The organism is Novosphingobium sp. (assembly GCF_024642085.1).
Classification (GTDB): Bacteria; Pseudomonadota; Alphaproteobacteria; order Sphingomonadales; family Sphingomonadaceae; genus Novosphingobium.
On record NZ_JAHEBV010000005.1, the window covers coordinates 1 to 56,289 of the forward strand.

General features: G+C 61.7%; 54 protein-coding genes, 1 other RNA gene and 1 riboswitch (1 of these 56 only partly in view). Of the genes, 28 read left to right on the top strand and 27 right to left on the bottom strand.

The genetic code is table 11. The features are described 5' to 3' along the window. The 5 genes from sucD to Q0L62_RS03255 form a co-directional block, all read right to left on the bottom strand. The coding region (gene sucD / locus Q0L62_RS03235; protein WP_296676343.1) for a succinate--CoA ligase subunit alpha at positions 1-744 on the bottom strand (744 nt) is incomplete at its 3' end. A 100-nt stretch (positions 745-844) separates the two neighbouring features. Beyond that, on the bottom strand, positions 845-1,819 hold the full coding sequence (mdh, locus tag Q0L62_RS03240) for a malate dehydrogenase (RefSeq protein ID WP_296676348.1): 975 nt from the start codon (positions 1,817-1,819) through the stop codon (positions 845-847). Positions 1,820-2,038: 219 nt separating this feature from the next. Continuing rightward, on the bottom strand, positions 2,039-3,952 hold the full coding sequence (locus tag Q0L62_RS03245) for an EAL domain-containing protein (protein ID WP_296676350.1): 1,914 nt from the start codon (positions 3,950-3,952) through the stop codon (positions 2,039-2,041). A 141-nt stretch (positions 3,953-4,093) separates the two neighbouring features. Next, positions 4,094-4,405, bottom strand: coding sequence for a hypothetical protein (locus Q0L62_RS03250; RefSeq protein ID WP_296676353.1), 312 nt, complete (start codon positions 4,403-4,405; stop codon positions 4,094-4,096). A gap of 118 nt (positions 4,406-4,523) precedes the next feature. After that, positions 4,524-5,675: a cell wall hydrolase gene (locus Q0L62_RS03255; protein ID WP_296676356.1), complete on the bottom strand. Its 1,152-nt coding sequence runs from the start codon at positions 5,673-5,675 to the stop codon at positions 4,524-4,526. A 169-nt stretch (positions 5,676-5,844) separates the two neighbouring features. Next, positions 5,845-6,025, top strand: a riboswitch (cobalamin riboswitch). A gap of 95 nt (positions 6,026-6,120) precedes the next feature. Between Q0L62_RS03255 and Q0L62_RS03260 the strand changes: the two genes are divergently transcribed. The 4 genes from Q0L62_RS03260 to Q0L62_RS03275 are packed head-to-tail and all read left to right on the top strand — an operon-like array spanning position 6,121 to position 10,527. Beyond that, positions 6,121-7,998, top strand: coding sequence for a TonB-dependent siderophore receptor (locus Q0L62_RS03260; protein WP_296676359.1), 1,878 nt, complete (start codon positions 6,121-6,123; stop codon positions 7,996-7,998). Further along, on the top strand, positions 7,995-8,819 hold the full coding sequence (locus tag Q0L62_RS03265) for an ABC transporter substrate-binding protein (RefSeq protein WP_296676360.1): 825 nt from the start codon (positions 7,995-7,997) through the stop codon (positions 8,817-8,819). The genes Q0L62_RS03260 and Q0L62_RS03265 overlap by 4 nt, the downstream gene beginning before the upstream one ends. Next, positions 8,816-9,778: an iron ABC transporter permease gene (locus tag Q0L62_RS03270; protein ID WP_296676363.1), complete on the top strand. Its 963-nt coding sequence runs from the start codon at positions 8,816-8,818 to the stop codon at positions 9,776-9,778. Before Q0L62_RS03265 ends, Q0L62_RS03270 begins: the two co-directional genes overlap by 4 nt. Beyond that, positions 9,775-10,527, top strand: coding sequence for an ABC transporter ATP-binding protein (locus tag Q0L62_RS03275; RefSeq protein WP_296676366.1), 753 nt, complete (start codon positions 9,775-9,777; stop codon positions 10,525-10,527). Before Q0L62_RS03270 ends, Q0L62_RS03275 begins: the two co-directional genes overlap by 4 nt. A 95-nt stretch (positions 10,528-10,622) precedes the next feature. Here Q0L62_RS03275 and Q0L62_RS03280 read toward each other — a convergent pair whose 3' ends face one another. Next, complete coding sequence (locus Q0L62_RS03280; protein ID WP_296676368.1) at positions 10,623-10,976, bottom strand: hypothetical protein; 354 nt, start codon at positions 10,974-10,976, stop codon at positions 10,623-10,625. 248 nt (positions 10,977-11,224) lie between these two features. Here Q0L62_RS03280 and uvrA point away from each other — a divergent pair, with 248 nt between their 5' ends. Both uvrA and Q0L62_RS03290 read left to right on the top strand, forming a co-directional pair. Next, positions 11,225-14,119 (top strand): excinuclease ABC subunit UvrA, encoded by a 2,895-nt coding sequence (gene uvrA, locus Q0L62_RS03285; protein WP_296676670.1) that lies wholly within the window; start codon positions 11,225-11,227, stop codon positions 14,117-14,119. A gap of 98 nt (positions 14,120-14,217) precedes the next feature. After that, entirely contained in the window at positions 14,218-14,655 is a 438-nt protein-coding gene (locus Q0L62_RS03290) for a CHRD domain-containing protein (protein WP_296676370.1), read from the top strand. 197 nt (positions 14,656-14,852) lie between these two features. Here Q0L62_RS03290 and Q0L62_RS03295 read toward each other — a convergent pair whose 3' ends face one another. Next, a complete protein-coding gene (locus Q0L62_RS03295; RefSeq protein WP_296676374.1) occupies positions 14,853-16,217 on the bottom strand; it encodes a hypothetical protein in 1,365 nt (454 codons plus the stop codon). Here Q0L62_RS03295 and Q0L62_RS03300 point away from each other — a divergent pair. Both Q0L62_RS03300 and Q0L62_RS03305 read left to right on the top strand, forming a co-directional pair. Next, positions 16,173-17,219, top strand: coding sequence for a hypothetical protein (locus tag Q0L62_RS03300; RefSeq protein ID WP_296676376.1), 1,047 nt, complete (start codon positions 16,173-16,175; stop codon positions 17,217-17,219). The genes Q0L62_RS03295 and Q0L62_RS03300 overlap by 45 nt on opposite strands. A gap of 101 nt (positions 17,220-17,320) precedes the next feature. Then, positions 17,321-18,424, top strand: coding sequence for a DNA adenine methylase (locus Q0L62_RS03305; protein WP_296676379.1), 1,104 nt, complete (start codon positions 17,321-17,323; stop codon positions 18,422-18,424). Between the two features lie 4 nt (positions 18,425-18,428). On the opposite strand, the gene Q0L62_RS03310 is transcribed toward Q0L62_RS03305, so the two are convergent. From Q0L62_RS03310 to Q0L62_RS03330, 5 genes are read right to left on the bottom strand one after another with little or no spacing between them, the layout of a single operon-like run. Then, positions 18,429-19,211, bottom strand: coding sequence for an SDR family oxidoreductase (locus Q0L62_RS03310; protein ID WP_296676381.1), 783 nt, complete (start codon positions 19,209-19,211; stop codon positions 18,429-18,431). A gap of 6 nt (positions 19,212-19,217) precedes the next feature. Next, positions 19,218-19,742, bottom strand: a complete 525-nt coding sequence (locus tag Q0L62_RS03315) for an NUDIX hydrolase (protein ID WP_296676383.1) — start codon at positions 19,740-19,742, stop codon at positions 19,218-19,220. Positions 19,743-19,751: 9 nt separating this feature from the next. Beyond that, entirely contained in the window at positions 19,752-20,438 is a 687-nt protein-coding gene (locus Q0L62_RS03320; RefSeq protein ID WP_296676385.1) for a hypothetical protein, read from the bottom strand. Then, a complete protein-coding gene (locus tag Q0L62_RS03325; protein WP_296676388.1) occupies positions 20,438-21,289 on the bottom strand; it encodes a YgcG family protein in 852 nt (283 codons plus the stop codon). Before Q0L62_RS03325 ends, Q0L62_RS03320 begins: the two co-directional genes overlap by 1 nt. Before the next feature lie 26 nt (positions 21,290-21,315). Next, complete coding sequence (locus Q0L62_RS03330) at positions 21,316-21,993, bottom strand: LemA family protein (RefSeq protein ID WP_296676391.1); 678 nt, start codon at positions 21,991-21,993, stop codon at positions 21,316-21,318. Between the two features lie 177 nt (positions 21,994-22,170). Between Q0L62_RS03330 and mscL the strand changes: the two genes are divergently transcribed. Further along, positions 22,171-22,578 carry a large conductance mechanosensitive channel protein MscL gene (gene mscL, locus Q0L62_RS03335; RefSeq protein ID WP_296676673.1) on the top strand — a complete coding sequence of 136 codons (408 nt, stop codon included), beginning with the start codon at positions 22,171-22,173 and terminating at the stop codon, positions 22,576-22,578. A 49-nt stretch (positions 22,579-22,627) separates the two neighbouring features. Beyond that, positions 22,628-22,973: a transfer-messenger RNA gene (ssrA, locus tag Q0L62_RS03340) on the top strand. Between the two features lie 57 nt (positions 22,974-23,030). Here the strand turns inward: ssrA and Q0L62_RS03345 are convergent. From Q0L62_RS03345 to Q0L62_RS03360, 4 genes are all read right to left on the bottom strand, one after another. Then, entirely contained in the window at positions 23,031-23,273 is a 243-nt protein-coding gene (locus Q0L62_RS03345) for a hypothetical protein (RefSeq protein ID WP_296676675.1), read from the bottom strand. Between the two features lie 110 nt (positions 23,274-23,383). Further along, on the bottom strand, positions 23,384-24,634 hold the full coding sequence (locus Q0L62_RS03350) for an N-succinylarginine dihydrolase (RefSeq protein ID WP_296676394.1): 1,251 nt from the start codon (positions 24,632-24,634) through the stop codon (positions 23,384-23,386). 2 nt (positions 24,635-24,636) lie between these two features. Beyond that, positions 24,637-25,668, bottom strand: a complete 1,032-nt coding sequence (locus tag Q0L62_RS03355; protein WP_296676397.1) for an arginine N-succinyltransferase — start codon at positions 25,666-25,668, stop codon at positions 24,637-24,639. After that, a complete protein-coding gene (locus Q0L62_RS03360; RefSeq protein ID WP_296676399.1) occupies positions 25,665-26,876 on the bottom strand; it encodes a hydrolase in 1,212 nt (403 codons plus the stop codon). The genes Q0L62_RS03355 and Q0L62_RS03360 overlap by 4 nt, the downstream gene beginning before the upstream one ends. 156 nt (positions 26,877-27,032) lie before the next feature. Here Q0L62_RS03360 and Q0L62_RS03365 point away from each other — a divergent pair, with 156 nt between their 5' ends. After that, positions 27,033-29,150: a malate synthase G gene (locus Q0L62_RS03365; protein ID WP_296676403.1), complete on the top strand. Its 2,118-nt coding sequence runs from the start codon at positions 27,033-27,035 to the stop codon at positions 29,148-29,150. Positions 29,151-29,222: 72 nt separating this feature from the next. After that, entirely contained in the window at positions 29,223-29,627 is a 405-nt protein-coding gene (locus tag Q0L62_RS03370) for a PilZ domain-containing protein (protein WP_296676406.1), read from the top strand. Between the two features lie 31 nt (positions 29,628-29,658). On the opposite strand, the gene rsmA is transcribed toward Q0L62_RS03370, so the two are convergent. The 4 genes from rsmA to Q0L62_RS03390 form a co-directional block, all read right to left on the bottom strand. After that, positions 29,659-30,480, bottom strand: a complete 822-nt coding sequence (rsmA, locus tag Q0L62_RS03375; protein ID WP_296676408.1) for a 16S rRNA (adenine(1518)-N(6)/adenine(1519)-N(6))-dimethyltransferase RsmA — start codon at positions 30,478-30,480, stop codon at positions 29,659-29,661. A gap of 25 nt (positions 30,481-30,505) precedes the next feature. Then, complete coding sequence (pdxA, locus tag Q0L62_RS03380) at positions 30,506-31,510, bottom strand: 4-hydroxythreonine-4-phosphate dehydrogenase PdxA (RefSeq protein ID WP_296676411.1); 1,005 nt, start codon at positions 31,508-31,510, stop codon at positions 30,506-30,508. Next, positions 31,510-32,784 carry a peptidylprolyl isomerase gene (locus Q0L62_RS03385; protein WP_296676678.1) on the bottom strand — a complete coding sequence of 425 codons (1,275 nt, stop codon included), beginning with the start codon at positions 32,782-32,784 and terminating at the stop codon, positions 31,510-31,512. Before Q0L62_RS03385 ends, pdxA begins: the two co-directional genes overlap by 1 nt. Positions 32,785-33,018: 234 nt before the next feature. Continuing rightward, positions 33,019-35,298, bottom strand: coding sequence for an LPS assembly protein LptD (locus Q0L62_RS03390; protein WP_296676414.1), 2,280 nt, complete (start codon positions 35,296-35,298; stop codon positions 33,019-33,021). Positions 35,299-35,395: 97 nt separating this feature from the next. Between Q0L62_RS03390 and Q0L62_RS03395 the strand changes: the two genes are divergently transcribed. From Q0L62_RS03395 to Q0L62_RS03405, 3 genes are read left to right on the top strand one after another with little or no spacing between them, the layout of a single operon-like run. Further along, positions 35,396-36,859, top strand: a complete 1,464-nt coding sequence (locus Q0L62_RS03395; RefSeq protein WP_296676417.1) for a leucyl aminopeptidase — start codon at positions 35,396-35,398, stop codon at positions 36,857-36,859. Between the two features lie 2 nt (positions 36,860-36,861). After that, positions 36,862-37,011 carry a DUF2256 domain-containing protein gene (locus tag Q0L62_RS03400; protein WP_367183248.1) on the top strand — a complete coding sequence of 50 codons (150 nt, stop codon included), beginning with the start codon at positions 36,862-36,864 and terminating at the stop codon, positions 37,009-37,011. Beyond that, complete coding sequence (locus Q0L62_RS03405; RefSeq protein WP_296676683.1) at positions 37,011-37,445, top strand: DNA polymerase III subunit chi; 435 nt, start codon at positions 37,011-37,013, stop codon at positions 37,443-37,445. Before Q0L62_RS03400 ends, Q0L62_RS03405 begins: the two co-directional genes overlap by 1 nt. Before the next feature lie 4 nt (positions 37,446-37,449). On the opposite strand, the gene Q0L62_RS03410 is transcribed toward Q0L62_RS03405, so the two are convergent. Further along, entirely contained in the window at positions 37,450-38,091 is a 642-nt protein-coding gene (locus Q0L62_RS03410) for a protocatechuate 3,4-dioxygenase (RefSeq protein ID WP_296676420.1), read from the bottom strand. A 160-nt stretch (positions 38,092-38,251) separates the two neighbouring features. On the opposite strand from Q0L62_RS03410, the gene ndk reads away from it, so the two are divergent. Beyond that, positions 38,252-38,674 (top strand): nucleoside-diphosphate kinase, encoded by a 423-nt coding sequence (gene ndk, locus Q0L62_RS03415; RefSeq protein ID WP_296676423.1) that lies wholly within the window; start codon positions 38,252-38,254, stop codon positions 38,672-38,674. A 63-nt stretch (positions 38,675-38,737) separates the two neighbouring features. Here ndk and cls read toward each other — a convergent pair whose 3' ends face one another. Further along, the gene (gene cls / locus Q0L62_RS03420; protein ID WP_296676426.1) at positions 38,738-40,183 is read right to left on the bottom strand and encodes a cardiolipin synthase; all 1,446 of its coding nucleotides are present in this window, start codon (positions 40,181-40,183) and stop codon (positions 38,738-38,740) included. A gap of 68 nt (positions 40,184-40,251) precedes the next feature. On the opposite strand from cls, the gene Q0L62_RS03425 reads away from it, so the two are divergent. Further along, positions 40,252-40,503: a hypothetical protein gene (locus tag Q0L62_RS03425; protein ID WP_296676429.1), complete on the top strand. Its 252-nt coding sequence runs from the start codon at positions 40,252-40,254 to the stop codon at positions 40,501-40,503. On the opposite strand, the gene purN is transcribed toward Q0L62_RS03425, so the two are convergent. Both purN and purM read right to left on the bottom strand, forming a co-directional pair. Beyond that, positions 40,500-41,453 (bottom strand): phosphoribosylglycinamide formyltransferase, encoded by a 954-nt coding sequence (purN, locus tag Q0L62_RS03430; protein ID WP_296676432.1) that lies wholly within the window; start codon positions 41,451-41,453, stop codon positions 40,500-40,502. The two genes, Q0L62_RS03425 and purN, sit on opposite strands and share 4 nt — an antisense overlap. Further along, positions 41,446-42,537 (bottom strand): phosphoribosylformylglycinamidine cyclo-ligase, encoded by a 1,092-nt coding sequence (gene purM, locus Q0L62_RS03435; RefSeq protein WP_296676435.1) that lies wholly within the window; start codon positions 42,535-42,537, stop codon positions 41,446-41,448. Before purM ends, purN begins: the two co-directional genes overlap by 8 nt. Positions 42,538-42,609: 72 nt before the next feature. On the opposite strand from purM, the gene Q0L62_RS03440 reads away from it, so the two are divergent. The 6 genes from Q0L62_RS03440 (at position 42,610) to Q0L62_RS03465 (ending at position 47,959) form a co-directional block, all read left to right on the top strand. After that, positions 42,610-43,890, top strand: coding sequence for a heavy-metal-associated domain-containing protein (locus Q0L62_RS03440; RefSeq protein WP_296676437.1), 1,281 nt, complete (start codon positions 42,610-42,612; stop codon positions 43,888-43,890). Then, positions 43,890-44,504 (top strand): DnaA/Hda family protein, encoded by a 615-nt coding sequence (locus tag Q0L62_RS03445; RefSeq protein ID WP_296676440.1) that lies wholly within the window; start codon positions 43,890-43,892, stop codon positions 44,502-44,504. Before Q0L62_RS03440 ends, Q0L62_RS03445 begins: the two co-directional genes overlap by 1 nt. A 29-nt stretch (positions 44,505-44,533) precedes the next feature. Then, positions 44,534-45,250: a serine O-acetyltransferase EpsC gene (gene epsC, locus Q0L62_RS03450; RefSeq protein WP_296676442.1), complete on the top strand. Its 717-nt coding sequence runs from the start codon at positions 44,534-44,536 to the stop codon at positions 45,248-45,250. After that, positions 45,247-45,594, top strand: coding sequence for a DUF2794 domain-containing protein (locus Q0L62_RS03455; RefSeq protein ID WP_296676445.1), 348 nt, complete (start codon positions 45,247-45,249; stop codon positions 45,592-45,594). The genes epsC and Q0L62_RS03455 overlap by 4 nt, the downstream gene beginning before the upstream one ends. Before the next feature lie 188 nt (positions 45,595-45,782). Further along, the gene (locus Q0L62_RS03460; protein WP_296676446.1) at positions 45,783-47,408 is read left to right on the top strand and encodes an FAD-dependent oxidoreductase; all 1,626 of its coding nucleotides are present in this window, start codon (positions 45,783-45,785) and stop codon (positions 47,406-47,408) included. Between the two features lie 20 nt (positions 47,409-47,428). Then, positions 47,429-47,959 carry a RidA family protein gene (locus Q0L62_RS03465; RefSeq protein ID WP_296676449.1) on the top strand — a complete coding sequence of 177 codons (531 nt, stop codon included), beginning with the start codon at positions 47,429-47,431 and terminating at the stop codon, positions 47,957-47,959. A gap of 64 nt (positions 47,960-48,023) precedes the next feature. Here the strand turns inward: Q0L62_RS03465 and Q0L62_RS03470 are convergent, their stop codons facing one another. Both Q0L62_RS03470 and Q0L62_RS03475 read right to left on the bottom strand, forming a co-directional pair. Next, positions 48,024-48,941, bottom strand: coding sequence for an SDR family oxidoreductase (locus tag Q0L62_RS03470; protein ID WP_296676451.1), 918 nt, complete (start codon positions 48,939-48,941; stop codon positions 48,024-48,026). Positions 48,942-49,083: 142 nt separating this feature from the next. Next, complete coding sequence (locus Q0L62_RS03475) at positions 49,084-49,743, bottom strand: HAD-IA family hydrolase (protein WP_296676686.1); 660 nt, start codon at positions 49,741-49,743, stop codon at positions 49,084-49,086. A 60-nt stretch (positions 49,744-49,803) separates the two neighbouring features. On the opposite strand from Q0L62_RS03475, the gene glmU reads away from it, so the two are divergent. The 5 genes from glmU (at position 49,804) to Q0L62_RS03500 (ending at position 56,130) form a co-directional block, all read left to right on the top strand. After that, the gene (gene glmU, locus Q0L62_RS03480; protein ID WP_296676454.1) at positions 49,804-51,165 is read left to right on the top strand and encodes a bifunctional UDP-N-acetylglucosamine diphosphorylase/glucosamine-1-phosphate N-acetyltransferase GlmU; all 1,362 of its coding nucleotides are present in this window, start codon (positions 49,804-49,806) and stop codon (positions 51,163-51,165) included. A gap of 33 nt (positions 51,166-51,198) precedes the next feature. Then, positions 51,199-51,471 carry a ribbon-helix-helix protein, CopG family gene (locus Q0L62_RS03485; RefSeq protein ID WP_296676457.1) on the top strand — a complete coding sequence of 91 codons (273 nt, stop codon included), beginning with the start codon at positions 51,199-51,201 and terminating at the stop codon, positions 51,469-51,471. Beyond that, entirely contained in the window at positions 51,417-51,848 is a 432-nt protein-coding gene (locus tag Q0L62_RS03490; protein WP_367183249.1) for a type II toxin-antitoxin system VapC family toxin, read from the top strand. Before Q0L62_RS03485 ends, Q0L62_RS03490 begins: the two co-directional genes overlap by 55 nt. A 3-nt stretch (positions 51,849-51,851) precedes the next feature. Beyond that, positions 51,852-53,675 (top strand): glutamine--fructose-6-phosphate transaminase (isomerizing), encoded by a 1,824-nt coding sequence (gene glmS / locus Q0L62_RS03495; protein WP_296676460.1) that lies wholly within the window; start codon positions 51,852-51,854, stop codon positions 53,673-53,675. A gap of 196 nt (positions 53,676-53,871) precedes the next feature. Beyond that, positions 53,872-56,130 (top strand): EAL domain-containing protein, encoded by a 2,259-nt coding sequence (locus tag Q0L62_RS03500; protein WP_296676691.1) that lies wholly within the window; start codon positions 53,872-53,874, stop codon positions 56,128-56,130. Positions 56,131-56,133: 3 nt separating this feature from the next. On the opposite strand, the gene purQ is transcribed toward Q0L62_RS03500, so the two are convergent. Further along, a protein-coding gene (purQ, locus tag Q0L62_RS03505) for a phosphoribosylformylglycinamidine synthase subunit PurQ (RefSeq protein ID WP_296676463.1) crosses the window boundary here: on the bottom strand, positions 56,134-56,289 show its 3' end. 522 nt of this gene lie beyond the right edge of the window; only the last 156 of its 678 coding nucleotides appear in the window; its start codon lies beyond the right edge, outside the window; it ends in the stop codon at positions 56,134-56,136.

Genomic DNA, 56,289 nt, shown 5'->3' on the forward strand with positions numbered 1-56,289 from the left:
GCGGCGGCCCGGCGGGGCGGTGCGCCCGGCGATGAAACCAGCCATCGGCTTCTTGCGGCCCTTCTTTGCCTCATCGATCAGGAACTGCGCGGCCTGTTCTTCGGCATCGCCGCCGATCTCGCCGATCATGATGATCGACTTGGTCGCGTCATCGGCCAGGAACAGTTCCAGCACGTCGATGAAATTGGTGCCGTTGACCGGATCGCCGCCGATGCCGACCGCAGTGGTCTGGCCCAGGCCAATGTTTGTGGTCTGGAACACCGCTTCATAAGTCAGCGTGCCTGAGCGGCTGACCACGCCGACGCTGCCCGCCTTGAAGATCGAACCCGGCATGATCCCGATCTTGCATTCGTTCGGGGTCAGCACGCCGGGGCAGTTGGGGCCGATCAGGCGGCTCTTGCTGCCCGACAGCGCGCGCTTCACGCGCACCATGTCGAGCACCGGGATGCCCTCGGTGATGCAGACGATCAGCTCGATCCCGGCGTCGATCGCCTCAAGGATGGCGTCAGCCGCGCCCGGAGGGGGAACGTAGATGCACGAAGCGGTGGCGCCGGTTGCGGCCTTGGCCTCGGCCACGCTGTCGAACTGCGGCAGCCCGATGTGGACCTGCCCGCCTTTGCCCGGCGTAACGCCTGCAACCATCTGGGTGCCGTAATCCAGCGCCGCCTGGGTGTGGAATGACCCGGTCGCGCCGGTCATCCCCTGGGTAATGACCTTGGTGTTCTTGTTTACGAGGATGCTCATTCGGTCTGTCCTTGCTGGCGGGCGCGTACTTGCTGGTTTTGGCCTGCTGGTTCTGGCCCGCTAATTTTGGTCCGCTGATGTTCGGCTGTGTCGCGGCAGATCAGGCCAGGCCTGGCTCGATTGCCCGGCACGCCGCCAAAAGTTCCTTCACCGCGTCGACGCTGACCTGCAAGCCGGCTTTGTCCTCGGCATCGAGTTCGATCTCGATCACCTTTTCGACCCCGCCCGCACCGATCATCACCGGCACGCCGACGTAGAGGCCGTTCTGGCCGTACTGGCCATCGACATAGGCGGCGCAGGGGAGGATGCGCTTCTGGTCGTTCAAGAACGCCTCGGCCATCGCGATGCCGCTCGCCGCCGGGGCGTAGAACGCCGAGCCGGTGCCGAGCAGCGCGACAATCTCGCCGCCGCCGCCGCGGGTGCGCTTGACGATTGCGTCGATCTTGTCCTGCGAGGAGAGGCCCATCTTGACCAGGTCCGGCACCGGGATGCCGTTGACGGTCGAATAGCGCACCACCGGGACCATCGTATCGCCGTGGCCGCCAAGCACGAAGGTGTTCACATCGCGCACCGAGACTGCAAACTCATCGGCGATAAAGTGGCTGAACCGCGCAGAGTCGAGCACGCCCGCCATGCCGACCACCATGTGGTGCGGCAGGCCGGAAAACTCGCGCAAGGCCCAGACCATCGCGTCCAATGGGTTGGTGATGCAGATCACGAAAGCGCCCGGCGCATTGGCCTTGATCCCTTCGCCGACGGCCTTCATCACCTTGAGGTTGATGCCCAGCAGATCGTCGCGGCTCATCCCCGGCTTGCGGGCGACCCCGGCGGTAACGATGATCACGTCGGCCCCGGCGATGTCCTTGTAATCGTTGGAACCGGTGATCTTCGCATCGAAGCCTTCAACCGGGCCGCACTGCGACAGATCGAGCGCCTTGCCCTGGGGCACGCCTTCAACCACGTCGAACAGGACGATATCGCCCAGTTCCTTCTGCGCGGCGAGATGCGCCAGGGTGCCGCCGATATTGCCGGCGCCGATTAGGGCGATCTTCTTGCGTCCAACGTTACTGGCCATAATCCGACGATGTCCTTCCCAGAAAAGCGCGGGATTCAGCATCAGGCCACGAGGACATCCTTCCATCCCGCTGGAAAAGCGGATGACCCGGCGATGTCAGGTGCCCTAAGCTGCGCTGCTGTTCATTGCAAGGCACTAAAAGCGCAGGCATTCAGTTATTTCGTGATAATAGTTCGCAATAGCAAAGGGCAAAAGTCGGATCGCGGATTTCGGCCTTGGTCAACCGATCGCGCGCTGCGGATTAAGCTTTTCGCGTTCCTGCGCCAGCAGCATCGCGGCCAGATAATCGGGCACGGCGCGGCTGAAATAGTAGCCCTGGCCCAGCGTGCAGCCAGCGGCACGCACGGCTTCGACCTGCTCGATCGTCTCCAGCCCTTCGGCGACGATCTGCATGTCGAGAGTTAAGGCCATTTCCGAAACAGCGCGGATGATCGCTTCGCTTTTCTTGCCCGCGTTGACGCCGGATACGAAACTGCGATCGACCTTGATCTTCCCGAACGGATACTTGTTGATGTACCCCAGCGAGGAATAGCCGGTGCCGAAATCATCGAGGGCAAAGCGTACGCCCGCGGCGGACAGCTCGGCCATGAAATCGTCGGTCTGCTTGGAATGATCGAGCAGCACGGTCTCGGTGATTTCCAGTTCCAGACGGTGGGCCGGCAGCCGTGCTTCGCGCAGCGCGTTGAGAATGCCCAGCGCCGCACCGGGAGCCTTGATCTGCAGCGGCGAAAGGTTGACCGCGACGGTTACGTCTTCGGGCCACTGCGCCGCGGCGCGGGCAGCCTGGGCGGTTATCCAGTTGCCCAGCGTGATGATCGCGCCGGTTTCCTCGGCCACGGGGATGAACTCGTCAGGGCGCAATTCGCCCTTTTCGGGATGGAACCAGCGAACCAGCGCTTCAAACGCGCGGATCTTGCCGGTTTTCAGGTCGATGATCGGCTGGAAGAAAATCGACAGCTCGTCGCGCTCCATGGCGAGGCGCAGTTCGGCCTCGATCTCGCGGCGGCGGACCAGCTCGCGGGTCATTTCAGGGTCAAAGAAGCTGGCCTGGTTCCGGCCGTTTACCTTCGCGTGATACAGCGCAAGGTCGGCGCCCTGCATCAGCGTTTCGATGTCTTCGCCGTCGTGCGGATAAAGGGCGATGCCCATTGAGCAGGCGATTTCCAGGCGGCTTTCGTCGATCCGCAGCGGGCGGCTGACTTCGCCCAACAGGGTAAGGGCGATTGTTTCCGCCTCGCGCCGGTCACGCACTTCGCAGGCCAGGATATATTCGTCACCGCCAAAGCGGCCGATAACGCTGTCTGGCTTTCCCTGGCTGCGCAGGCGATGCGCGACTTCGACCAGCACGCGGTCTCCGGTCTGATGGCCCAGCGCATCGTTCACTTCCTTGAACTTGTCGAGATCAAACCAGAACAGCGCGATGTTCGATGTCTTGCGCCAGCGTGCCAGATGTTCGATCAGATGGTGGTTGAGGCCAGCGCGGTTCAGCAGACCGGTGACCACGTCGGTCCGGGCCAGAACCTGCATCTTTTCAGCCAGCCGCGCGCTGGTTTCAGCGGCGGAAACCGAATCGCGAAGCGTCCGGAAAATCTGGAAGGCGATCGACATCATGCCCATGAAGGCGATGACGATGGCTACCGCCAGCGCCTTGGTTGCCAGATCATCCTGCCGCCACAAGGCAATACAGATCGGCGCAAAGGTCAGCACCATGCCCCAAACCGCAATCGCCGGCCGGCCGGCATTGCGCGATGACATGCCGCTGCCATAACCGATCGCGTAACAGATGATCAGCATCTGGGCCGGGCCGGGCAGATCGTATTCGACCGTCATGCCGCCAAGAACGCCGACCACCAGGCAGTATGAAAATGCGCCCAGCTGGTAAATCCGTTCCAGCCATGCGGTGTCCCGGCCAACCAGCCACGGCAGAGCCAGAGCCATGGTGACGCGCAAAGCGCCGATGGCGGAAAGGGCGACAGCGGTATCGAAAATTACATTTACGTTGGAATAGGACGCGGCAATCAGCGCGGCAATTATACCGTTGGCAGCCCCCGTAAACAGGGTGCCGGGATGGGTGTACAGGTTGGCGACGAGGGTCCGGCGAACCCTGTCGTCAATCGCGTTGGTACGAAACAATACCCGCAAAAGGGTGCGCCAGCGCTTGATGACTGTACTCCAAACCGGTCCGATTTCGGCAGTAGCGCGGACACGTCACTGTTTGGTTAACGCCGTCTTACGGTATCGTCGAACCGGCGCGGTCAAGCCGCGCAGATCAGGCTAACCCGCGTGTTTGCCCGATCGCGCAGCCAGCGCATCGGCCATCCGGCCATCCAGCGTTCGGCAGATCGCCAGCCAGTGGAGATAGGCACCGCGATCATTGGCAAAAAACGCCTTCTGCGCTTCATCGCGGGCGATGCTGGCCGCGGCCAGGCCGTGACGGGCAAAATGCTTCAGCGCATCGCCCAGAACCGGATCGCGACCGCCCGGCGCCGCATTGTCATTCGCGGCCCGCTGCACCACCCGCCGCTGCTGGACAGGGCTGAAAAACAACGGGGCGGCAGGGCAGACGGCGGCAAGGCGAATGGTCATGGTAGGCTGCGACTCCGGATTTTTTATCGTTGCGGAGAAGCCGCTTACGGCAAGGTCCGCTAAGCCTTTGTAAGAGGCTATGGTTTCTGCCCGTTTACCATTCCGGCGCGGGCCGGTGTCACGTGCCTGGCTGGGCGATCCAGCGTCCCGAGTTTTCGTATTCGGGGCGCACTTGCTGGGTCTGGGGCAGCTTGTCGCCGCGGTACTGGGTATCGCCGCCGCGCCGCACAATCTCGGCCGAATAGGCGGGGGGCGGAGCCGCACGAACCGGCGCGCCAGACGCATCGACGGGTGCCGCCCCCGGGCTGCCTTGCGCTGTCTTGAGCCCGGCTTCGAAGGCGCGGGCAAGGGCCAGCGGATCAAGGCTGGGGTCGGGCAACTTGTCTGCCGCCGCGTTGCGCGGGTGCGGCGCGGCCAGCGGCTCTCCTCCGGCATAGGCGAAGCGGAAATTGGATGCATCGCCTGCGCGGCTGCGCCAGCGGAAAAAGATGTGCGCGCCAATCGTGCGGATCTGGTTCATGTCAGCGTCCCACGCGGGATGAACGGCGATGGTGTGGTAATGGGTGGCAAGGCCCACGCTGGGTTCGACCTGGCCCGACAGGGCGGCCAAGGCCACGCCCAACGCCCGCTGCCAGAAAAAGCGGCTGGGCACGCGGGCCAGCGATCCATCGCAGGTAAAACTGAACTGGCAGCCGGTCCGCCGTTCCGAACCCTGGTAGACCACGCCGCACACAGTGCCGGGGAAGGACGGGTGGGCAACCCGGTTGAGGATGACCTGCGCCACGGCGCGCTGGCCTTGGTCGGGTTCGCTCGCCGCCTCGTAATACACAGCGGCGGTCAGGCATTCGAGCGCGCGACTGCGGTCGACGCCGCTGTTGTCGACGCGCAGCGCGCGGGCCACGGGGCCGATTACGGGATCGAAAATGGTCGGGGCGTCTTCAGCGTCGGAATGGATTCCTTCCCCGATCTGCGGCAGCGGATCCTGGGTCAGGTAATAGAACGCCGATCCGGGAAAACTATCGCCGGTCTTTTCGAACGGCATTGGTTCAACCGCGGTTTCGGTATGTGCCGCATTGCCGATGTCGAAGGCGCGCCAATCGTCCGGGGCGGCCAGGGCCGGGACGGCTATCGCCGCCAGCAGCACGGCCAGCCGCCGCCCAAAGTGCCGCCGCCGCTGGCGCTGGCCAACCGTGCGCACGCCCCGGCGCGGCAGCTTCGCGGAAAAATCCCGCGGCCGCGTTTCCAGGGCAAAGGCGTGGCTCAGATCCATCGGTCCTCAATTGCTAGCAAGGCGCGCCATGGCGCGTAGTCCAGACGGTTCCCCGCTGCCACCGCGCTGATCGGCGCGTGCCAAAGGGGGACGTCCCGGCGCGATAACGTGAAGCGGTTAAGAATTGCGCCAAGGCTTGCCTGCGCCGGTTGCGGGGACTAGGGACCAGCCCACGTCATGGGTTGCCGGTTTGCCCCGGCCTAAGAGGGAAGCAGGGGACAAACCTGCGCTGCCCCCGCAACTGTGACCGGGGAGCCTGCTTCCATCATGCCACTGGTCTGCGGACCGGGAAGGCGGGAGCAAGCCTTGATCCGGGAGCCAGGAGACCTGCCGGTGACGGTCGTTCCGCAGCCGGGCGGGGTGTACCGGATTGCAGCGTGGAACCGCGACTTCGTGCGGGGCCGCTAGCCATGAACGGCATTCGTTCATTGCTGGAGGTTTGCCTGTGAAGTATCTGTTTTATCCGTTATTACTGTCTACCGCTGCCTCTGCCGCGCAGGCGCAGGATTTGCCCGGTCCATGCAAGGCCGCAGAGTGCGTTCCGGACGGGATCATCCTGCCGGTGCGGCGCGTGAGCGAGGGCGAAATCATCGTCGTGGCCACTGGCAACCGCGAAACGATCGAGCAAACCGGGCAAGCGGTAGGGGTGATTGTCGCCGATGAAATCGCAAGGGTGCAAGGCGCGGATCTGACCAGAGTGCTTGAACGGCTGCCGGGGGTGACTTTCACGCGCAACGGCGGTTTGGGCAGCACCACCGGATTGTTCGTGCGCGGTGCCAATTCCGAACAGTTGCTGGTGCTGGTTGACGGGGTTCGGATGGAAGACACGGCCGCGCCTTCCGGCGGATTTGACCTTGGCACCTTGACCACCGCCGGGATCGGCAAGATCGAGCTGCTGCGCGGATCAAACTCGGTCGCCTGGGGTTCGGCGGCGATCGGCGGCGTGCTGGCGGTAAGCAGCGATGTCCGCCCCGGCCTGCGCGCTGCCGTTGAATATGGCAGCAACGCCAGCCGTGCGGCCACTGCCAGTGGCACCTTGACGCGGGACGACAGTTATCTGTCGCTAAGCACAGGCTACACCCAAAGTGACGGGATTTCCGCGCTTGCCGGGGGCGCCGAACCCGATGGATTTCGCCAGTGGACAGCAAGCGCCAAAGGCAAGCTGGCCATTGGCGGCGATCTGGCGCTGGTCGGTGCCGGGCGCTATGCCGACAGCCGCATCGATTTTGACGGGTTTCCGCCGCCCGACTATCTGTTTGCCGATACACCGGAATACCAGACAACGCGGCAGGCTTCGGGCCGCACCGGGCTGGAATACCGGGGCCAGCACATGTCGCTTGATGCCGGTGTTGCCCTGTCGGACACGCGGCGATCTTATTTCGACCCGACCTATCAAGCCGCATCAAACTTTGACACGGCCGGCCGCAGCCTGCGCGCCGATGTCAGTAGCCGGATCGAACTGGCCGATGCTGTGGCGCTCAGCGTGGGGGCGGACAGCGAATGGACGCGCTTCGATACCACGTTCGATCCGCGCCGCACCGCACGGCTGGCCAGCGGGCATGCGCTGATCGCTTATCGCGGCGGCCGGCACCTCAATTTGACCGCTGGACTGCGATACGACGATCATGACCGGTTCGGCGGGCGGTGGAGCTTTGGCGCCGACGGCGCACTGTACCTGGGCGCGGGCTGGCGGGTGCGCGGATCGTTTGGGCAGGGGTTCAAGGCGCCGACACTGTACCAGCTCTACGGCTATGGCGGGAACAACCGCCTGAGGCCGGAAACCAGCGAAAGTTTCGACATCGGGCTGGAACAGGGCGACCGCAACGGGCCGTTGCACCTGGCAGTGACCCTGTTCCGCCGCGACAGCCGCGATCTTATTTCGTACCTTTTCCCAAGCGGCTATTTCAACACGGCAAAAGCCCGCGCCCAGGGCGTGGAAGTGGAGGCCGCGGCACGGGTCAGCGCCCGCGTTACGGCCAGCGCTGCGTACACTTATGTCGAGGCGACGGACCGGGACACTGGCGGCGACCTGGCCCGCCGCCCGCGCCATGCGCTGACGGCATCGCTTGACTGGAACACGCCGCTGGCCGGACTGGTGCTGGGCGCGGATATGCGGCTGGTTGGTGACAGCTTTGACGATGCCGCCAACGCCGTGCCGCTGGATGGTTATGCGCTGGCCACTGTGCGTGCGTCACTTCCGGTCGGTCAGCATATCGAACTGTTCGGGCGAATCGAAAATGTGACCGACGCGCGCTATCAGGTCGCGGCGGGCTATGGCACTTATGGCCGCTCGGCCTATGCCGGGGCGCGTCTGCGGTGGTGATCCGGGCTGCGGCCCTGATCGCCTTGACGCTGGGCGGCTGCACCGCCGCTGCGGCGCCGCAGGCGGCGGGTCCGCGCCCCACCTTTGTCAGCCTTAACCCCTGTACCGACGCAATCCTGGCAGAGGTTGCCGATCCCGCACAGATCCTGGCGATTTCACACTACAGCCACAACCCTGCCGCCAGTTCGATGGACAGCGCCACCGCGCGCCAATTCCGCAGCGTAGGCGACGGGGTAGAGGAAGTGATCGCGCTGCATCCCGATGTGGTGGTGGCCAGCACTTACCTGCCGCCCGCCGCCCGCGCGGCGCTGGCGCGGCTGGGCATGCGGACCAAGCTGGTGGGGATTGCCGCCACCGTAGAAGATAGCAAGGCCCAGGTCCGCATGCTGGCCGCGCTGGCCGGGCATCCCGCGCGGGGTGCGGCGCTGAACGCGCGGATCGACGCCGCGATTGCTGCATCCGCTGCTCCGCCGGGGCCAAGACTGCCCGCCGTGGTATGGCAATCGGGCGGGATCGTGGCCGGCGAAGACACGCTGGTTTCGGCCATGATGGCCCATGCCGGATTTGCCAACCTGGCCGCGCGGCGCGGGATGCGGCAGGCCGATGCCATGCCGCTGGAAGCGATGCTGGCCGATCCGCCGCGCGTGATCTTCACCGCTGGCAGTCCGGCGGCGCAGGAAGACCGGATGCTGCGCCACCCGGCGCTGGACACACTGGCCGGCGTCACCCGCGCGCCGCTGGGCAGCGCGCTGCTTTATTGCGGCGGGCCCACCATCATTCGCGCGGCTGAGCGGCTGGCATACGTCAGGCGCAGCCTGTGACCCGGCTTAACCGGATCTTGCTGGCGCTGCTGGCCCTGGCGGTGCCGCTGTCGCTGCTGGCGGGCCGGGTGTGGCTTGATCCGTTGGCCGATTTGCCAGCCAACGCGCTTATAATCATAACTGAACTGCGTTTGCCGCGGGCTGTGCTGGCGCTGCTGGTGGGCGGCGGGCTGGGTGCAGCCGGGGCGGCGATGCAGGGCTATCTGCGCAACCCGCTGGCCGATCCGGGGCTGTTCGGAATTGCGCCCGGCGCGGCGCTGGGCGCGGTGCTGAGCCTGTGGACCGGGCTGGCGGCGCAGCCGTGGACGCTGCCCGGTTTTGCCCTGATTGGCGCCGGTGCCGCGATGGCGCTGCTGGCGCTGATTGCCGGGCGCAGCGGATCGGTAATCCTGTTTACCCTGGCCGGCATGATGATCGCCAGTCTGGCCGGCGCCTTGATGAGCCTGGCGATCAGCCTGGCTCCGACGCCTTTTGCGTTGAGTGAAATCGTCACCTGGCTGATGGGCGCGCTGTCTGATCGCAGCTGGAACGATGTGGCCATAGCCGCGCCGTTGTGCCTGGCCGGGATCGTGACGCTGCTGGCGGCGGGCCGCGCGCTTGATGCGCTGACCCTGGGCGATGAGGTGGCACGATCGCTCGGCATTAATCCGGCGCGGCTGCGGCTGCTGATGATCGCCGGCGTGGGACTGACCGTGGGCGGCAGCGTGGCGGTGGCGGGGATCATTGGCTTTGTCGGGCTGATCGTGCCGCATCTGGTCCGTCCGTTGACCGACGGGCGCCCGTCGCAATTGCTGGTCCCCAGCGTACTGGCCGGGGCGCTGTTGCTGCTGATCGCCGATTGCCTGTGCCGGGTATTGCCGCTGGCGGGCGGAGAACTGCGGCTGGGCATCGCGCTTTCGCTGCTGGGTGCGCCGTTCTTTCTGCGCCTGTTGCTGCGGATGCGGAACGGTCTGGCATGACCCTGCGCGCGCACGATCTGACATTGGCCGGGCGGCTGGCCGGAGTTTCGCTGACGCTGGCGCCTGGTCAGGTGACCGCGATCTGCGGGCCCAACGGTGCTGGAAAATCCAGCCTGCTGACCTGTCTGGCCGGATTGGTCCCACCCACCGGCGGCGACGTATCACTGGATGATGGGGCGCTGGCCGCCATTCCTGCAAGCGACCGGGCACGGGCGATCGGCTATCTGCCCCAGCAGGCGCACGTGGCGTGGGACCTTTCGGTCGAAACGCTGGTGGCGCTGGGGCGCTTGCCGTGGAACCGCGACCGGAGCGAGGATGCCTCAGCCATCACCGCGGCCATTGCTGCGCTGGATCTGGCGGACCTGCGCCGCCGCCCGGTGGGCCAGCTTTCCGGCGGTGAACGCGCCCGCGCCTTGCTGGCCCGGGTGCTGGCCGGACAGCCGCGCTGGCTGTTGGCGGACGAGCCGCTGGCAAACTTTGACCTGATGCATCAGCAAGCCTTGCTGGCGCAGTTCCGCAACCTTGCGGGGCAGGGCATGGGCGTGGTGCTGGTGCTCCACGATCTGGCCCAGGCGATGAACCATGCGGACCGGGTGGTCGTGATGCACGGCGGCAAAATCGCCGCCGATGGCCATCCCGAAACTGTGCTCGACACTGCGATCATCGCCCGCGTCTGGCAAACCGGCGCGCGCTGGCTGGGCGATCCGGGACAGCGCGCGCTGGCCCTCGGGCCGGTCCGCGCGCGCTAGGCCTGGCGTTTATTTGGCGGCGGCCGTTCCGTCCGGCACCGCAATCGCGGCCGCCGGCGCCATGGGCCCAGGTCGGATAAGCCGGGCGTCAGGACCTAGCCGTCACAATATTCGTAATGGCCCGACTGGCACATTGCCACGGCACGGCGCCAGGCGGCGCGTTTGCGTTCGTACGCGGCGCGCTGCTGTTCGTAGTCTGCGCGGTCGTTCGCATAGGCTTCGCTACGCCCGCCTTGCTGGCGGTAGGCCTTCCAGCCTTCGGCGTAGCGCGCATCACGTTCGCGCACATGGGCCAGCTGATCGACATTAAGCTGGCGGATAATCGCCTTGTCGCGCGCGCGGTTGCGCGGATCGCGCATGTCCCTGTCGTTCGGATCATCGGCCGAGGCGATGGCAGGAATAATTGCGGCGCCCAGCGCCAGCATGCCGAAAAGACGTGCAAATTTCATGGAATGCGACCCTCCTTGAACCCGCACGCTGGATGGAAAACCTTACCAAATGGTGCAACGCCAAAGCGATGAGCTGCGCGCGTCTCGTCGCGTTTATCGAATGGTCTGCCGAGGAAGCGTGCGGAAGGTGGCATTGGGGTGCCTTTCAGGCCACCTTGCGCAGCGCCGTGCGACATCCCATTTCGGCCCATGCGGCACTCGCCGCTCTGCTTGCTTCTCCCGAACAAATATGGAACAGACTGCGCGCCATGTCGCTTACCAAGATCGTCGTCCGGGGCGCCCGGGAACACAACCTCAAAGGCTTTGATGTCGAGCTGCCGCGTGACAGCCTGATTGTCATCACCGGGCTGTCAGGATCGGGCAAAAGCAGCCTTGCCTTTGACACGATCTATGCCGAAGGGCAGCGGCGCTATGTCGAAAGCCTGAGCGCATATGCCCGGCAGTTTCTGGAAATGATGCAGAAGCCCGATGTCGAACATATCGACGGGTTAAGCCCCGCGATCAGCATCGAGCAGAAGACCACCAGCCGCAATCCGCGCTCGACCGTGGCGACGGTGACCGAAATCTATGACTACATGCGCCTGCTGTGGGCCCGCGTCGGGGTGCCTTACAGCCCCGCAACCGGCCTGCCGATCGAGGCGCAGACCGTGTCCAACATGGTCGACCGGGTGATGGCTCTGCCCGAAGGGACGCGGGCCTACCTGCTTGCCCCGGTGGTGCGCGGGCGCAAGGGCGAATACCGCAAGGAACTGGCCGAGTGGCAGAAGGCCGGCTACACCCGGGTGCGGATCGACGGCGACTTTTACGAGATCCAGGACGCCCCCGCGCTCGACAAGAAATACAAGCATGACCTGGAAGTCGTGGTGGACCGGATTGCCGTGCGCGAAGGCATGGAAACGCGCCTTGCCGACAGTTTTGAGCAAGCGCTGAAACTGGCCGATGGCCTGGCCTATGTCGATCTGGCCGATGGCGTGGTGCCGGGGCGCGAGGACGAGGCAACCGGAGGCGCGATGAAAGGCGCGGGCCTGCCGTCCAACCGTATCGTGTTTTCGGAAAAGTTCGCCTGCCCGGTGTCCGGCTTTACGCTGGAAAGCCTTGAGCCGCGGCTGTTCTCGTTCAACGCGCCGCTGGGGGCCTGCCCGGCCTGCGATGGCCTGGGCGAAAAGCTGCTGTTCGATCCGCAGCTGGTCGTCCCGAACGAGGCACTGACCCTGAAACAGGGCGCGATTGTGCCCTGGGCAAAAAGCAACCCGCCGTCGCCCTATTACATGCAGGTGCTGGCCAGCCTGGCCGCCGAATACGGCTTCCGTCTCGACACACCGTGGGATGCGCTGCCAGGCGAAGTGCGGCTGATCATCCTTCACGGCACGGGCGGCAAGGCGGTGCCGCTGACCTTCATCGACGGCAAGAAAAGCTACACGGTCAAGAAGGCTTTCGAAGGGGTGATCGGCAACCTCAACCGCCGCCTGCTGCAAACCGAAAGCGCCTGGATGCGCGAAGAGCTGGGCAAGTTCCAGACCGCCCAGCCGTGCGAGGTGTGCGAGGGCAAGCGCCTCAAGCCCGAGGCGCTCAGCGTCAAGGTCGCTGGCGCGGATATTTCCAGCATCACCCGCCTGTCCGTGGCCGCCGCGGTCGACTGGTACGGCAAGCTTGATGCCCAGCTGACCAGCCAGCAAAGCCAGATTGCCCGCGCCATCCTCAAGGAAATCAACGAGCGGCTGGGCTTCCTCAACAACGTCGGGCTCGATTACCTCAACCTCGATCGGACCAGCGGCACGCTCAGCGGCGGGGAAAGCCAGCGCATCCGCCTTGCCAGCCAGATCGGCTCGGGCCTGTCAGGCGTGCTCTACGTGCTCGATGAACCCAGCATCGGCCTGCACCAGCGCGACAACGACATGCTGCTGGCCACGCTGCGCCGGCTGCGCGATCTGGGCAACACGGTGATCGTGGTCGAACACGACGAGGACGCGATCCGCACCGCCGATCACATCGTCGATCTGGGCCCCGGCGCAGGCGTCCACGGGGGCGAGATCGTGGCCCAGGGCGTGCTTGCCGATATCCTCGGCGCCGAACACAGCCTGACCGGGCAGTACCTGTCGGGCCGCCGCCGCATCGAAGTGCCGGCCAAACGCCGCAAGGGCAACGGCCACAAGATCACCGTCCACGGCGCGCGGGCCAACAACCTCAAGAACGTCACCGTCGCGATCCCGCTGGGCACGTTCACCTGCATCACCGGGGTGTCGGGCAGCGGCAAAAGCAGCCTGACGCTCGATACGCTTCACGCCGGGGCGGCGCGCGTGCTCAATGGCGCGCGGGTCGTCTCCGGGGCGCATGACAAGATCACCGGCCTTGAATACTGCGACAAAGTGATCGAGATCGACCAGTCACCGATCGGCCGCACCCCGCGCTCCAACCCCGCCACTTACACCGGCGCCTTCACCCAGATCCGGGACTGGTTCGCCGGCCTGCCCGAAGCCCAGGCCCGCGGCTACAAACCGGGGCGGTTTTCGTTCAACGTCAAAGGCGGGCGGTGCGAGGTGTGCCAGGGCGACGGCCTGATCAAGATCGAGATGCACTTCCTTCCCGATGTCTACGTGACGTGCGAGGAATGCCACGGCAAACGCTACAACCGCGAAACGCTGGAGGTGAAGTTCAAGGGCCACTCCATCGCCGACGTGCTCGACATGACGATCGAGGACGCGGAAGAGTTCTTCAAGGCCGTCCCCCCGATCCGCGACAAGATGCACATGCTGAACGAGGTTGGACTTGGCTATGTCAAGGTCGGCCAGCAGGCGACCACGCTGTCGGGGGGTGAGGCGCAGCGCGTGAAACTTGCCAAGGAGCTCAGCCGGCGCTCCACCGGCCAGACCCTGTATATCCTTGATGAACCGACCACTGGCCTGCACTTTGAAGATGTCCGCAAACTTCTGGAAGTGCTGCAGCGGCTGGTCGATGGCGGCAATTCGGTGGTGGTGATCGAACACAACCTGGACGTGATCAAGGTGGCCGACTGGATCGTCGATCTTGGCCCCGAAGGCGGGGTGCGCGGGGGCGAGGTGATTGCCGAGGGGACGCCCGAGCAGGTGGTCAAGGTCAAACAGTCGTTTACCGGCGGGTATCTGGCCCCGTTGCTGGCGCGATAAGGGCGGGAACTGCGGCTGCTCCGGCGTGTTAACATTTAATGCAGCCGCATGATTGCCTGCCCATCCCGGCCGGCCTGGCGCTGCGCAGGAGAGACGCCATGAACGCTTTTGCCCGAACCGCGCTTTTCGCCGCCGCCGCCGCCGCGTTGGCCGCGCCGCTTGCCGCCGAAACCATGGGCGGGCGCAAGCTCAGCGCCACGCTCAGCGGCACTGCCGAAGTGCCCGGGCCCGGCGATCCAAACGGCACCGGCTCGATCATGGCGCGGGTCAACCCGGGAACCGGGCAGTTCTGCTATACCCTTACCGTGACCAATATCGATCCCGCGACCATGGCCCATATCCACAAGGGCCCGGCGGGCGCGGCCGGCCCGGTGGTGATCGCGCTGACCGCGCCGGCCAGCGGTTCCAGCGAAGCCTGCGTCACGATCACCCGCGAACTGGCGATGGACCTGATCATGATGCCGGGTGACTACTATGCCAACGTCCACAACGCCGCGTACCCCGGCGGCGCGGTGCGCGGCCAGCTTGGCAAATAAGCCCAGCGCGTCTGGCGTACGGACCGGTTGACGCGGGGGCCCGATGCGGGCCCCCGCCCGTTTGCGTGGGCGGCGAAAAAATACGCAAGCTGCTCAAAGTCAGTTAGCGCGGTTGGGCGGTCGACCGGCGGTTCGGCTAAGGCGACCTTAAAGTTACGTAAAGCGCGATCAGGACTCTTGGGCACCAAGCGTACATGCTATTCAAACCGGAGCTGATCTTTAAACCTTCGCAGGGATTGTTCGGCGTCGATTTGCTGCCCGTACGCCTCGGCGATCTGTCTGATGCGCCATTCAGCTTCGTCGGGGGTTTCGAACAGCCTATCGATGTTTACGAGGAAATTTCCTGTTCTGCCAAAATCGTGGCCGACCGAGATCGGACAGCAGTCGATCGTCCGGATACGCTCGCCAACTTTACAGGTTTGGCTCATATCGCGTGAGCACATCGCGGGTAAGTTATCCTTCTTCAGCCGGCCGGATTCAAGCGTCGCTTCGATAGTGGCGAAGAAAGCCTCTTCCCTCAACAGCGGGTGCAACCACGTACGTCCGGAGCCGACAGCCGAGGAATTGCCATCGATTTCGGTCGCTTTGATTGTGGGTTCGAAGGTCTGGCTTTCGCGGCGTGGAATGACGGGGCTTGTCGGGCAACCATCGCTTCCGTCGAGGTAATAGACATGCGTTGCGCCTAGCAATCCGTATATAGGCTCGCTCCAGGCGGCATATTCCGGTCCGCTTACGGCATCGATGCGGTTGAAAAACAAAATCGTGCCAGCGTCGCTGACAAAGCGCGGTACGTTGCCGATCTGATCGGCCAGCGGTGTCGTTTCGTCCAACACCGGCCACCCATTTGCGCCCAGCCGGGCTTCCAGCCAGACTTCGCACGCCAGCGGCCTACCCACCTCATACAGAAAGCGCCACTGCGGCGCTGCAATGTCCAGCGCTGTCGGAGCATAAGGCTTGAGCGGCCAATCGAAATAGCGGGCAGAACCCTCTGGCGGAGCAGAAAACGAGCTACTGAAATAGGCCGCGCCGTCCCACTCGGCATCTAGCCACCCCCCTAAGATACCGACTTCGTGCTGTGGTAATCGATCGCGCGCGGCCCAAACCAGAACCGCATCAAGCAGAAACCAGCTGAGCCGGCGCCACCGTCCATACTGTACTTGCAGCGTGGCAAAATCATCGCTGCGAAAATCAATCAGGATACGCGGACGCATATTTTGGTTTGGGTCCGGGCTGAATGGCGCGAAAATTGCGTCAAACTCCATCCAGAGGTCCGCATCTTCATAGCGCAAGCGAGCCACATCGTCAGCGCAGTTCAGAATCGTCAGCGATTGGCTCGTGGCGGGGAACAGGAACTGGTTGTCCCCGATTTCCTGATAAACGCCGTATAGCAGGCCGTCGGTTGAGTTTGTTTGCAAAGGATTATTGATGGGCATCTTCGCAGGCTTAACCGCGAAGAGCATTTTCCTACACCCCCAAAATCTGCAAAATGAGCGGTTTGCCTTAGCAGGAGACCGATCATGGGTGACGCAGCGGATGGCCGTTTGGGGCTGACCTTTTCCCACAGCGAAAGCACTGGCGCGGCAGTGGAGGCCGATCTTATCCTCCCCCCGCTGGTCCCCACGCGCCCTCGCGCCGATGGGTGGACGCCGCAGCGGCAGCGGGATTTTCTGGAAGCGCTGGCGGGCAGCGGCTCGGTTTCTGGCGCCGCGCGGTCGGTGGGGATGAGCCGGGAAAGCGCCTATGTTCTGCGCCGCCGGGCCGATGCGCGGGGCTTTGCCCAGGCGTGGGATGCGGCGCGGCTGCTGGCGGCCGAGCATCTGGTCGATCTGGCCTGGGACCGCGCGGTGCAGGGCGAGCTGCGGCCGCTGGTCTGGCACGGCGAGGTGGTGGGCGAGGTGCGCCATTATGACAACCGGCTGCTGCTGGGGCTGATCGCGCAGAACCGGAAAGTTCTGGCCGAACAGGGGCTGATCGCGCCGTCCGAAGTGACCGCGGCGGTGGCGGCGGACTGGCCGGCGGCGCTGGACCGGGCCGCGCGGGGCGAGGCGCTGGACGAAGCGGCGGCGCGCGGCCGTGCGCAGGATCAGGCTGAGCGGGTGACAGAATGCGGGGCAGTGGAGGATGGACCGCTATCCGGTCCCGGCATTCCCGCGCCGCTGGCGCCGATCACCGATGGTTACGGGCATGAACTGGCCGAGCCGCAGCAGCTGTGCATCGGCCTTTACACCATCACCTGGGACACGCAGCGGGCGCAGTGGCTGACCAACTGGCCCGCGCCCGCGCACTGGGCGGGGGACGAGTACCGGCGGCTTGACGGGGACCGGCTGGCGCCGATCGCGCGCTGTGCCGATGATCCGGGCAGCACGGCCCAAGGCGAGCCGTGGCCCGAGGCAGAGCACTATGCCCGCACGCTGAGCGCCGAGGAGGAGGCCGGGCTGGAGCGGCTGGACGCGGATGAGGAGCGCGCGCGGGCCGGACGGCTGGCGCTGTACCGCCGCGCCGCCTTTGGCCTTGCCACTCCGGCAGAACGGGCATCGCTGGCGGCGGCCGGGTGGCCGGGGTGAGGGGATGGTTTTTCCCCGCATGGACCCTGTGATCTTGGTGTGAACTTCCGCGCCGGCGGCCCCGGCTTGGCAAGCGCGGGGGGGCGACCTATCACCGTGCGATGCACGCCCCGGGCGAGAGTGCCGCCTATCGCACCACCCAGCTGATCACCTGCATCGGCAACAAGCGCCGCTTGCTGCCGCTGATCGAGGCGGGGCTGGTAGAGGCGCGGGCGCGGCTGGGGGGCGGGCCGATCAGCGTGCTCGACCTGTTCAGCGGATCGGGCGTGGTGGCACGGATGGCGCGGGGGCACGCCAGCCGTCTGGTCTGCAACGATCTGGAGCCCTACAGCGAGGCGGCGAACCGCTGCTATCAGGCCGATCCGCGCGACGTGGACCAGGCCGCGCTGGCGGCAGAGGTAGCGCGGGTGCGCGGCGCGGTGGCCGCGGGGCTGGCGCCCGGCTTTCTGGCCGAGCTGTATGCGCCGCGCGATGACAGCGCGATCCAGCCGGGCGAGCGGGCGTTCTATACCCGCGCCAATGCGGTGTTCCTCGACACCTTTTGCCAGGTGCTGGACAGTGTGGACGCGGCGCTGCGCCCGTTCCTCCTCGCCCCGGTGCTGGCCCAGGCATCGGTCCATGCCAACACTGCGGGCGTGTTCAAGGGGTTTTACAAGAACGCCGCCGGGGTGGGGCAGTTCGGCGGCAGCGGCGCCCATGCGCTGGGGCGGATATTGAAGCCGATCGCGGTGCAGGCCCCGGTGCTCAGCCGCCTGTCCTGCCCGGCCGAGGTTTACCGCCGCGATGCCAATGCGCTGGTCGGGGAGATCGATCCGGTCGACCTTGCCTACCTTGATCCGCCGTACAACCAGCATCCCTACGGTTCGAACTATTTCATGCTGAACCTGCTGTGCGATTACCGCCGCCCCGCCGAAATCAGCCGCATTTCCGGTATCCCCAGGGGCTGGAACCGCTCTGCCTACAACCGCCCGGCCGCCGCCGAAGCCGCGCTGTTCGACCTGGTGCGGCGAGTGCCGGCGCGGCTGGTGCTGCTGTCGTACAATGCCGAGGGGTTCGTGCCGCACGAACGGCTGCTGGCGGCGCTGCTCGGCATGGGCGAGGTCAGCGTGATGGATGCCCGCTACACGACGTTCCGCGGCTGCCGCAACCTGGCCGCGCGCGACCGGCACGTAACCGAATACCTGTACCTCATCGACAAGCGGTGAGGATCTACATTGCCGAGATGCCGCCATCGATCTTGAGCTCGGCCCCGGTGACGAAGCGGCTTTCGTCGCTGGCGAGGTAGAGCACACCGTAGGCGATATCGTCGACATGGCCGACGCGTTTGAGCGGGATCTGCCGGGCCAGCTTGTCCATGATCACATCCTTGGGCTTGCCCGTGGAGGTGACCATGCCGTCAAGGATCGGGGTATCGATGAAAGTCGGGTGGACCGAATTGCTGCGGATGTCCCAGCCCATCTTGGCGCAGTACAGCGCGACCGACTTGGACAGCATCCACACCGCTGCCTTGCTGGCATTGTAACCCGGCATAGTGTCGCTGGCGATGAGGCCGGCGATCGACGAAATGTTGACGATCGATCCCGGCTGGTGGTCCTTCATCAGGCCCAGCGCTTTCTGACAGCCGAGGAAGACCGAATCGACGTTGACCGCAAAGCCGCGATGCCAATCATCAAGGCTTGCCGTTTCAATATTACCGCGCACCCCGATCCCGGCGTTATTGACCAGGATCGACAAACCGCCCAACGCGTCGCGCGCCAGATCGACGGCGGCCTCCCACTGATCCGGCTGGGTAACATCGAGATGGCAGGCCAGCGCATGGCCAGCGCCAAACTCGTCGTTAAGCCTGCTGGCGACGGCGCTGGCAAGTTCGTCGTTGATGTCGGCCAGCAACACCTGCGCACCCTCACGGCACAACATCCGCGCCTGCGCCGCGCCCAGGCCCTGCGCTGCGCCGGTGACCAGCGCCTTTTTGCCCGCAACCCGTCCTGTCATAATTCGCTATCCTTCCAAGATCCGGTTGCCCAGCAGCATCAGCAAGCGCACATCGATCGCTACACCCCGTGCACGCGAAGCGGAGATGAACCGTTCAATCCCGGCCAGCGGGACACGATGGACGGTGATGTCCTCGCCGTCTACCCCGCCGCCCGGTCCGACCTGGGTAAGCTCTCGGGCGCGCAGCAGGGTAAAGCTTTCGGTGACCATGCCGGGGGAGGAATAAAACTCGCCGATCACCTCCATCCGCGCGGCGCGATAGCCGGTTTCTTCCTCTAGCTCGCGGTTGGCGGCAACAGCCGCATCCTCGTCCTCGCCGTGATCACCGATCAGGCCGGCCGGAAGCTCGATACAAGAACGGCCTAGCGGCACGCGAAACTGCTCGACCAGAACAACGTGTTTCTCCGCGTCGATCGCCAGAATGACGGCTGCCTTTATGCCGCGCGCACGGCTGACGTATTCCCATTTTCCGCGGGTCTTGGCTGCGATGAAGTTACCCGACCAGACGGTCGTTTCGGTTTCGGCGTCCATGCGCGCTGCTTAGACTTCGATCACGCGGTCTGGCAATTCGTTCGTGTCTTGGGCTGAACGGGGCAGATGCTGGGCGAGTACTTCGCCGACCTTGCCGACAGCGGCGGCCATACCTGCTGCGATCTGTCCGGCGCGCAGCTCAGTCAGCATCGCGGCCATAGCCTCGCCCCATACTTCAGGCGCGACCTTGCTGGCTATCGCTTCATCAGCAACGATTTCAGCGCGATGCTCGGCCAGGCTGAGGTAGATGAGGATGCCGGTGCGACCGGTGGTGCGGCGCTCGGCACCAACGCGGAACAGCGTCACAGCGCGGGCGCGAACCCGCGGGTTTGAAACAAAGCGCGGTATGAGGAACAGCCGCAATGGTCGCCAGAGCTGTACCAGCAGCACGCCGACAAACTTGCTCATACCCAGACATGCGGCCATGACCAGCACTTGCTGCGGCGTCCAATCGTGCGACCATCGGCCCAGGATACGATCGATCAAGCCAAGCGAAAATGTGGGGAACGCCGAGACGGCCATCAGGGCCGTCATTGCCGCCAGCGTAGCCCAGGCCAGCGCGACATCGAAGTAGCGGTCCGACTGATCGGACACGATCGTGACTATTTCCCCCGCGCTCGTGAGCTCCGCCGTTTCGACTGCGGCCGAAATAATCGCGTGATCCGCATCGGACAGTTTCTGCACCGGTTCAGCCATTACCAGTCCCCCGATGCCCCACCGCCGTCGAACCCGCCGCCGCCTCCGCCAAAGCCACCAAAGCCGCCATCGCCTGACCCGAAACTTCCTCCTCCGCTACTCCATCCACCCGAGTTGCTGCCATGACGCATGGCCTCGGAAATGCCCCACAGAACGATACCCGGATCAATTCCGCTACGCCGGTAACCGCCGCGACGTCCACCGCGGCCAAAGAAGCTGATGAACACGATCAGCACGATCAGCCAAATGAATACACTGGGCATTCCGCCTGCGGAGGACCCTTTACCGGATCGCTGCGCCGATGCCGCATCGGCTGCCTCAGCGACTGCCTTGGCATCAACCGGATCGCGTTCGAGTTGCGCGATCAAGGCGTCAACACCATCGGTAATGCCGCCCGCGTAGTCATCTTGTTTAAACCTGGGTGTGACCACAGTGCGAATAGTTTGTCCGACAAACCCGTCGGTCAATCGTCCCTGTGTGCCTACGGATGTCTGAATTCGCACCTTGCGTTCGTAAGGCGCGATCAGAAAAAGGACGCCTTCCTGGCTTTCCGCTCCACCAATCCCCCACGCCCGGGCAAGATCTTGTGCGTAGCGTTCGGGAACCTGACCATCCAGCGAGGTCACGGTGACAATAATAATCGCACGCCCGGTCTCCCGATTGTAGCTGCGCAGTTTCCTATCGAGCGCAGCCTCTTGCTGATCGGGGATGATTGCGGCTTGATCCAGGATGGGGCCGTCAGGACGAGCCGGAAGCTTGGCCATAACCGCTGTCCCGGCCAAGGCAAGAAACAAGGCCGCCAAAGCAAGCAAAAGCCGCGACAGTATTACAGGCACGGGAACGGACCGCATGGCCGCTCCTTTCAGGTCAGGCCGTTTCAGTTCGCGGCAGCAGATGATGCTGCTGCAGCGGCATTGTCGTTTGCACCTCGCTTTGTACCGGGCGCTGGGGCCATATCGAAGTTGACCTTGGGTGCACTGGCAGCCCCTGGGTCTGCTTTGAACGGGATAAGCGGCTTTGCGCCATAAAACACCTTTGCACCGATGGCGTCAGGGAACGTGCGGATTGTGGTGTTGTACGACTGGACAGCAACGTTGTAGTCGCGGCGCGCCTCGTTAATGCGGTTTTCCGTCCCGGCCAGTTCGTCCATCAGTTGGCCAAAGCGGGCCTGACTTTGCAGCTGCGGATAGTTTTCAACTACGGTGCGCAGTTGCCCCAGTGCCTGGGTGAGCTGGTTCTGGGCATTCTGAAACTTTTCGAACGTGGCAGGGTCCGAAAGATCCTCGGTCCGGATATTAATGGACGTCGCCGCTGCTCGGGCGTTGGTAACGTTTGTCAGGATCGTCGTTTCCGATGCTGCCGCTGCCTTGGCGGTTTCGACCAGGTTCGGGACCAAGTCGGCGCGGCGCTGGTATTGGCTTTCCACATCACCCCATTTGGCCTTGGCATTTTCCTCTGCCGTGGGCACAGAATTGATGCCGCAACCTGCAAGAGTGATCGAGGCAGCCGCAACGATCGCCACCCGGGGCAGATTACGCGAAAAACGGTCAACCATCAGTACGTTCCTTCTCTCAACCGGCGGCGATCGCCTGTAGCCAAGAATGTAGCGACGCCCGATGCGCACGCAAGGACTTCGCATCAACATATCGCGCCACAATCGGTTGTTGTGCAGAAGTGCACTTTCTGGCAGCAATTGTGCGGGGCACAGCAAGGAAGGGGACCAGAAATGTCCATGGTATCGGAATTCAAGGAATTTATCGCTAAGGGCAACGTGCTGGATCTTGCCGTTGGCGTCATCATCGGTGCCGCATTTGGCAAGATTGTCACATCGCTTACCGAGGATCTGATCATGCCGGTCGTCGGCAAGATATTCGGCGGTCTCGATTTTACCAGCAAGTACGTGGTACTAAGCGGCGATGTAGCACCGGGCACTTCGCTGGAAGCTGCTCGCACAGCGGGGGCTAACGTGCTTGCCTATGGTAGCTTCGTGACGGCGCTGATCAATTTCCTGATCCTGGCGTGGATCATCTTCATGATCGTCAAAGCCGCCAACCGGGCCATGCCGCCTGCTCCGGCGGCGCCCGCTGGCCCGAGCGAGGTCGACTTGCTGACGGAAATACGGGATTCGCTCAGGAAGTAGGCGTTTTCCTGAACTTTGAATTTGGGGCGGGGCCGGCAAGCGGTTCCCGCCCCTTTCCTTTTGGACGTCTATGACCTATATCAGCGATGCCGGTTTCGGCCGGCTATGGTGATAAATTGCGGCGTGCAATAGGCACAGCGGACCCGGGGGCAGTACCCGGCGGCTCCACCACCTTTCCCGTTGTCGCGGGGGAAATGACGGGGCCGAACCAGGATCGACGTGTGTTGAAAAGCGCAGTTTTCACCCGGGCTGAGTAACCCGTTCAAGGCTCAAAACTCATAAGTGCCAACGACAACGAAGCACTTGCTCTCGCCGCGTAACCTGACGGCCTAACGGCCTGATCTTACAAAGCGAAAGCACGGTTCGGACCGAACCGGGTAACAGAATCGGAAACCGGGGGCCCGGAGGGAGCCTAGCAACAGAATCCCTCCACCTGCTTCCCAGCGCTGGCGTCAGAAAACAGTTTCAGGCTTTTCCCTCATCCGCTTTTCATGAGCGATGCAGTCAAAAATCTTGGCCCCGGCCAGAAATACCGAACCAGTGCACGCAGCCATCAACAGCCAGCCACCCGCCCCCGGAAACGTGTCGAGATAGACCTTGCCGCGTTCTATCGCGCCCAAGCCCAACGCATAAATTATCAGGCACGCTTCAAAGCGGGTTTTGATAACGAAGAGACGACCGATTTTGCTCAACATGCTGCGCTGTTCCTCAAGCACGTTTCTTAGCAACGATCATGCCATGAACGCGATGCCGCGCAAGTCATTGGTTAACATCCCAGCAACTGTAAATGTTAGCGACAAAAAGGCTAGCAAAGCTCGGAAAGATCAAGGGAATCGAGCAGCTCATCGCGCGCGGTCTTAACCTTCTCGGCAAGATCATCGCTGCCCACGTCGTTCGATGAAATGCTTTCCGGCCAGAAGGCGGCGATGATCGTTTCGATCCGTTCAGCCTTCGCGGAGTCCAGCAGGAAGCGGGTATCAACGCTCTTCGGTTCCGCCACGACGCGCAGGCGCAGGCAAGCGGGACCGCCGCCATTGGCCATCGATTGCCGCACATCGACTGGGAGGACCCGGCGGATCGGCCCGTTGGTAGCGCGCATTTCATCCAGCCAAGCGCGCACCCGAGGATGCTCCCACGCTTCGAGCGGGATCACCAAGGCCATTTCGCCCGTCGGCAATGTCAACAACTGTGCGTTGAAAAGGTAGGAAGAAATGGCATCACCGAGGCTGACTGCGCTGGCCGGCACCACAACGATTTCCGCCTCTGGCAATGCAGCACGAATTGCACTGTACGTCCCTTCCGGATCGGCGAAGGCCTGTTCGTGGGTAAACAGCACCCGCTCGTTGGCAACCGCTACAACATCATTGTGAAACGCTCCGGCGGCGATCGCTGCGGGGTTCTGTTCAACGAACAAAGTGCGGCCTGCTTCAAGCCCATGCCGGCGGGCGACTGCCCGACTGGCTTGTTCGTGCTGCCGGGCGGGAAAGGCACCGCCGCTGGTCCCATAGACGAAGATTTCTATACCCGACTGGTCGTGGCGGGACGCCATGCGCATATGATTGGCCGCGCCCTCATCGCCGAAGCATGGCGGGACCGGATCATGCACTGTAAAGTGATCGGCACTCCCAAAGGCCACTCTCAACTGCTTAAGCGTGTCGGGCCATTCCTGCGAGCGGTGGGGCATAGTGACAAGATTGGCCACAGTCAGGTGGCAGCGGCCGTCGGTGGTATCCGCGGCGGGTGAAACGGTTGCTGCGTTGGCAGTCCACATTGAACTGGCAGACCAGGCCGCGGCAAGCAAACGCGCATCCTCCGTCCCGTCAGCGCCGATTGCGGAGAGGAAAGCGGCGTTGGGTCGTGGCAAAGGAAGCAGGATGCCCTGAGCCAAGCCCAAGTCCATGTTGTGCCGCATTTTGGCTAGGCCCTGCAGCGCAGCAGCCCGGGGAAAAGATGTATCACCGCCATGGCTGGCAGAGGCAAGGTTGCCCAGGCTCAGCCCTGCGTAGTTGTGGCTGGGTCCGATAATCCCGTCAAAATTGATTTCGACTGCGCTCATAATTACCACCGTGCCACGTGGCTTACGATCATCCCAGGCTCAACCCGCAGCGTAGCGGCGCAGACCGGGTCGATCGAGATCCCGTCACCGTGATCGCTTACCCAGCCATAGGCAACGCGGAAATCAGCCATCTTCCCCACTGCTACAAGGCGGCGTGCTCCGCCCGTATGCTCGCCCAGTGAGCGGTCGATAGTCTTGATTTCTCCATCGACAGTTTCACGCACCGATCGGATCTGATCGGTCCGGGCCGACAGCGTTGGTCCACCATCAAAGATGTCGACATACTTTTCCCAGACGAACCCTTCATTCTCCAACATCCGCATCGCCGCACGGCCAGTGGGGTGGGGGACGCCAATCACCGCCCGGGCCTGTTCGGTGAGCATGGCGATATAGACCGGATGCTTTGGCATCAGGTCGGCAATGAACTGATTGCCGTGCTTGGCATTGAACTCGTCAGCGTCCTGGAAATTCATACCGAAAAAACGACCGGCAACCCCGTCCCAGAAGGGCGATCCGCCGGCCTCATCGATAACCCCGCGCAATTCGGCGAAGGTCTTGTCGGCAAACCGGCTGCGATGATTGCGGATGAAGAGGTACCGGCTTCGGGCCAGCAGCATTCCTAACCCGCCGGATCGTTCGCCTGGATGGAGGAACAGTCCGCCCACTTCTGACGATCCTTCCATGTCCGTCGACAGGTTGAGAATATCGGCACGAAACGTGCGGCCCAACTCTTCGCTGTGCTGGGTCAACGCGCCGATACGGTAGGAATAAAACGGAAACTTAAGGCCAACCGCCGAAAAAACCTGGCAGGTGCCGCGCACCTCTCCGGTTGCCGTGTCTTCCAGCATAAACACAAACATGTCGTCGCTGACATCGTCACCCTGGCGCGCAAATGCGGCGGCGGCGCGTTCCAGCTTGGCGGTCAGTGCCTTGCGGTCGGGCGGCAGGTTGGTGAAGCCTCCGCCAGTGCTTTTGGCCATTTCGTACAGATGTTGCAGGTCCGCTTCAGTGGCGGCGCGGATCACATGGGTCAAAGGATGGCTCCGGAGGCAAGGCGATGCAGCACCAGCGCCGATAGCTGCGCACGGTGTTCAAGGCTGGATACAATCAGAAACTCGTCAGGAGAATGTATCGCGCCGCCCAGCACGCCCATTGTGTCTACCACCGGCACGCCGCAAGCGGCGATATTGTTGCCGTCGCAAACTCCGCCAGAAGCAATACGCCCGATCGGCTGGCCCAGCAGGGCGCTGCATTCCTCGACCATCCCGAACAGCTTTTCGGCTGCGGCGTCAACCGGTTTGGGCGGACGCGAAATACCGCCATGGACGTGGCAGGCTACTTCGTGCGCAGCGGTGATCTCGGCGATCAGGGCAGTGAAGTGCTGCTGGAATGCTGCGGTGTCATCGCTGCTGCGCGGGCGGATGTTGAATCGCAGAACGGCATGATCAGGAACAACATTGTTGGCGCTGCCGCCCTCGATACGGGCCGGATTTACCGCCAGGCCGTCCCGGGCAATCGCCTTGAGCCGGACGGCCAATGCAGCAGCGGCGACGATAGCGTTGCGGCCTTCGTCGGGATTGCGCCCGGCGTGGGCGGATCGGCCAGTGATGACGACGCTGTAATTGCCGCTGCCAGACCGTTCGCCAGCCAGCGTGCCATCTGGCAGAGCGGACGGCTCATAGGTCAATGCCGCGACCTTGCCGCGTGCCAGATCAGCAATAAGCGGCGCGGAAGAAAGGCTGCCGGTTTCCTCATCCGAATTGATCAGGATATCGTAACCCACGCCTTTCGCAGACTTGCTGCTTTCAAAAACTTTGAGTGCTGCGAGGATCACTGCAATTCCGCCCTTCATGTCGGCAGTACCAGGGCCGTTGAGTGTCTGAGGGTCCCGCCACACTGTCTGCTGAAACGGGTGGTTGGCAGGAAAGACAGTGTCCATGTGCCCGGTCAGAAGGAAGCGCCGCTTCGCCTCGGGCCGGACGCGCAGCACGAAGTGCGAACCGTTGGCAATTTCGCATCGGCTACCGTCAGCAGCCACAGATTGGACTGGTTCAGGGCTTAAGTCAGTGATCGCACCCGGAAGCGCACAAAAAGCGTCCGCCAGGGCTTTCCATTGCCGCGACAGGCCGGAAAGGTTGCCGGTCCCGGTGTTAATGGCGCTCCATGCCAGCACCTGATGGAGCATCGGCGCGGCATCGACGCGCGCGATCAGATCGCGCTCCAAGGACGAAAGCTGTTGCATGTGAAACCGTCTCTAGCCGAGGCGCGCAAGCTGTCCAAGCCCCGTTGCCAACCGTTTGCCACTGCGGCATAGGGCCTCGCGTTCCTCCCCGGAATTGTCGATACGGACGGCCATGCCAGCAGGCGGGGTTCGGACATACGTGGACGCGAGGATGGAATGAACGAGCGAATTGAAAAAAGCGGATTGAAGGTCGATGGGGCGCTGGCCGCTTTTATAGATACCAAGGTCCTGGCTCCGCTGGGCAAGGATCCGGCGGCATTTTGGCAGGGTTTTGCCAACTTACTTGACGCTTTCGCCCCGCAGAACGCTGCGCTGCTGGCCAAGCGGGATGCGTTGCAGGCTGAAATCGACGCATGGCATGAGGCGCGCGCCGGCAAGCCGATAGCTATGGGCGAATACAAGGCGTTCCTGACCCAGATCGGCTATCTGGTGGCGGAGCCTGCTCCCTTTGAAATCGGAACCCAAAACGTCGACCGTGAAATTGCCGGCATGGCAGGCCCTCAACTGGTCGTTCCGGTGCTAAATGCCCGCTTCCTGCTGAACGCCGCTAATGCGCGTTGGGGCAGTCTGTACGATGCCTATTATGGCACAGATGCGCTCGATGCCGCGCCAGCCAGACCGGGCAGCTATGATCCGGTGCGCGGTGCCGCGGTTATTGCGGCAGCGCGCGCCTTTCTAGACCTGTCGGTTCCGCTTGACGGATTAAGCTGGACCGATTGGGACGGCGAAGGTGTGCCGCCGCTGCGCGATCCCGGACATTTTTGCGGACACCGTCCGGGCGGGCTGCTGCTGGCTCACCATGGGTTGCACATCGAACTTGTGATGGATCGCAATCATCCGATCGGCAAGACCGACCGCGCCGGGATCGCAGATGTCGTGCTGGAATCGGCGCTGACGACCATTTGCGATCTGGAGGATTCGGTCGCTGCCGTCGATGCGGCGGACAAACTGGCCGCCTATCGCAACTGGCTAGGCGTGATCCGGGGCGATCTCACCGATACATTTACCAAGGACGGGCGGACCCTGACCCGTACCCTGGCGGATGATCGCCGCTGGACCGGGCGTGACGGTGACGATTTGACCTTGCCGGGTCGCAGCCTGCTGTTTGTGCGCAACGTGGGTCACTTGATGACCAATCCGGCGATTCTGCTCACGGACGGCAGCGAAGTGCCCGAAGGGATAATGGACGCGGTAATCACCAGCGCAATCGGCGCGCACGACGTAAAGGGCCTGGGCAAGCACCGTAACAGCCGCGAAGGCAGTATCTATATCGTAAAGCCCAAGATGCACGGGCCCGAGGAAGCCGCCTTCACCAACGCGCTGTTCGATGCTGTCGAAGATTTGATCGGCTTGCCACGCCACGCCGTAAAGGTTGGGGTGATGGACGAAGAACGCCGCACCAGTACGAATCTGGCCGCGTGCATCCACGCAGTGAAAGACCGGATTGTTTTCATCAACACCGGCTTCCTCGATCGTACAGGGGACGAAATCCACACCTCGATGCGGGCCGGACCGATGATTCGCAAGGGCGAGATGAAGCAGAGCGTCTGGATTGCCGCCTATGAAGCGCGCAACGTACAGATCGGGCTAGCGTGCGGACTATCAGGCAAGGCGCAGATCGGCAAAGGCATGTGGGCAGCGCCGGACATGATGCACGACATGATGATCCAGAAGATAGGCCATCCGCGTGCGGGTGCAAACACGGCCTGGGTGCCATCGCCAACGGCTGCGACCCTGCATGCAATGCATTATCATCAGGTGGGCGTATTTGACGTCCAGCGCGATCTCGCGGCGAAGCCTGTTCCGGCGCTCGAAGCATTGCTGGAGGTGCCTCTCGCTATCGGCCGTAACTTTTCGCAGGACGAGGTGCGTGAGGAACTGGACAACAATGCCCAGGGGCTGCTGGGCTATGTCGTGCGCTGGGTAAATCAGGGCGTTGGCTGCTCTAAGGTTCCCGACATCAACGACGTGGGCCTGATGGAAGACCGTGCAACCTTGCGCATTTCATCCCAACACATCGCCAATTGGCTGCTTCATGGGGTGTGCACCGAAGCGCAAGTCATGGATTCGCTGCGCCGCATGGCTGCCAAGGTAGATGCCCAAAACGCGAACGATCCGGCCTACGTTTCGCTCATTGGCAATGAGGACGGCCCGGCTTTCCGTGCCGCGTGTGATCTGGTGTTCAAGGGTGTCAGTCAGCCCAGCGGCTATACCGAGCCATTGCTGCATCAATGGCGGACGGTCTGGAAAAGCAGCTCGGGTTTGCAAAGCTAGAGGGTTAACCTTGCGATAATCGGTGCTTGCTAGGTTCGCCCCGAAAATCACGATTTTACCGGATCACCCAGCTTGTCCAGCAACCGCGAAAGCAGAAAAAGACTGATGCTGCGTGCCAGACTGCGCAATCAGGATGGGACGTGCGATGCGCAGATTGTCGATGCATCATCGCGCGGGCTGTCGATGACGTCACAGCAGGTGCCCGCTCGCGGCGAAATCGTGGAAGTTGTACTTGATCGAACCGTACTGATTGGTCAGGTTCGGTGGTGCCGTGGGAACCGGTTTGGCGTGGTACTGCAGCAGCGAATTGATGTGTCTTCTCTCCACAGCGGAGTGATACGGACCCTGCCAAGCGCAGGTGACACGGTCAGCCATGCCCCGGCGCAGCGTTTTGCATTGACCGACATCCTGTTTTTTGCAGCCGGTATTTTGGCCGCAGCTGCATTCTTGTTCCAGGCTTACCGCAACTGGATGTAGAAGGCCTTCGAAAGCGTGGGGGCCGCACCGGTCAGGGCTTGGACAGAACCTGAGCAATTGCTACAAAGTCTTCCACACTAAGTGTCTCAGCGCGCCTTTGCGCATCGATCCCCAGTTTTTCCAATGCAGCAAGAGCGCCCGGCAGACCTTTAAGGCTTTGTCGGAGCATTTTGCGCCGTTGACCAAAGGCTGCCTCGGTAACGCGCTCCAGTATGCGCGCATTAACACCGTCAGGCATGGCCGCAGGTGTCGCGTGGACCACCGCGCTCATCACCTTGGGCGGGGGAGTGAAGGCGCTGCGATGAACCTTCATCGCTATTTTTACATTGGCGCGCCATTGCGCCAAAATGGCCAGCCGGCCGAATGCGGTGGAATCGGTGGCGGCAATAATCCGCTGTGCCACTTCCAGCTGGAACATCAAAGTCAGCGATGCCCAGCGCGGTGGCCAATCCTGGCCGCCCATCCACCCGACAAACAGCGCCGTGCCGACATTGTAAGGCAGGTTGGACACCACATGAAATGGCCCGGAAAGTCCGTGGTCAACTCTGGTCGCATCACCCTCGATCACGCGCAGCTGGCCGGGAAATGCCTCTGCCAGTTCAGCCAGCGCGGGCAGACAGCGCCGGTCCATTTCGATCGCAGTTACTACAGCTCCGGCGCGCAACAGGGCGCGGGTCAGGCCGCCAGGCCCCGGACCGACTTCCAAGACCTGCTGGCCAGCAAGATCGCCTGGTATGGCCGCAATCCGGTCCAACAAGTGCTCGTCGAACAGGAAATTCTGCCCAAGTGCTTTCGACGCCGCCAAGTCATAACGGGCGATAACTTCGCGCAAGGGAGGCAGAGACGGCGTCATGCGGGCGCCTTAGACGCACCCGGCATTAATTACCAAATCGCCGTGCCGCGCACTCGCCGGCCATGCGGATAGCCGCGATCATTGCGCCGGCATCGGCTTGCCCTTTACCAGCAATTCCGAAGGCGGTCCCGTGATCGGGGCTGGTGCGGATAATAGGCAAGCCGAGAGTCACATTCACACCCTGATCGAAATCGAGCGCCTTTAGCGGAATGAGCGCCTGATCGTGGTACATGCACAACGCGACATCGAAGGTTTCGCGCTGGCGCGGGGCGAACAAGCCATCAGCGGAAAATGGGCCTTCAATAAGGATCCCTTCGGCGCACAAGCGTTCTATCGCAGGGACGATCATCTGGGCTTCTTGATTCCCCATGCGGCCTTCTTCGCCGGCATGGGGATTGAGTGCGGCGACCGCTATGCGAGGTGCAGCGATACCGAAATCTCGCATCAACGCCATCGCGACGATGCGGCCCTTTCGTTCGATCAAGGCTTCGCTCAGCGCGGCGGCAACCTGATCCAGAGCGATGTGGACGGTCAGCGGAACGGTGCGCAGGTTGGGGCCAGCAAGCATCATGACCGCATCACCGGGATCGACATCGCAAGCCTCTGCGACGAATTCCGTCTGGCCCGGATGGGTGAAGCCAACTTCGGCCAAGCGCGCCTTATGAACAGGTGCGGTGACCACGCCGTCCGCGCCGCCTTCAACGGCGAGTCGCGTCGCTTCGCCAAGTGAAGCCAAGGCCAGGCGCGCACCATCCCGGTCAGGATGGCCGGGCGTGTATTCGCCATCCGCGCCGGCCAGCACCGGCAAGGCACGATCATAGCAATCAAGAGCTTCGGACGGATGAAATATCTGCACAACAGGCACCATCAGCCCACGCGTCCGTGCTGCGGCGCCCAGCAGATCAGCGCCGCCGGCCACGAAAAACGGGGAAAGTCCGTTTTCCTCTCGCTTTGCCCAGGCCTCGGCGATTAATTCAGGCCCCACGCCCGCCGGATCGCCCAACGATACAGCGAGCGGGGCAGCCTCCATCAGTCGTAGTCGATGATCGCGTCGCGACGCAGGTCGCGCAAATAGGTCTGGGCGCGCTTGTTGACGCGCTCATCCTCGATCTGGGCCTGGACTTCGTCAAAATTGGGCTCAGCCGACGATTTGGGATCGTCCCGGCCACACAGCATCAATACGCGCACGCCCTCTTCGATCGAACCAAAAGGCGGCGTGGTTTCGCCGAGTGACAACGCCAGCACCATGTTCTGAAGCTGAGCCGGCAGGTCCCGCGCCTTCATCTGGTCGTTAGTAACGACATCAGCACCAAGGCCAGCGGCAATCGCATCGACCGTGCCGCAGCCACGTGCGGCTTGCATAGCATCGGCGAATTGCTTGGCCTTTGCTGTTGCTTGTGTCTGGGTCGTGCCTTTGGCGAAGTTGATCGATACCTGCTTGAGGCTGAGTACCGCGTCGCGCGGATCGGCGGTCAAGACCTGGCGTTTGTCTATTTCGAGCAGGATCGAAAACCCACCGCGGGTTTCAATCGGTCCGACTAGCTGGCCAGGCGTAAGGGTTTGCAGCGCTGTGCCCAGTTCAGCTGGTAACTGCCCTAGGCGAATCCAGCCAAGATCGCCGCCGACAGCCGCAGTAGAGGCTTCAGAATACTGGCGGGCATAGCCTTGAAACGAACCGCCTTGCTTAAGCTGTTCGACAATCTTCTTGGCGTTTTCAAATACCGCTGGCTTGTTTTCCTCGGTCGCCGACAGGAAGATTTCACCTACCCGGTATTCTTCGGTGCCTTTGGATTCCTGCAACCGCTTGATCACGTCGCGGACTTCTTCCTCGGAAACATTCACGAAGGGCTGCACGTTGCGGCGAAGGAGACGCTGCCATGACAACTCGCCGCGAATCTGCCGCTTCAACGATGCAGGGGATGAACCTATCTTGTAAAGATATGCATCCATCGCCTTGATATCTTGACCAAAACTCTGGCTCGCAACTCTTGCATAGCTTTGATCAACTTCGGCCTGGTCGATGGACACGTCCTGGATCTTTGCCTCTTGAATCTGAAGAGTTTCGTCCATCAGATTGCGCATCACCTGCAGCTTGAGCCGCTGCAATTCCTCGTCGCCAATCTTGTTGCCGCTGGCGTTGACGATGAGCGCCACGCGCTGATCTACGTCGGTTCCCGTGATAACCTCTCCGTTGATAACCACCTTTGCCTTGCGGTTGTTGGGATCTTCCTTGGCGAAGAACTGGGGGTTGGTTGGAAGGTTGAGCGCGCCGGACGCGTCCTGCGCCCGAACGGTGCCGCCCATAGCAAGAGCGGTGCCGACTAGCGGCAGCAACGACATGCGGACGTGATTACGAAGGGACGAAGTCAGTTTCACCGTGTTCCAATTCCCATATGCGGCAGGCCCTTGCCCGCCAGATCTGCCGCGCGCCTTGCGGCCGGGCGGCTTAACCCAAGCTGAGCATTGCCGGCAGACGCAGCCTGCTGTCGGGGCGGATAGCGCACTTGGCCATGGCTGCCAATGCGCGGCGTAACGCTATCAACGGAAGCCCAGATTGCGCAGGGCAAAGTGAATCTCGAAGGTGTTGCCCTTGCGCGCGTCACCCGTAGCGACATAGTCGCGGCGCCAGGTGAAATCGAGTTCGAGGCAATCGTCCTGATATGCAACGCCCAGCCGGGTACGAACAGGCTGGAAACCATCCGCGCCGATGGCGCTAGGATCCTCGTTGGTGCTGGTCAGATCGATCACTCCAGATCCGAACACCGACCAGTACCGGGCAAACCCCACCCGGCCAGCAAAACGCACTTCCTCGCGATCGCGCAAGTCCTCGATTCCCGAGGTAACATTCCGGTTCAGCCGCAGGTAGCCAACCTCGGCATAAGTGCGGCTGGATCCGATCGCGGCGTCAAACTCGTTCCGGCGCACCGCGAGGTTATCTTTGTCGAGCCGGTAACGGTGAGTGAACTTGACGAAGTCCTTGAACCGGACTTCGGTTCGCCCGACAACGTCAGAAACCCGGTTTGACAGACCGGTTCCGTCAGGCAGCAAGGTCGGACGGCTGGTCAAGCGATAGGACTGACCGATAGTTGCGTTGATGCGCCAGTTGGGTCGTTCCCAAAACCAGTCGAGCCCGTAAGTAAATCGCATCCCGTCCTCGACCCGGTCGTAACCGGCAAATCGGTTCAGTGCGAAAAGGTTTGAATCCTCCAGATCGATCGCCCGGGCATCCTCGTTCGGGACTGACAAGTTGGCGAGCGCCGGACTGGCAACGATCTGGAAGCGCGGCGTAAGTATCTGCGTACCGCCAAGAAAATCCCCCACCAGCGGCCATTTGATGTCCATCGCTGCCGCGCCGACGGCGCGTGAGTGCCAACCGGGATTGCCGCGATAAACCGCAGTTGAAGTCAGGCCGGTATCTTGCGTGTGATAGACATCGCCGCGTAGCAAGGTGGTGAAAGTTACTTCCTGGCCCCATGGGGTCAGCCGCCGCATGTCCCACCGCGCGCTGGCAAACGCGCGCTGCGTATCCTGTCCGCTGGTTCGTGTGATGGCCAGCGAGTTAAGCTGAAGTTCGACCTTGCCGCCCAGGATCGGATTGGCCAGCCGCTGCCTGTAATCCATCACCGGCAGCGCAATCGGAACTTGTCCTTGCGCTTCGCCCACGCGCAAAGTTTGGGTCGCCCAACCGGCTAGCGACAGGTAACTGTTTTCGTCCACCCGCTCGAGATCAATCATCGAGCGCAGCCGGTCGTCACGGCTAATGTCGTAGCGGCGCAGGAAAGTGCGGTCGGATGCCAACCGCCCCGAAAAGGTCAGGCTCCAGTATGGATCAAACTGAAACTTGCCATTGGCACCGATGTAGCCGCGAAAATCCTTCTGGCTGGTTGCTAGCGGGCTGCCAATCGGGATGCGGGACCCGTAGGTCGCATATCCAGTTATCTGGAATGCGCCGGTATCTGCCAGCTGCCGGTATTTTGCTGAAACCATCGGCGCCGCCTTGGTGTAGACATAGCCCGATAGGGCCAGATCCTTGTTAGGCGCCAGGCGTTGATACCAGGTGTTGACAAACTCAATCCCGTTGGACGTCGAGTAGCGCACATCAGGGACCAGCAGGCCGTTGATTGGTCGACCGTCAGTAGCAAGCACCAGGCCGGGAAGCGGCAGCAGTTTGGCGCCGAAAAGTTCGAGCCGCGCCCCGGTAAAGCGCACCTTCTTCAAATCCGGGTCGTAAACCACTCGCTGCGACGTGATTCGCCAGCTCGGGTTCTTGGGGCACCCTTTTTCATCTTCCACCGCGCAGGCCGAATAGGCAGCGTTGCTGAGATAGATTTTCCCATCCGGTCCGCGCTCACCCTTCTGGGCGGCCAACCGGCCGCCTTCGCGCAAGGCCAGCAGCATGTTTTCCATGGCGCCGGTCTTGAACTCGTCGGTCAGTTCGAGTCGGTCGGAGAACAGCTGGTTGCCGTCCTGGTCGACAAAACGGATGTTCCCGGTTGCGATAATCTGGCCGGATTTGCGATTCCAGGTGACCTGATCAGAGCGCACCGATTGCTCGCCGCGGCGCAGGATAACGTTGCCGAAGGCAGTCACCGTATCGCCGTTGCTATCGTAACTGACGCCGTCCGCTTCGAAGGCAACGGGACCGGTGTTGGCGGTTTGGGCCGCGGCAGGCTGGGCAACCGGTGCGCTGGCCGCGTCCTGCGCCCGTGCCGCAAGCGGCTGAGCAGCAATGGTCAACACCAGCGCCAACGCACCAAAGCGGCAGCCGCAACGCGGCGCAGGAAAACGTGGCAGCAACAGCTGCGGAGCGGGGAGCATGGCTTGCCTATCGCATTGCCCGCGCCTAACTGCAATCCACGCCAACCATTTGCCGTCACGCTTTGTCGCACGGCAGCATCGATCCCTGGGAGCCCACATGAAAATCGAGTTCGTTCCTGCCCTTGGCGATGCAGCCAGCGGCCCGGTTATCCGCATTGTAGATCAGGATTCGCTTCCACCCGAACTTGAGCCCGCCTTGATCGAAGGCGCGCGGGCGGCGCGGTTTTCGGGCAAGGTCGGTCAGCTGTTTGAAGGTTTCGTTGCGCGCAATGGAACAGTGGCCCGGGTCGTTCTGGCCGGAGCAGGTGATAGCAAGGCAAAGGATCGTCAGGCTGCGCTGGAAAAGGCTGGGGCCGCAATCAGCGCGAAGTATGTCGCCTCGGGCGAAACCGCTGTGACCTTAGATTTTGCAGGCAGCGCTCATACAGCAACCGAAGTTGCCGCGGTTCTGCTTGGTGCACGGCTGCGCGCTTGGCGCTATGACATATACCGGACCAAATTGGCGGAGGATCAGAAGGCCCGCCTTGAAACAATCCGGGTCGCAGGTGCTCCTTTAGGGACTGAAGATGCCTGGTCTACAGAGTCCGCCCTGGCTGACGGCGTTGAACTGACCCGTGAACTGGTCACCGAACCGGCAAACGTGATCTACCCTGAAAGTTTTGTCGCGCGTGTTTCTGCCAGGCTTGAGGGCACCGGGATTAAGGTTCGGGTGCTTGACGATACGGAAATGGCTACACTTGGAATGGGCGCATTGCTGGGGGTTGCGCAGGGCTCGGTACGACCGGCCCGCATTATGGCTATGGAATGGAATGGCGCCGCCGCCGGCCAGCGCCCCACTGCCTTTGTTGGGAAAGGCGTGACGTTTGATACCGGCGGGATCAGCCTGAAGCCGGCTGCCGGTATGGAAGATATGAAATGGGATATGGGCGGTGCCGGCGCGGTAGCCGGGGCCATGCTCGCCTTGGCCAAACGCAAGGCAAAGGCCAATGTGGTCGGTATCTGCGGACTGGTTGAAAATATGCCAGACGGCAAGGCGCAGCGCCCTGGCGATGTTGTCACTTCAATGTCGGGCCAAACGATTGAGGTCATCAATACTGATGCTGAAGGTCGGCTGGTGCTATGTGACGCGATTACCTGGACCCAGCAGCAATATGATCCCACCGCGATCGTCGATCTGGCGACGCTGACTGGCGCAATGGTGATTTCGCTGGGCAACGAACACGCCGGGATTTTTTCGAACGATGAAGCTCTTGCTGCCAGGTTGCTGTCCGCGGGCGATGCATCTGGCGACAAGCTGTGGCGCATGCCACTCGGTGCGGCCTACGACAAGCTGATCGACAGCCCCATTGCCGACATCAAAAACGTAGGCCCGCGCGAAGGCGGATCCATAACGGCCGCACAGTTCATCCAGCGCTTTGTCGACAAGGACCGCCCGTGGGCGCATCTCGATATCGCTGGGATGGTATGGGCGGGCAAGCCCGGGGCGACCTGGGAGAAGGGCGCGACCGGGTACGGTGTGCGGGTGCTTGACCGCTACGTGCGCGACAATCTGGAAAGCTGACTATGGGCGGCATGCGGCGCAAGGCAGATTTGCCGAGCAAGGTTTGCCTCGCCTGCAACCGGCCGTTTACCTGGCGCAAGAAATGGGAGCGCGACTGGGATCAGGTACGCTATTGTTCGGATCGCTGCCGCGGTTCCAGGGGTAAAGCGTGATGCAGGTTGATTTCTACCAGCTTAGCCGTGATCCGGCGGAGACGGCGCTGGTCTCGCTGGCAGCAAAGGTGCTGGGCAGCGGGCAAAGGTTGTTGGTGGTGGCGCAGGATGCAATCCTGCGCCAGCGCATCAGTGAGTCCTTGTGGGAGCGCAACTACAGCTTCCTGGCAAATGGTTCTGCCGGGACCGTTCACGATGCGCGCCAACCGATTCTGCTTTCGAACACGGTCGAGCCGGTCAACGCTGCGCGTTTTGTAGCTTTCGCCGATGGAAAATGGCGAGACGAGGGGCTGGCGTTCGACCGCGTATTTTTGCTGTTCGATGCTGCCACGATCGACGATGCCCGTGCCACTTGGCGCAGTCTTGACGCGCGCGAGGGCGTTGAACGCCGCTATTGGCGGCAGGAACAGGGCAATTGGGTCCAGGCGGCTTAGTCGCCTAGCCATCCATCAAGACGATGTCCCAGCCATAACGTGCCACACCGTCGGCGCGCGCCAGCGCCCGCACGGCATCGCCGCCCATGTTCTTAAAGACGCCGTCTTTGGCATTGGTCACCTGGTCTTCGGGAAAATACATCTGGGTGGTTAAGCGGTGGCTGCGGCCGCGGACATCGAAGTGGATGTGCGGCGTGCGAAAGCCGATCGGCGAATCGTAACCGGCTGGCTTGATCGTGGTGATGCGCCAATCGCCATGTTGGCCGGTGGTGATTGCGGCATAACCCTGGAAATCGGGATCAAGCGGAACAGCGGCTATATCATTGGGATGGGCATAGCGTCCCGCTGCATTGCATTGCCACACTTCAAGCCGGGCCCCGCGCACCGGATTGCCATGCCGATCAAGGACGCGCCCGGTCACTTCGATAACAGTGCCCTGCGCGCGATTCTTGTGACCTTTGATCCGGGTCAGGTCAGCATCGGTTTCGGCAAGGTGCTGCACCGGATAGAATGGGCCAAGCGTCTGGTCAGGTGTCGGAGCAATATCGCTTGCCGCGCCGACGCGCGCCGCCCCCAGAATGGTAACCGCCGCTAGGGCTGAACCGGTAAAGTTCCGACGAGTGATGAGCGTGTGATTAGCGCGCATGGCTGTTTCTCCCATGCGACCCATCCCCACTGTATCAAAATGTTGGCCGACCGCCAATCCACATCGCCAGCGCGGTTGTGCCCACGCCTTGCGACTTGCCAATATCCGGGCTAGGGGCGCGCCAACTTTCGTTCACCGCAGTTTTACAAGGATCATTACGATGGCGGTTACCCGCACCTTCTCGATCATCAAGCCCGATGCCACCCGCCGCAATCTGACCGGCGCGGTCACCAAGATGCTGGAGGACGCCGGCCTGCGCGTTGTAGCATCCAAGCGCATCCACATGAGCCGTGCACAGGCCGAAGGGTTCTATGCAGTGCACAAGGAACGCCCGTTCTTTGGCGAACTGGTAGATTTCATGATCAGCGGCCCGGTTGTCGTCCAGGTGCTGGAAGGTGAAGACGCGATGCAGCGCAACCGTGATATTATGGGCGCAACGAACCCCAAGGACGCTGCGCCGGGTACGATCCGCAAGGAACTGGCCGAATCGATCGAAGCCAATTCGGTTCACGGCAGCGACAGCGACGAGAACGCGGCGATCGAGATTGCGTATTTCTTCAAGCCCGAAGAAATAGTCGGCTGACCGTTCGCCCGGTAGCAATCCAGAAAGGCCGCCGGAGCAATCCGGCGGCCTTTCTGGTTGATGTCACAGCACCGGGCCAAACATCGCCATAAGGTTCTGCCACAGCCGTTCCAGAACGCTGAAAGACTTTACCCGCTGCAGCGTGACGCGATTCGATTGCGCCAGCCATTGGTCCTGCCTCACACGGATTTGCGCAGCAAACTCTGCATCGCTGAACAGCAGGTTGTTTTCAAAATTCAGCTCGAAACTGCGGCGGTCAAGATTTGCCGATCCGATCAGCGCGGTCGTTCCATCTGCGACCATGGTCTTAGCGTGAAGCAGCCCGGGCAGGAATTCGTAAAGTTCCAAGCCGGCGTAAAGAAGATCGGCATAGGTGCTGCGGCTGGCACCGGCGACAATCCAGCTGTCGTTACGGCGCGGCACGATCAGAACCACTCGCACCCCCCGCCGCGCCGCGGACAGCAAAGCGAACAACAGTTGTTCATCGGGCACAAAATAGGGCGTCGTGATGACCAGTTCCTGCCGCGCCGCATGAACCAGTTCCGCAAAGCATTCGGTCATCGCAGCGTGGGTCAGGATCGGCCCGGTCCCGATGACCTGCGCGGCGATTCCGCCAATTGAATTGCCCGCTCCTTGCGCGCGCGGGGCCAGCATGGCGGTAATATCGTCGCCGTGTTCTGCCATCCAGTCGCCCGCAAACAGGAATTGGAAGTGCCGCGCTACCGGGCCCTGCCACCGGGTCATGATGTCCACCCACGGGCCAAAGCGCGCCTTGATGCGAAACTCAGGATCGGCAAGGTTTTGGCTGCCGCACCAGGCGATCTGGTTGTCCACGATCAGCACCTTGCGGTGATTGCGCAGGTCCAGCCTGCCGCGAATCAGGGTCCACACTAGACCGCCCACCGGCAAGGCGATCCGCGCGTCCACTCCTGCCCTGTGCATCGCCCGCCATTCGTCCGATCTTTGAAACCCGCGCGACCCTAACGCATCGGCCAGCACCCGCACCTTAACCCCCCTGCGCGCTGCGCGGATCAGGGCATCACGCATCTTCAGGCCGTTAGCGTCTGCGAGCCAGATGTAGAAGCACAGGTGGACTGTCTCGATCGCAGCGTCGATATCGGCGATCATGGCGTCAATTGCAGCGTTGCTGTCATCAGCCAGGGTTGCGCTGTTGAACAGCGTCGGGGGTAAGCCGTTGACCGCGCGCCCCCGGGCGAAGGGCGCGGCGTGCGGGCCTTGGGCGACCAACCGGGCCGCTTCAGGATCGCCATCAGGTTTGGGCAGGATCGCATCAATCGCTGCAAAGCGTTCGCGCCGACGCCGGCTGATCCGCGCTTCGCCCAGCAACAAATAGGCCACCACGCCGATCACTGGCAGAACCAGGATGGCGATCACCCACGCAATGCGTGACGTGGGTTCACGCAGCGGGCGCAACAACGCGCGTAGCACCATCGCCGCTTCGGCCATGAACAGGGCGACGGTAAAAGCGAACGTCAGATCTTGCTGCATCGCCGCTGAATTGAGCGTCTTTTCTTATCTGTGACCAGCCTTATGTTGCTGGTCAGAGGAGAAGGACAATGCGCGGCATGGGTGGTACGGGCGAAGACGGAGAGGACTGCCCCTTCGCGTTCAACTTCGATTCCGCCAGTTTCAAGGTAGGTGACACCGTCAGCTACCGGGTCAGCACGATGGACGATTGGCCATTTGTCGGCACGCTATTGGAAGTACACGCCGACTATGTCCTAATATCTCCTGGCCCCACTGAACCCGACGCGCGCTATCGTGGCACGCGCGAAAGCCGGCCGATGGTGGATGGAAGCGAGATCTAGAATGCGTCGGCTGCGTCCATCAAGCCGGTCAGCCTTCTTGGTGCCACGCTGCGCCAGCTGCGTGCCAGCCAGTCCGTGATCGCCTCCCAGTCAGTATCGCCTAGGTCAAGGCGAATGCCGATCCAGCCATCGCCGAAATAGGCCGGGCGGTAGTAGCGTACGGGATCGTTTTCGATTAACTGGATTTGTTCGTCCACGCCGCTGATCTTGACCAGCAAGGCCACCTTGCCATCGCCGTGGTGATCATTGGAAACATAGGCAAATTTCTTGCCTTTGACGATCCCAAAGCAGGGCATGCCGTGGCTGGTAACCTCGTCGCTTTCAGGCAGCGCCAGGGCGCGGCCGCGGACCTGTTTGGTAAGAAATTCGGGCGAAGCGGCGCGCCCGACCAATTCGGCCAGGCACCGCCCATAGAGCTGGTGCTCGGCGATCAGCACCCTCGCGGACAGGCGCTCTGCAGTGTCTCCTGGCAGAATGGCAACGGCAGTTTGCCCCAGGATCGGCCCGTCATCCAGTTCGGCCGTGACCAGATGTACCGTGCAGCCGCCGTGACTGTCACCCGCGTCCAGCGCTCGTTCATGGGTGTGCAGGCCAGTGTATTTGGGCAGGAGCGATGGGTGCATGTTGATCATCCGGCCAGCCCACTGCGCAACGAATTCCGGCGTCAGGATACGCATGTATCCTGCCAGCGCAACATAGTGCGCGCCGTGCTGGCGGATCGCATTGTCCATCGCCGCATCATGATCTGCGCGGGCCATGCCCATGTGGGGCAGGGCAAATGTGGAGACGCCTTCCGCCCTGGCCAATGCCAATCCGTCAGCGTTCGGGTTGTTGCTGGCCACCAAAACGATCTCGAAAGGGCAATCGGATGAACGGCTGGCATAGAGCAGCGCCGCCATATTGGTGCCGCTGCCCGAAATGAGCACAGCAACTTTCGCCCGTTCAGGCAAGGTGAGTGGCCTCCCACGGAACGCGGGCTGACCAGACCTCCGCGCTGCCTTGAACGGTGCAGCCGCGGGGACCAGCCTCGATAGCGCCGATTACGAAAACCGTCTCGCCAGCGGCTTCAAGATCGGCCTGAACACCTGCCGCCTGTTCGGCACTTACCGCCAGAACCATACCGATCCCGCAGTTGAATGTACGGGCCATTTCCTCAGGTTCGATATTACCTTGCGCCTGCAGGAAGGCCATCAGCCGTGGCTGGATCCAGGCTCCGGCATCAATCCGGGCGTGAAGTCCCTCGGGCAGAACGCGCGGAACGTTTTCCAAGAGGCCACCACCGGTAATATGGGCAAGCGCATGGATGCGGTCTTGGCGGATCACCGGCAAAAGGCTTTTAACGTATATGCGCGTGGGTTCGATCAGATGATCCAGCAACAACCGATCCTGATCGAACAGGGCAGGACGATCGAGCTTCCAGCCTTTGTCTGCTGCCATCTTTCGGACCAGTGAATAGCCGTTGGAATGAACTCCCGAGCTGGCCAACCCAATCAGTACGTCATCTGTCGCTACCTTTTCACCGGTGAGCTGTTGGCCGCGCTCGACTGCGCCAACACAAAAGCCCGCCAAATCGTAGTCGTCAGCGGCGTACATGCCCGGCATTTCCGCTGTCTCGCCGCCGATCAGCGCGCAACCGGCCAACCTGCAGCCATCAGCAATTCCGGCGACAACGCGGGTCGCGATCCCGTTGGCCAGCTTGCCAGTGGCGAAGTAGTCCAAGAACAGCAGCGGCTCCGCCCCCTGAACGATCAGGTCATTGACGCACATCGCCACAAGATCGATCCCGATTGAATCATGGCGGTCATGTTCAATTGCCAGCTTGACCTTGGTCCCGACCCCGTCGTTAGCCGCTACCAACAGCGGGTCGGTATAGCCTGCCGCCTTCAGGTCAAAGAACCCGCCAAAACCGCCAAGTTCGGCGTCGGCGCCGGGCCGAGCAGTAGCGCGGGCAAGGGGCGCAATCGCCTTTACCAGGGCGTTTCCGGCCGCGATTGATACGCCGGCCTGCTCGTAGCTGTAGCTCTTTTCGGACATGTTGGGTGCGCCTAACCTTTTCCGGCTTGGATTTCCACTTGCCTTTGGGCACAAGGCACCCGGTTTTCCCCGATGACACCTGCGTCGCACACTCTTTTCGCGCAAAACTGGCGCCCCGGTCCTGCCGCCTTGCTATTGGGCGTAGTGGGTCTTGGCCTTGCGGTTGCGCTTTTTCTGATCGATCCTGCCCGGCTGATCGCTCAGGTCGAAGGCGACCGAGGTATCATTCCGGTTGCGGCGAGCCAGGATATCCAGATCGACGGTGTCGAAGTGAACGTCGCCGGCGATAGCGGTGAGGAAGCGCGGCTTAAAGGTTGGCAGGAGGCAGCGAAGCTGGCTTGGGTCAAGGCCGGCGGTCCAGCGATGGGCGAAGGCCAGATCCAGTCGATGGTCTCCTCGATAGTGATCGAACGCGAACAAATCGGCCCGCGCCGGTACGTCGCAACGCTGGGCGTGGTCTTCGACCGCGCGCGCGCCGGCCAGTTTCTCAGCTCGACGGGCAAACAGTCGCATTCCGCACCGATGATGATAATTCCGGTTCTTTATTCCGGCGGCGTCGCCCAAGTCTATGAAGTCAAAGGTCAATGGCAGGCGGCTTGGGCTCAGTTCCGTTCCGGACAAAGCCCGATCGATTATGTTCGTCCGTCGGGCCAAGGCGGCGAATCGCTATTGATCACGGCGGGTCAACCCGGGCGCCGCAGCCGTACCTGGTGGCGCAACGTGCTTGATCAGTTCGGCGCCTCGGACGTTCTCATCCCTGAAGCGCGTCTTGAGCGACAATGGCCCGGCGGCCCAGTACGCGCCACTTTCACGGGGCGATATGGACCAGACAACACCTGGCTTGGAAGCTTCGAATTGAGCGCCAACGATGAAGCCGGAGTGCCGCGCATGCTTGCCGAAGCGGTCATCCGCATGGATGCACTCTATGCCGATGCTTTGCAGAAGGGCCTGCTTAAGCCCGATACGACGCTGAATGTGCGCCCGCAAATCGATCCGGCTCTGGCAGCGCTGATAGCAGCAGGACAGGCTCAGGAAGCTGCGCCAAAAGCTGCCTCAAGCAATCCTGCTGCTGCCGCAAGCCCCACGCCCACCGCCACACCGACGGAAGAAGCAAAGGTCAATACATTCACCGTACAGTTTTCCTCACCGGATGCAGCCGCTGTGGACGCCGCACTGGGCGCGGTGCGTTCTGCTGCAGGGGTAAAGGGCGCGTCTACTACAAGCCTTGCGATGGGCGGTACTTCGTTGATGCGGGTCAGCTATGCCGGGGAACTGTCCACGTTGGCCGCAGCGCTGCGCGCGCGCGGGTACACCGTTACGGTGGGCACCAACGCTCTGTCGATCAGGCGCTGATGACGCAGATCGTGCTGCCCCTCGAGGTAGGGGATAATGCCCCGTCGCGAATCGTTGTTGGCAGTGCGAATGCTGCTGCGCTTGAGGCTATGGCGGCCGCGGCCAGCTGGCCCTTTCGCACCGCAGTGCTCCATGGCCCGCCACGTTCGGGCAAAAGCCTGATCGCCCGTTGGTTTGCGGGTGAACGGCTCGGCGAGGCCATCGACGAGGCTGACCGGATGGACGAAACCGAGCTGTTCCACAGTTGGAACCGCGCCCAGGAAAGCGGCAGACCCCTGCTTCTGATTAGCGGGCGAATGAAGGATAGTTGGGAAATCGGTCTGCCCGATCTGCGTTCACGCATTGGCGCTGCGCTGCATCTGACGATTGGCACACCCGACGATTCGATGCTGACCGAGCTACTGGCAATCCATGCGCAGCAGCGCGGACTGGCGTTGGGCCCCGATGCGGCTACTTATCTTGTCCCGCGGACCGAACGTTCCCATCAGGGTGTCGAGCGGCTGGTCGCCGCAATCGACCGGCTCAGCCTTGAGCGCAAGGCCGCGCCGACCTTGTCGGTCTGGCGCGATGCACTCGAAGAAATCATGGGTCCCAATGAGCCGCGCTTGCTTTGAAGCGCGGTTGGTGGGACACAGGGGGAACAATGCTGCAACGCCTGATCAGCTATCTCGACTCGATCGTCGCCCGTGATCCGAGCCCGCGCTCGCGCTGGGAAGTGCTGCTTTACCCCGGTGTCCTGGCTATGGGTTTGCACCGCCTGGCGCACTGGCTGTTCGAAGCAGATCTCTTTTTCGTGGCGCGTATGGTCAATTCGACCAGCCGCTTCCTGACTGCGATCGACATCCATCCGGGCGCCAACATTGGCCAGAACTTCTTCATCGATCACGGGTTTGTCGTGATCGGCGAAACTGCGGAAATCGGTGACAACGTGACGATGTATCAAGGATCGACTTTGGGCGGGACCAATCCCACCAACGGCGTGGGCGGAAAACGGCACCCGACTATCGGCAGCGATGTTATCGTCAGTCTGGGTGCCGCAATCCTTGGCCCGATTACCGTGGGAAAGGGTGCCCGAATCGGTGCGAACGCAGTAGTCACCAAGGATGTGCCTGAAGGCGCTACGATGGTCGGTATCCCGGCAAAGCAGACGTTGGTCGAGGTCAAGCCCGAGACAACGGCCTTTGTTCCCTATGGCACCCCTTGCACAGAACGATTCGATCCCGCCACTCAAAAGCTGGAATTGCTGCAGTGCGAGATTGAAACCATGCAAAAGCGCATCGCCCAGCTGCTTGAGGAACGCGATGCCAGCGCGGCCAAGCAACCTACGGCCCGCAAGCGTACGAACAAGAAGTCGGCTTGAGCGCGGTAGTCACCCCGTTCCCGCTGGCTGGTTCCCGGCCACTTCAGGTCGGGTTCGACCGCCCCGAACTTCTTCGCATTCTGGATCTTTACGGCCGCATGGTCGCCGCCGGAATGTGGCGTGACTATGCAATGGATTTTACGCGCGATGCCGCGTGCTTCGCTGCTTATCGCCGCACCGCAGAACGTCCCGAAGTGCGGATAGAAAAGCGCCCATCGATGCGCGGCAAGCAGGGGATGTGGTGCCTGATCGGCGAATCAGGGCAAGTGCTCAAACGCGGCCACGAACTGGCCGGTGTGCTGTTCCCGCTGGAGCGACGGTTGCTCAAAGTGGTGGAGCAATGAGGCAGCAGGCCCTCAGCGTTGTGTTTCGATGAATAAGCGTTTGCATCCGCCACGATAATACGGCCTATTCATCATGCTGGCAGCACGCATCACTTGCGCTGCCCAAAAAAATTGGGAGTTCTGAAAGGTCGAACCAGGGGCATGTGCGGGCCGCGTTCCCGCAGTGCGCCCAACAGGGGTGGTGCGACATGACGACTCGGCGGCGATTTCTTGCAAACCTTGGAATGATGGCTGGCAGCGGCCCGGTGCTTTGCGCGCTTCAGGCTCTGGGCATAGGCGGTTATGCGCACGCTCAGGAATGGCGGGGGCTACCTGTAGGTTTGGGGCAGGGCAAACATGTTGCCGTGCTGGGCGCGGGGATATCCGGTCTGGTCGCGGCACACGAACTGGAGCAGGCCGGTTTCACAGTAACAGTGCTCGAAGCTCGCGGGCGGGTCGGCGGCAGGGCTTGGGCCCTTCGCGATGGCACAAAAGTCGATATGGTCGGGGAAGCGCAACAGACGGTTGCATTCGATGCCGGAAACTACATCAACGCCGGCCCCGCTCGCATCCCTTCGATTCATCACGACTTTCTGGCCTATGCACGCAAGTTCGGTGTGCCGATGGAAGTGGAAGTCAATTCCAGTCGGTCGGCCTACCTGGTAGGTGCCGACGGCGATCGCGTCAGGATGCGTACAGCCATTAATGATACGCGTGGGCGCATCTCTGAACTGCTGGCCAAGGCGGTCAACCAAGGCGCGCTCGACCAGACTTTAAGCTCCGCTGACAAGGAACGCCTGATGCCGTTCCTAATAAAATACGGCGATCTGAACAAGGATGGACGGTTCCTTGGCAGCGAGAGGTCGGGCTTTATTGCGCCGCCCGGGGCGGTCAACGATATGATGCAGAAACCTGCTCCGCTCGAACTGAGCCGGCTGTTGGGTAACGAGCAGCTGGGCATGTCCTTGTTCGAAGATTTCCCCTACATGCAGGCAACCATGTTTGAACCGGTCGGCGGGATGGACCGAGTTCATATGGCCATAGCCAAAGCACTTAAGGTGCCGCCGGTTCTGGGGGCTGAAGTAGTCCGTCTGCGCCAAAGTCCGGATTCGGTTCGCCTGGCCTACAAATATGGGTCTGGCGGAGAGATGCGAAACCTGACTGCGGATTATGTGATATCGACAATTCCGTTTTCCGTTCTGCGGCAGATCGACACCGATTTTCCCAGGTCTACAAAGGCGCAGATCGCATCTGTTCCGTACGATGCGTCAAACAAAGTCGCTTTTGAAGCACCACGGTTTTGGGAACAGGATGACATCTATGGGGGGCTTAGTTTCGTCGGGCCGCCCACGGCTCTGATCTGGTACCCGTCGACTGGCTTGCACAGTAAACGCGGGGTCATTCTGGGTTGCTACAATTCGGGCAAGGTTGCGCAGGCGTTCCAGGCTTTGACCTTGGAAGATCAAATTGCGGCGTCGCGCGCAGCGATTGAGAAGGCGCACCCCGGCAATGGCAAGGCTCTTGAAAAGGCGGTTGTCGTCAATTGGTCCAAAATCCCGTTCTCGCTTGGCCCGTGGCCGGACTGGAACGAGAAGAAACCTGAACTGCCGCATGATGGGCATATTGACGATCCGGTGTTCCGGGCACTTCAGGTGCCAATTGGCCGCGTTTATCTGGCCGGGGCGCAGCTTAGCCAAACGCCTGGCTGGCAAGAAGGCGGAATTCATTCAGCCTGGGCGCAGATCGAAAAGCTTGCGCGGCGCGCTGGCATGTCACGTGCCACCGAACCGATGCAGCCAGTGGTTGGTAGCGCAGCACACCGGGCCACCGAATAACTAGTGGGAAGGAAGCCAATATGATGCATCGTTTCAAATTGATCATTGTGACCGGACTTGCAGGCCTGGCCTTTACCAGTGCGGCAATACCAGCACATGCCAAACCGAAGCCTCCGGCAGTTGAGCGCCATTCCGGATCTCCCACTGCAGCAATTCTGCAAAGTGCGTCGATTAGGCCAGGGGCGCAGCTTTTGTTCCTGAGCGGACAGCTGCCAAATCCTTTACCCGAATCCGCAGGCAAACCTCCGGCCGAATTGACCATGGCTGATTATGGCGACACCAAAACACAGACTGTAGCCACATTGGCAAAGATCAAAGGATTGCTGGCTGCGCAGGGATATACCATGGGCGATGTGTTCAAAATGACGGTGTTTGTAGCAGGCGATCCAAAATTGGGCGGCAAAATGGATTTTGCCGGCATGAACGAAGGGTTCCGCCAATTCTTCCTCACACCAGAAAACCCGGTCACCGTGACCCGGTCAACTGTTCAGGTCGCTGCGCTGGCCGGGCCGAACTTTCTGGTCGAGATTGAGGTCGCTGCGGCCAAATGATCGGAAAATGACACGGGCGCGGAAACACATTCCGCGCCCGTTCACACCAACGTGTCGAGCTGTGTCAGGCTCCCAAGCCGCCGATCTTGGTAAGGGCTGCCATAACGATCTGGCTCTGTTCGCCGCCCGACTGCGGCACGATCTCGCCAGTACGGTCGATGATTTGATCCCACGCGGCGGCAATTCCTTCGGGCGTGCGGTCGTCGGCGGGCAGCGCCACGCCCGGGGTCAGCGTAACATACGCCGCGTGATAGGCGCCGGCGCCTGCGCCGCAGATCATGTTGGTCGGCGCATCTTCGCTGACCAGGTAGAGCGCCATCGGTGCGACATTTTCAGGGCTGAGCGCGTTGAACAGCATGTCCGGCATGCCCAGGTCTTCTGTCATGCGTGTGCCGGCGACCGGGGCCAGCGTGTTGACCCGCACGTTGTATTTTGCGCCTTCCAGCGCCAGCGTCTTGGTGAAGCCAGCGAGGCCCAGCTTGGCCGCGCCATAATTGGCCTGGCCGAAATTGCCATAAAGCCCGGTGCTGCTGGCGGTCATCAGGATACGGCCATATGCCTGCTCGCGCATCGTGTCCCAAACCGCCTTGGTGCAATTAGCACTGCCGTTAAGGTGGACGTCGATGACGAGTTTCCAGTCAGTCATATCCATCTTGGCAAAGCTCTTGTCGCGCAGGATGCCGGCGTTGTTGATCAGGATGTGAACCCCGCCCCAGGTTTCTTTCGCCTTGGCAACCATTTCGACCATCTGCTCGTATTCGGTGACCGAGCCGCCATTGGACATAGCTTCACCGCCCGCGGACTTGATCTCTTCAACCACCTTCAGCGCGGCGTCGGAATGGCCTGTGCCATCGCGGGAACCGCCCAGGTCGTTGACGACCACCTTTGCGCCGCGCTTGGCAAGTTCGAGAGCATAGGCGCGGCCCAAGCCGCCGCCGGCTCCGGTAACGATCGCTACGCGATCCTTGTAGGAAATAGTCATGGGGTTGTCTCCGCTGATTGGCAGGATTCCCGAGGGGAAGCGGTGGCGTCACTGGCACGGCGCGAAGGCCGTGGCAATGGGCGGGCGTGCAGCGCAATATTCCCTAGCGTCAACTGCCAGCATCGTAGCGCCAAATCGTGGCTCAAAGACGCGAAAGGGCGGGAATCAGCGCGTCAAAATGGTCAATGACGGCGTCGGCACCCAGTTGGCGCGCGGGCAAATCATTGAAGCCAAAGCTGACCGCAATCGACGGCAATCCCGCTGCCTTGGCGGCGCCAGTATCGAACGTCGTGTCGCCGACGTAGGCGGCGCGCCCGCCGCCGCAGGCCGCGACCATGGCGTGAAGCGCATCGGGTGCCGGCTTGAGCGGGTGGATCCCGCCCCCGATGATCGCGGCGAAGCGCGGCGAAAGGCCTAGAGCGTCAAGCAGTTTTACGGCTAAACCGTGCGGCTTGTTGGTCACTACCGCGATTTTAAGGCCCGCAGCAGCCAGCGCATCCAGCATAACTTCTCCGCCCGGGAACAGCTTGGTTTGATCGGCGATATTTGCTTCATAATACGTCAGCAGAACTTGGCGCAGGGCATTAAAATCAATCCCAGATTCCCCGCCGGTCATCGACAGGCCGCGCCGAAGCATCAGCGCCGAACCGCCACCGATCAGTGTGCGTATGGCTTCATTTGGCACCGCATTGCGTCCGATCGTGCATAATGCGTGGTTCAGCGCAGCACCCAGATCGCGCGCGGTATCAAGCAAAGTGCCGTCTAGATCGAAGCCAACGGTGGTAAAGGGCAGGGCCATCAGTGGCACCACTCGCACAGCGGTTGTGGAATCGGCAAGCATTTGGTGGCAAGGGCCATCACCATGAGCGTTTCCGAAACTTCTTTGGCCGTCATTGTGCTTGCCGCGGGCAAGGGCACCCGCATGAAAAGCGATCTGCACAAGGTGCTTCATCCGATTGCAGGACGTGCGATGCTGCTTCACCTGATCGGCAGTCTGGAAACTGTCGGAGCAGAGCGGCAGGTCATAATCGCCGGAGATCGCCGCGAACAGATTGTAGCTGCGCTTGCCGGGTCCAGCGCTGAAGTAGTTGTCCAGGAGCCACAGCTCGGCACGGCGCACGCCGCGCTGATGGCCAAGGATGCCTTGGCCGACTTTGCCGGGCTGGTTCTGGTGTGTTTTGGTGATGTGCCGTTTCTTTCAGCGACGACCGTCAAAAGCTTGTGCCGCGCCCTTGATCATGCTGCTGTAGCCGTATTGGGATTTCGGCCGGTCGACAGCGCGGCATATGGCAGGATCATCTCCGATGCGGATGGCACCGTGCGCAAGATGGTCGAATACAAGGATGCTTCGGCTGGCGAACGCGCGGTCACACTCTGCAATTCCGGCGTAATCGTTGCCCGAAGCGATGACATGTGGCGCCTATTGGCCAAGGTTGATGACAACAACGCGGCGAAGGAGTTCTACCTTCCCGATGTCGCCACGCTAGCCATTGCCGAAGGCGCGCGCGTGGTTGCGATCGAGACCGAAGAGGCCGAAGTCATGGGTATCAACAGCCGCGCTGAACTGGCCGATGCCGAAGCCCGCTGGCAGCAACGCCGCCGCAAGGCTGCGATGGATGACGGGGCAACGCTGATCGCGCCCGAAACGGTATGGTTTGCTTGGGACACCGTTCTTGGCCGCGATGTACTAATTGAGCCTAACGTGTTTTTCGGCCCCGGCGTGACTGTGGCGGACGCGGTAACAATCCGTGCTAACAGCCACTTCGAAGGCGCGCGTCTGGCATCCGGCGTCGAAGTCGGCCCATTTGCTCGCCTGCGTCCGGGCACGGTGTTGGGCGAAAAGGTAAAGATTGGTAATTTTGTCGAGGTCAAGAAGGCAACCTTCGGCGTCGGCGCCAAGGCCAACCATCTGTCATATATCGGGGATGCTGAGGTGGGGGCAGGGGCCAACATCGGTGCAGGCACAATCACCTGCAACTATGACGGCTATTTCAAATACAAGACCGTGATCGGCGAACGGGCTTTTATCGGCAGCAATTCGGCCCTTGTCGCCCCGGTCAAGATCGGCCCCGACGCAATAGTCGCTGCCGGTAGTGCAGTAACGCGAGACGTTGCTGCAGGCGAACTGCGGCTCGTGCGGGGCGAACAGTTGGTCAAGCCAGGCTGGGCCGACCGCTTTCATGACGCAATGAAAAAGAAGAAGGCTGACAAGCCAAAATCTTGACGTGATATCATGATATGATATCGTAATATCATTATGACGCGTTTTCTTGTTGATATTCCGGAAGAAGATTTGGCCATGCTCGATGCCTTGGCCAAGGCTGAGGGCAAGTCGCGGGCAGCGATCTTGCGTAAAGCAGTCGCCAGCCACATTGCGGCTGAATCGCAGCAGGGGTTTGAAAAATATTTTGGCCTGTGGGAACGGCATGGCTCGACGATCGACGGGCTTGAATATGAGCGCAAGCTACGCGGAGAGTGGCCCGACGTCGCCGACCTTTCAACAACCAAGAAAAAGCATCGTGCGACGTGAGCGAACGGATTTTCGATACCAATGTCGTCATCGACATGCTGCACAACCGGCCTGCGGCATGGGCTGAGCTTCGCAACGCAACCCGCGCCTGGATCAGCCGAATGACGTGGATCGAGGTGATGTCCGGTGTGCCCAAAAGCGCGGCATCTGAAACGGAGGAATTCTTGAGGCTTTTTGCAATGAGCGAGATCGACGAAGAGATCGCTCGCCGCGCCGCATCATTGCGGCTCCAGCGCAAGACCTTGAAGTCGCACGATGCGATCATTCTAGCCTCAGCGCTGGTCACCGGTCGCATTCTGGTCACTCGCAACATCAAAGATTTTCCTGCGAACATGCCCGGAATTCGGGTTCCATATACAGTCAAAGCAGAGGCTTAGAACATGTGCGGCATAATCGGCATCGTCGGCAAGGGTCAGGTGGCAGACCGTCTGGTCGATGGCCTCAAGCGCATGGAATACCGCGGCTATGACAGCGCCGGGGTCTGCACGGTCGACAATGGCCAATTGATTCGCCGCCGTGCGCCGGGCAAACTGATGCACCTGGTTGCCGAACTGGCGCGCGATCCGGCACCGGGAACAACCGGGATCGCTCACACGCGCTGGGCCACCCACGGCGCACCAACTGCGGCAAATGCACACCCTCACGCGACCGCCAGCCTGGCATTGGTCCACAACGGGATCATAGAGAACTTTCGCCAGCTGAAGGATGCGTTGGCGGCTCGCGGACGCACGTTTGAAAGTGAAACCGATACCGAAGTGGTAGCGCATTTGCTGTCCGAACAGGTTGAGAACGGGCAGAGCCCTGAGCAAGCAGTAAAGGCTGTCCTGCCGCAATTGCGCGGGGCTTTCGCCTTGGCGATCGCGTTCAGGGATCATCCTGGCATGCTGATCGGGGCCAGGCTTGGATCGCCGCTGGTCCTCGGCTACGGCGACGGGGAAACGTACTTGGGTTCGGACGCGCTGGCATTGGCGCCGCTAACCCAACAAATCAGTTATCTTGATGAAGGTGACTGGGTGGTGATCACCCAGGAACGTGCGCAGATCTTCGATGCAGCCAACAATGCAGTGACGCGTGAAGTCACCACATCGGGCGCATCGGCGGCAGAGATCGAGAAGGGCAACTATCGCCACTTCATGCAAAAAGAGATTTTCGAGCAGCCCACTGTGGTGGCGCAGACCTTGCGCAGTTACATTCGCCAGGTCGACCAGTCGGTCGCACTTCCCCAATTCGACTTCGATCTGTCGAGCATCAACCGCGTCACCATAGTGGCTTGCGGGACCAGCTTCTATGCAGGCATGGTCGCCAAATACTGGTTCGAGCAGTTCGCACGGCTGCCCGCCGACATCGATTTTGCATCCGAGTTCCGGTACCGCGAACCGGTTATGGAGCCGGGCGGGCTGGCGCTGTTCATTTCGCAAAGTGGCGAAACCGCTGATACGCTGGCGGCACTCCGCCATTGCAAGGCGCAAGGGCAAACCATTGCGGTTGTAGTCAATGTACCCACCAGTTCGATGGCGCGCGAGGCCGATCTGTTACTGCCTACGCATGCAGGTCCGGAAATCGGAGTGGCATCGACCAAGGCTTTTACCTGCCAGCTTGCTGTCCTGGCGGCACTGGCTGCACATATGGCAGTCAAGCGCGGGCGGATGGACCGCGCCGAGGAGAATGAAGTCGTCAAACATCTTCTCGAAGCGCCCGCCAGCCTTAACGCCGCCTTGGCTCACGATGACGAAATTGCCGCGATGGCCCACCTGATCGCGCCAGCGCGTGATGTACTTTATCTTGGCCGCGGACAGGACTATCCGCTGGCTTTGGAAGGTGCATTGAAGCTTAAGGAAATCAGCTACATACACGCAGAAGGTTATGCATCAGGCGAAATGAAGCATGGACCTATTGCCCTCATCGATGAAGCCGTCCCGGTAATCGTGCTCGCCCCGTCAGGCCCGCTGTTCGAAAAGACCGTTTCAAATATGCAGGAAGTGCGTGCGAGGGGCGGCAAGGTTGTGCTCATTTCAGACCATGAGGGCATCGAGGAAGCCGGAGAGGGCTGCCTGGCCACGATCGAAATGCCAAAGGTCCATCCTCTCATCGCACCGCTTGTTTATGCTGTTCCGGTGCAGTTGCTCGCCTACCATGTGGCCTGCGTCAAAGGCACGGACGTCGACCAGCCGCGCAATCTGGCAAAATCCGTGACTGTGGAATAACAATCCGGGCTTTAACAAAGGGCAGTTTGTTCGCTTCCATTCGTCGCAACCGGTCGCGGGGTTTACGCGGCGATAACGATTGGTCGCCTATGCAGCACGGGTGAGCAATCGAACCGTTACCTCTTCACTGCCCAAAGTGCTGCCCGTCACCGCCGTTCTCGGATTGAGTGACCCGGCGGACGGCGACTGGACGCGCATGCGCGGACTTCAGTATTCCAGCCTGGCAAAGGTTACCATGCTGCGGATTGGCGCACACGTGCTGGCAGCAGTCGGGGTCTGCTGGATCTATTTTCCAACCGTGCACTTCGCCTTTTTGATAGCCTGGGCGGCCGCACTAAGCGCGTCACTGTGGTACAGCGCCAAGATCGATTCCGATCTTGTCGATGCAGACCGCCGCCGCATTGGCCGCGATGAAGTCCAGCGACAGACGATTTGCGCCATTGCCAATGCCTTGGTCTGGGTCGTGCCCATGGCCTTCTTTGCGCCGTATGGCGATGGCATGGCGAAGATGGAGTTGTGGGCAATTTGCGCCATGCTGATGACGGCATGCGCGGTCATGTTGCCGGCGGTGCCGCTGGCCAACCTGATGTTTACCGGGATCGTGGGCCTCGCTTCGCTGGCCAGTTTTGCCTATACGCTGACTTTCGAGATGATGATCGTCTCGACCGTATTCATCGCTGTCGTAGTGCGCGGTGCGATTGAGAACGCCCGGTCATTTCTGACTGCCCGTGTCGCCGAAGCGGGAATGGCTGAACGAAACGAAGTCGTATCACTCCTCCTTAAGGAGTTCGAAGAGGGCGAGGCAGACTGGCTGTGGCAAATTGACACGTCGCGCCGGGTCCGTTCTGCCAGTCCTCGCTTTGCCTTTGCCCTGGGCCTTGGTCCGGACGAGATTGACGGCAAATCGTTCATCCAGCTTATTGCCGGACCGTCTTGGGAAACCGGAATGTTTCCGTCCAGCCTGCATGATCTGGCGGAGAGGCTAAAACGCCGCGAAAGTTTCTCGAACCTGCTGGTGCGCGTGACAATCGGCGGGACACAGCGCTGGTGGGAGCTTTCGGGAACCCCCAAGCTCGATGATAACGGTAATTTTGACGGTTTTCGCGGGGTTGGCTCTGATGTGACGCATGAACGCGAAAGTTCAGAGAAGATCGCGCACATGGCGCGGTATGATACGCTTTCAGGTCTGCCCAACCGCATGATGATTACCGAGGCCCTTGGTGAGGCCATGCGCTATGCCGAACAGTGGCGCACCCGCTGTGCCTTCCTGATGATCGACCTCGACCGGTTTAAGGCGGTCAACGATACGCTGGGCCATCTGGTCGGCGATCAATTGCTGGCAAAGGTGTCCGAACGTCTGCGTTCGATCTGCAGTGACAACGAATTGTGCGGCCGTTTGGGCGGGGATGAGTTTGCAATTGTCGTGCGAGATGCTTCCGACCATACCCGGGTCGCACGTGTTGCTGCCGGAATAATTGAAGTCCTTTCGCGGCCATACGAAGTCGACCACCACACGCTGTACATCGGCGCCAGCGTCGGATCTGCTACCGGCCCCCGCGACGGCACAACTGTTGAAACGCTGATGCGCAACGCCGACCTTGCGCTTTACCGGGCCAAGGAAGAGGGCGGCGGGCAGCATTTCAAGTACGAGCCGGAACTGCATGCATTGGCAGAAGAGCGCCGCAAACTTGAGTTTTCGCTGCGCCGCGCGCTGGAACGTAACGAATTCCTGCTCAACTATCAGCCCGTTGTCGATGCGCATGATGAGAATATCGTAAGTTTCGAAGCCTTGCTGCGCTGGAACAGCGAAGAGCATGGCCTGGTCAGTCCGGCCAAATTCATCCCGCTGGCCGAAGATACTCGGCTGATCGTACCTATCGGGGAATGGGTCCTGCGCGAGGCATGCCGCGAGGCGGCGCGCTGGCCGATCCATGTCAAAGTTGCGGTAAACGTTTCGGGCGAACAGCTGCTGGACACCCAATTCATCCCCAGCATCGTCAATGCTCTGGCAATAAGCGGCCTGCCCGCCCAGCGGCTGGAAATCGAAGTGACCGAAAGCATCTTTGTGCGTGACGCGGTAACGGCGCGGGCGGCACTTGAACAGATCATGGCGCTGGGCTGCGGGATTGCGCTTGACGATTTTGGCACCGGCTATTCCTCGCTCGCCTACATTCGCAACTTGCGCTTCTCGACTATCAAGGTCGACCGCAGCTTCGTCCAGGGCGCGGCCACAGGCAGCCCGGAAAGCCTTGCGATCATCAGAGCGGTGGTCGCGATGGCAGAAAGCCTCGACATGTCGACCACGGCCGAAGGCGTGGAAACCGAAGCAGAACTAGGCGTCATCCGCCAGCTTGGCTGCCGCAAGATACAGGGCTACTACTACGGACGACCGATGCCCGCGCTAGAAGCGCGCGCGCTTTTCGCTACGCCAACCTTGCAGCGTGCCAGCGCCTGAAGTTCAGGCAGAGACCAGGGCCTTGACGGCGCTTTCAAACAAAGCGCGACCGTCAGTACCTCCTAGCTCGCGCTCTATCATTCGTTCGGGATGCGGCATCATCCCCAAGACGTTGCCGGCTGCATTCAGCACCCCGGCAATATTGCGAGCCGATCCATT

Coding starts and splice junctions, on each gene's coding strand:
- Q0L62_RS03300 (WP_296676376.1), top strand. CDS start 16,173: ATGGGTGACGCAGCGGATGGCCGTTTGGGGCTGACCTTTTCCCACAGC.
- Q0L62_RS03330 (WP_296676391.1), bottom strand. CDS start 21,993: ATGGTTGACCGTTTTTCGCGTAATCTGCCCCGGGTGGCGATCGTTGCG.
- Q0L62_RS03345 (WP_296676675.1), bottom strand. CDS start 23,273: ATGTTGAGCAAAATCGGTCGTCTCTTCGTTATCAAAACCCGCTTTGAA.
- Q0L62_RS03460 (WP_296676446.1), top strand. CDS start 45,783: ATGACGACTCGGCGGCGATTTCTTGCAAACCTTGGAATGATGGCTGGC.
- glmU (WP_296676454.1), top strand. CDS start 49,804: ATGAGCGTTTCCGAAACTTCTTTGGCCGTCATTGTGCTTGCCGCGGGC.
- mdh (WP_296676348.1), bottom strand. CDS start 1,819: ATGGCCAGTAACGTTGGACGCAAGAAGATCGCCCTAATCGGCGCCGGC.
- purM (WP_296676435.1), bottom strand. CDS start 42,537: ATGTCCGAAAAGAGCTACAGCTACGAGCAGGCCGGCGTATCAATCGCG.
- Q0L62_RS03405 (WP_296676683.1), top strand. CDS start 37,011: ATGCAGGTTGATTTCTACCAGCTTAGCCGTGATCCGGCGGAGACGGCG.
- Q0L62_RS03485 (WP_296676457.1), top strand. CDS start 51,199: ATGACGCGTTTTCTTGTTGATATTCCGGAAGAAGATTTGGCCATGCTC.
- glmS (WP_296676460.1), top strand. CDS start 51,852: ATGTGCGGCATAATCGGCATCGTCGGCAAGGGTCAGGTGGCAGACCGT.
- Q0L62_RS03320 (WP_296676385.1), bottom strand. CDS start 20,438: ATGGCTGAACCGGTGCAGAAACTGTCCGATGCGGATCACGCGATTATT.
- Q0L62_RS03250 (WP_296676353.1), bottom strand. CDS start 4,405: ATGACCATTCGCCTTGCCGCCGTCTGCCCTGCCGCCCCGTTGTTTTTC.
- pdxA (WP_296676411.1), bottom strand. CDS start 31,510: ATGGAGGCTGCCCCGCTCGCTGTATCGTTGGGCGATCCGGCGGGCGTG.
- Q0L62_RS03470 (WP_296676451.1), bottom strand. CDS start 48,941: ATGACTATTTCCTACAAGGATCGCGTAGCGATCGTTACCGGAGCCGGC.
- Q0L62_RS03500 (WP_296676691.1), top strand. CDS start 53,872: ATGCGCGGACTTCAGTATTCCAGCCTGGCAAAGGTTACCATGCTGCGG.
- Q0L62_RS03410 (WP_296676420.1), bottom strand. CDS start 38,091: ATGCGCGCTAATCACACGCTCATCACTCGTCGGAACTTTACCGGTTCA.
- cls (WP_296676426.1), bottom strand. CDS start 40,183: ATGCAGCAAGATCTGACGTTCGCTTTTACCGTCGCCCTGTTCATGGCC.
- Q0L62_RS03275 (WP_296676366.1), top strand. CDS start 9,775: ATGACCCTGCGCGCGCACGATCTGACATTGGCCGGGCGGCTGGCCGGA.
- Q0L62_RS03465 (WP_296676449.1), top strand. CDS start 47,429: ATGATGCATCGTTTCAAATTGATCATTGTGACCGGACTTGCAGGCCTG.
- Q0L62_RS03315 (WP_296676383.1), bottom strand. CDS start 19,742: ATGGACGCCGAAACCGAAACGACCGTCTGGTCGGGTAACTTCATCGCA.
- uvrA (WP_296676670.1), top strand. CDS start 11,225: ATGTCGCTTACCAAGATCGTCGTCCGGGGCGCCCGGGAACACAACCTC.
- Q0L62_RS03395 (WP_296676417.1), top strand. CDS start 35,396: ATGAAAATCGAGTTCGTTCCTGCCCTTGGCGATGCAGCCAGCGGCCCG.
- rsmA (WP_296676408.1), bottom strand. CDS start 30,480: ATGACGCCGTCTCTGCCTCCCTTGCGCGAAGTTATCGCCCGTTATGAC.
- Q0L62_RS03350 (WP_296676394.1), bottom strand. CDS start 24,634: ATGAGCGCAGTCGAAATCAATTTTGACGGGATTATCGGACCCAGCCAC.
- Q0L62_RS03325 (WP_296676388.1), bottom strand. CDS start 21,289: ATGCGGTCCGTTCCCGTGCCTGTAATACTGTCGCGGCTTTTGCTTGCT.
- ndk (WP_296676423.1), top strand. CDS start 38,252: ATGGCGGTTACCCGCACCTTCTCGATCATCAAGCCCGATGCCACCCGC.
- Q0L62_RS03440 (WP_296676437.1), top strand. CDS start 42,610: ATGACACCTGCGTCGCACACTCTTTTCGCGCAAAACTGGCGCCCCGGT.
- Q0L62_RS03390 (WP_296676414.1), bottom strand. CDS start 35,298: ATGCTCCCCGCTCCGCAGCTGTTGCTGCCACGTTTTCCTGCGCCGCGT.
- Q0L62_RS03305 (WP_296676379.1), top strand. CDS start 17,321: ATGCACGCCCCGGGCGAGAGTGCCGCCTATCGCACCACCCAGCTGATC.
- Q0L62_RS03445 (WP_296676440.1), top strand. CDS start 43,890: ATGACGCAGATCGTGCTGCCCCTCGAGGTAGGGGATAATGCCCCGTCG.
- Q0L62_RS03290 (WP_296676370.1), top strand. CDS start 14,218: ATGAACGCTTTTGCCCGAACCGCGCTTTTCGCCGCCGCCGCCGCCGCG.
- epsC (WP_296676442.1), top strand. CDS start 44,534: ATGCTGCAACGCCTGATCAGCTATCTCGACTCGATCGTCGCCCGTGAT.
- Q0L62_RS03310 (WP_296676381.1), bottom strand. CDS start 19,211: ATGACAGGACGGGTTGCGGGCAAAAAGGCGCTGGTCACCGGCGCAGCG.
- Q0L62_RS03280 (WP_296676368.1), bottom strand. CDS start 10,976: ATGAAATTTGCACGTCTTTTCGGCATGCTGGCGCTGGGCGCCGCAATT.
- Q0L62_RS03385 (WP_296676678.1), bottom strand. CDS start 32,784: ATGGGCGGCACCGTTCGGGCGCAGGACGCGTCCGGCGCGCTCAACCTT.
- Q0L62_RS03360 (WP_296676399.1), bottom strand. CDS start 26,876: ATGCAACAGCTTTCGTCCTTGGAGCGCGATCTGATCGCGCGCGTCGAT.
- Q0L62_RS03425 (WP_296676429.1), top strand. CDS start 40,252: ATGCGCGGCATGGGTGGTACGGGCGAAGACGGAGAGGACTGCCCCTTC.
- mscL (WP_296676673.1), top strand. CDS start 22,171: ATGGTATCGGAATTCAAGGAATTTATCGCTAAGGGCAACGTGCTGGAT.
- Q0L62_RS03365 (WP_296676403.1), top strand. CDS start 27,033: ATGAACGAGCGAATTGAAAAAAGCGGATTGAAGGTCGATGGGGCGCTG.
- Q0L62_RS03400 (WP_367183248.1), top strand. CDS start 36,862: ATGGGCGGCATGCGGCGCAAGGCAGATTTGCCGAGCAAGGTTTGCCTC.
- Q0L62_RS03255 (WP_296676356.1), bottom strand. CDS start 5,675: ATGGATCTGAGCCACGCCTTTGCCCTGGAAACGCGGCCGCGGGATTTT.